The organism is Gordonia sp. VNK1, assembly GCF_040049135.1.
GTDB classification, from domain to species: Bacteria; Actinomycetota; Actinomycetes; order Mycobacteriales; family Mycobacteriaceae; genus Gordonia; species Gordonia oleivorans.
The window spans coordinates 57,672-108,750 of sequence record NZ_JBDZDJ010000019.1 but is presented as its reverse complement, the minus strand read 5'-3'; the positions used below and the strand labels follow the sequence as shown (position 1 = coordinate 108,750).

At 62.8% G+C, this 51,079-nt stretch carries 23 protein-coding genes (1 of these 23 running past the window's edge); 15 read left to right on the top strand and 8 right to left on the bottom strand.

Annotated features, from left to right (window positions below; all coding sequences use genetic code 11):
• From ABLE94_RS20135 to ABLE94_RS20125, 3 genes are all read left to right on the top strand, one after another.
• A partial coding sequence (locus ABLE94_RS20135) for a hypothetical protein (RefSeq protein ID WP_348809657.1) occupies positions 1–235 on the top strand: 235 nt, incomplete at its 5' end.
• Between the two features lie 2 nt (positions 236–237).
• Positions 238–3,075, top strand: coding sequence for a hypothetical protein (locus tag ABLE94_RS20130; RefSeq protein ID WP_348809656.1), 2,838 nt, complete (start codon positions 238–240; stop codon positions 3,073–3,075).
• Between the two features lie 182 nt (positions 3,076–3,257).
• The gene (locus ABLE94_RS20125) at positions 3,258–4,556 is read left to right on the top strand and encodes a restriction endonuclease (protein ID WP_348809655.1); all 1,299 of its coding nucleotides are present in this window, start codon (positions 3,258–3,260) and stop codon (positions 4,554–4,556) included.
• 64 nt (positions 4,557–4,620) lie between these two features.
• Here ABLE94_RS20125 and ABLE94_RS20120 read toward each other — a convergent pair whose 3' ends face one another.
• On the bottom strand, positions 4,621–7,755 hold the full coding sequence (locus tag ABLE94_RS20120; protein ID WP_348809654.1) for a DEAD/DEAH box helicase: 3,135 nt from the start codon (positions 7,753–7,755) through the stop codon (positions 4,621–4,623).
• Positions 7,756–7,849: 94 nt separating this feature from the next.
• Between ABLE94_RS20120 and ABLE94_RS20115 the strand changes: the two genes are divergently transcribed.
• From ABLE94_RS20115 to ABLE94_RS20075, 9 genes are all read left to right on the top strand, one after another.
• Entirely contained in the window at positions 7,850–8,314 is a 465-nt protein-coding gene (locus ABLE94_RS20115; RefSeq protein WP_348809659.1) for a very short patch repair endonuclease, read from the top strand.
• A 197-nt stretch (positions 8,315–8,511) separates the two neighbouring features.
• Positions 8,512–10,326, top strand: a complete 1,815-nt coding sequence (locus tag ABLE94_RS20110; protein WP_348809653.1) for a UvrD-helicase domain-containing protein — start codon at positions 8,512–8,514, stop codon at positions 10,324–10,326.
• Positions 10,323–13,508: a helicase-related protein gene (locus ABLE94_RS20105; protein ID WP_348809652.1), complete on the top strand. Its 3,186-nt coding sequence runs from the start codon at positions 10,323–10,325 to the stop codon at positions 13,506–13,508. The genes ABLE94_RS20110 and ABLE94_RS20105 overlap by 4 nt, the downstream gene beginning before the upstream one ends.
• Positions 13,505–15,241 (top strand): DrmB family protein, encoded by a 1,737-nt coding sequence (gene drmB / locus ABLE94_RS20100; RefSeq protein WP_348809651.1) that lies wholly within the window; start codon positions 13,505–13,507, stop codon positions 15,239–15,241. Before ABLE94_RS20105 ends, drmB begins: the two co-directional genes overlap by 4 nt.
• A gap of 35 nt (positions 15,242–15,276) precedes the next feature.
• The gene (locus tag ABLE94_RS20095) at positions 15,277–18,093 is read left to right on the top strand and encodes a DEAD/DEAH box helicase (RefSeq protein ID WP_348809650.1); all 2,817 of its coding nucleotides are present in this window, start codon (positions 15,277–15,279) and stop codon (positions 18,091–18,093) included.
• Between the two features lie 4 nt (positions 18,094–18,097).
• The gene (locus ABLE94_RS20090; protein ID WP_348809649.1) at positions 18,098–22,819 is read left to right on the top strand and encodes an Eco57I restriction-modification methylase domain-containing protein; all 4,722 of its coding nucleotides are present in this window, start codon (positions 18,098–18,100) and stop codon (positions 22,817–22,819) included.
• Positions 22,816–29,064 (top strand): DEAD/DEAH box helicase, encoded by a 6,249-nt coding sequence (locus ABLE94_RS20085; protein ID WP_348809648.1) that lies wholly within the window; start codon positions 22,816–22,818, stop codon positions 29,062–29,064. Before ABLE94_RS20090 ends, ABLE94_RS20085 begins: the two co-directional genes overlap by 4 nt.
• The gene (locus ABLE94_RS20080; RefSeq protein WP_348809647.1) at positions 29,064–31,211 is read left to right on the top strand and encodes a UvrD-helicase domain-containing protein; all 2,148 of its coding nucleotides are present in this window, start codon (positions 29,064–29,066) and stop codon (positions 31,209–31,211) included. The genes ABLE94_RS20085 and ABLE94_RS20080 overlap by 1 nt, the downstream gene beginning before the upstream one ends.
• Positions 31,208–33,019, top strand: coding sequence for a UvrD-helicase domain-containing protein (locus ABLE94_RS20075; RefSeq protein WP_348809646.1), 1,812 nt, complete (start codon positions 31,208–31,210; stop codon positions 33,017–33,019). Before ABLE94_RS20080 ends, ABLE94_RS20075 begins: the two co-directional genes overlap by 4 nt.
• Before the next feature lie 3 nt (positions 33,020–33,022).
• Here ABLE94_RS20075 and ABLE94_RS20070 read toward each other — a convergent pair whose 3' ends face one another.
• Entirely contained in the window at positions 33,023–35,362 is a 2,340-nt protein-coding gene (locus ABLE94_RS20070; RefSeq protein ID WP_348809645.1) for a GmrSD restriction endonuclease domain-containing protein, read from the bottom strand.
• 83 nt (positions 35,363–35,445) lie between these two features.
• Between ABLE94_RS20070 and ABLE94_RS20065 the strand changes: the two genes are divergently transcribed.
• Positions 35,446–38,328 carry a DEAD/DEAH box helicase gene (locus ABLE94_RS20065; RefSeq protein WP_348809644.1) on the top strand — a complete coding sequence of 961 codons (2,883 nt, stop codon included), beginning with the start codon at positions 35,446–35,448 and terminating at the stop codon, positions 38,326–38,328.
• Between the two features lie 252 nt (positions 38,329–38,580).
• Positions 38,581–39,906, top strand: a complete 1,326-nt coding sequence (locus tag ABLE94_RS20060; protein WP_348809643.1) for a serine/threonine protein kinase — start codon at positions 38,581–38,583, stop codon at positions 39,904–39,906.
• Between the two features lie 160 nt (positions 39,907–40,066).
• Here the strand turns inward: ABLE94_RS20060 and ABLE94_RS20055 are convergent, their stop codons facing one another.
• The 6 genes from ABLE94_RS20055 to ABLE94_RS20030 all read right to left on the bottom strand — a co-directional run bounded on the left by ABLE94_RS20055 (position 40,067) and on the right by ABLE94_RS20030 (position 49,582).
• Positions 40,067–41,764 carry a DEAD/DEAH box helicase gene (locus ABLE94_RS20055; protein ID WP_348809642.1) on the bottom strand — a complete coding sequence of 566 codons (1,698 nt, stop codon included), beginning with the start codon at positions 41,762–41,764 and terminating at the stop codon, positions 40,067–40,069.
• 110 nt (positions 41,765–41,874) lie between these two features.
• Entirely contained in the window at positions 41,875–44,865 is a 2,991-nt protein-coding gene (locus ABLE94_RS20050) for a sacsin N-terminal ATP-binding-like domain-containing protein (protein WP_348809641.1), read from the bottom strand.
• Positions 44,866–44,971: 106 nt separating this feature from the next.
• Positions 44,972–46,072 carry a DNA cytosine methyltransferase gene (locus ABLE94_RS20045; RefSeq protein ID WP_348809640.1) on the bottom strand — a complete coding sequence of 367 codons (1,101 nt, stop codon included), beginning with the start codon at positions 46,070–46,072 and terminating at the stop codon, positions 44,972–44,974.
• A 216-nt stretch (positions 46,073–46,288) separates the two neighbouring features.
• On the bottom strand, positions 46,289–47,683 hold the full coding sequence (locus tag ABLE94_RS20040) for a GTP pyrophosphokinase (protein WP_348809639.1): 1,395 nt from the start codon (positions 47,681–47,683) through the stop codon (positions 46,289–46,291).
• Between the two features lie 218 nt (positions 47,684–47,901).
• The gene (locus tag ABLE94_RS20035) at positions 47,902–48,885 is read right to left on the bottom strand and encodes a hypothetical protein (protein WP_348809638.1); all 984 of its coding nucleotides are present in this window, start codon (positions 48,883–48,885) and stop codon (positions 47,902–47,904) included.
• Between the two features lie 196 nt (positions 48,886–49,081).
• Positions 49,082–49,582 carry a hypothetical protein gene (locus tag ABLE94_RS20030; protein ID WP_348809637.1) on the bottom strand — a complete coding sequence of 167 codons (501 nt, stop codon included), beginning with the start codon at positions 49,580–49,582 and terminating at the stop codon, positions 49,082–49,084.
• Positions 49,583–49,770: 188 nt separating this feature from the next.
• On the opposite strand from ABLE94_RS20030, the gene ggt reads away from it, so the two are divergent.
• Positions 49,771–51,079, top strand: the 5' portion of a protein-coding gene (gene ggt / locus ABLE94_RS20025; RefSeq protein ID WP_348809636.1) for a gamma-glutamyltransferase. 659 nt of this gene lie beyond the right edge of the window; the window shows 1,309 of its 1,968 coding nt (coding positions 1–1,309); it begins with the start codon at positions 49,771–49,773; its stop codon lies beyond the right edge, outside the window.

Here is a 51,079-nt window from a genome sequence, read left to right as displayed (position 1 = left end):
CTGGACATGCGCAACGCCGGAACTCCTCAGGTTTAGTCTTCGCAAACCAAACCTTAAGCAGGACAACGGCGTTGCGCCCTCACGCCACGCCGAACCCACCCACAACTACGTCACAAGAGCCCAGATCTGGCCATACCTGGTCGGTGTGCTGGGACCGAAACGTTGTCGGCCGGACACGTTTGCCGTGTCCATTTTCGAGGCCGCAATTCGCGGGTTGCGCCCGGAGGAGTCCTGATCATGAGTGGGCCTACCGAATTCGTCGGAGAGTTTCACCGGTCCACGGCTCAAGGGCTCGCCGCACGCTGCAGCCAAGTAGATGGCGGGTCGGGCGAGAGCTATGTGTACCTTCTGGAGGGCGCGACGGGCGTGGGCAAGTCGCGGATCATCCGAGAGGTCTACGAGATCCTTCGCGAGTCACTGCATGACGCGTCGGCTCCTGCGTACTGGCCGCCGTTGCCGCCTGAGCAGTCCGGCAGCGAGACCGGACTTGGGTTCCTTGCCATGAACCGGAAGATTCTCGGGCCCGATGTGAGCTCGATGCAATGGCTGCCGAATGTCCTCCCGACCTTTGCCTGGTGGTCGATACGATGCGAGCCCAAAGGTGTTGCCGGATCGGGGTTCCATGCATCGCTCGAGAGTCAACTCAAAGCCCACGGCCGGCCCCTGGAAGCGGCTCGACGGGCCGGACTCGGAACCGGGGCGAAGGTCGTCGAGACGGTCGCCCCGACCGCGAAGGACATCGCGGCCATCGGCGCCGATGAGGCAATGGGCTACGTGTGGGGTTTGATTCCCATTCCCTTCGTCAGCCAGATTGCCGATGCAATGCTCAGCATCGGCAGGACAGCACTGAAACTTCGCCGGGATAGGACTGCACTCAGCAGAATGCAAGACGTCGGGCTCGAAGTGCAGGTTTCTGCGAAGAGCAGGTCAACGCAGCTTGCCGAGGAGATCGGTCGATTGGCCACTCCACGGACACCGGCGGTCGTGGTCGTCGAAGATGCTCATCTTCTGGATGAACCCACTCGCGTGTTTCTCGAAGGTCTCCAGACAGACCCCGCTCATCCTGTCATCGTGCTGGCGACGGCGTGGAAGGTCCAGCACACCCAGGATTTCGATCTCTGGGTAGGAGGAACAGCCAGACTGAAGCGGATCGCTGTCGAATCGCCTCCGCCACGCGACCTCGCCAACCTGATCGGCGCTCGTACGCAGTTCGAGCTTCCGGCGGACGACGCGATCCAGGTGGCCACCACCCTTCGGACGCCGCTTGCGGTCACAACGTTCCTCGGTCTGGGAAGGGTTCGAAGTATTCTCGGACACAGGCCTCTTCTCTCGGCCGCGGGCCAGGAACTGCGGGCCATCGCAGAGAATGACACATCGATCGAACAACTCTTGGATCTTGGCTGGCGCGAGTTGCCACGGCATATGCAGCATGCGCTCGCATTCGGTGCTCTCTCGTCGAGCGGGGGTGACCCGCTGGCCGGATACAGCCCTCCGGTGGTCTTGGACGCCGTCCAAGCAGCATTCCAGCCTGTTCCGAATCAAATGGCGGGCCTGGCAACCGGATTCGACGAGGCGGTTCGCGCGAACTGGACGGTCCACACGGAGGTGACGGACTACTTCCGGGAGCCCAGCGTGGCAGCGCTCGTGCGCAGGCGTGCACAAGAGGCCCTCGCCTTGCCCATCGACGCTGTACAGCACTTCAGAGGTGAAGTGGCCACGGCCGGTGCGGCTCGGATCGACTCGATCGGTGAGGCGACGCCAGAGGCCCAGGTTCACGCGGGTGCGGCCGCGCACTCCCTGATCGGCAGTATCCCGCGCGACGAGTTGTCCAAGACCCGTGCCGGTGCGGCTGCAGTTCTGACAATGGCCATGGAGTCGCTGCAGGCCAACGATTTCGGCGCGGCGTTGAACTGGCTGATCCTGTTGGCCGACGAAGGTGCCGTCGAGTGTCCCGAAGTGCTTGCAGGAAATCTTCAGCTCTGCGAGATCTTGCTGGACCGCCCAACCTTGCACGATGTGGGCAAGCCCTTCATCAACGTCAGCCGCCTCCTTGAGGGTCAGAGCGCGATTGAGCGCGACGTCTTGGAGCGGGCGATCTTCGTGCTCACCTGTTACCAATTGGATCTCGATCTTCACCGCTTCTCGTTGTCTCTCGCGGAGCGCGGAGTGACGACGAATATCACCGAGACGCCCGAGTATCAGGTTGTTGTGAGCGAGTTCGCCGAGCTCCTTTCGCGCGTGCGCAGTCTCGAGGCGAATCAGCTTCAGAGTGAGGTCGATCTGTCGGTGCGGTTCGCCGATGCTCTCGCGGCTCACAACGCACGTCCGGCAGCAGTTGACCTACTGCTGGGAGTGTACGGGCGCGTACAACCCGAGGTTGCACCAACAGACGAGGTCCTGCTGACTCTTACTGCCGACCTGCTGGGCCTGGCCGGAGGATCGGGATCCAGCACTCAGCTCCTTCCGATCGCAGAGCGGTTCGCCGCGGCCATGTCCGAGGTTCACGGCAGATTCAGCTCGCACGGAATCACGGCCTCGACCTTCTATTCGCGGTGGCTGATCCACTCGACCAAGAGCAATCGAGACAAGGGATTTGAACTCGCCAAGGTGAACTCGGAAGTTGCACGATCCGAGTACGGAGTCGGATCGATACAGTCGATCGACGCGCATACGGTCTTGTTCACGTGCTTGCGGCATCGATCGCTGGGCGATAGGGACGAGGAGGCAGCGGTGGCAGTCCGACTGGACGAGTTCTGCGACGCGGCCTCGGCTGCTGTCGGTGGGAACAAGGGTATGCAGCGCTACATCGATTGGATGCGAAAGAACCTCGCATATCGGTCAGTGGCAGAACACTTCGATGAAGTCCTTGATGTCGAGTTGAACATCCTGGACCCGGATCCCTTGCCCACCGTCGAGCGGAAGGTGCGGTCAGAGTCGGCGGTCTCGAACTACTCCGACTTCCTGCGTAGATTGCCGTTGCCGGCATCTCACAATGTCAAACGCCGCGGCACCAAGAACAAGAACGTGTTCGTCCAACACGCTGAGGAATACGGGTTGGACATCGATGAGCTCTGAGCGAGTTTGTGGTGGCAACATGCCGGCCTCGTGCCAGGTGCCGCCGACTGCGAGTGCATTATGATCCCGAGATCGCAGTCCGCGAACGGTGGTGTGAACCGAGAGCTTCGGGAGCGTGCATGGATGAGCAGCGAGGGGACATTACGTGGGCAGGGTCCTCAGACGCACCGCGAAAGATCTCCGTGCATGATGAACTGAGATATGCGCAGGGCGCGAACCAGCACGATCTGGTGATCGATGGGCTCAGGAACTATCACTGGATGATGAGTCCCGCTGCGCTCCAACGCAAAAAGGTGATGCTGGAGGCGGGCATCAATGCTCCTACGAAGGTCGAGGCGCAGGATGGCAGGCGTCGCCCGCTGATCGCCATCCGATCAAGTCCATGGAAGGCCGGTAGTCAGACCACGCCGTGGCACGACGAGTTTGACCTTGATCACGGACACATCCGGTACTTCGGTGACCACAAGCCCACCACCATCGGCTTGCCCGGCACCACTCGGGGCAACAAGCTGCTACTCGAGGCCGCAGCGTTACACGCGGGGACAACCGCGGAGCAGCGGGCGCTCGCGCCGCCACTCATCGTCTTTCGGGCGCTGACGGTGTACCGGGAGGGTCGTGCGATCGTGAAGGGGCATTTGGAGTTTTGCGGTGCCGCCATCATCGAACGTCTTGAGCATGTGGTGCAACGAGATCCCGACACCGGTCGTAGTTACCCGAATCTCGCACTGGACCTTGCTGTCGTCTCCGGCGGTGACGACGACGAGATCGATCTACGGTGGATCGATGATCGCCGAGACACCTCCTTGGACGCGCAAGCGGCGCTTCGGCACGCACCGATGTCATGGAGGCGATGGGTCAAGCATGGGTCAACAGCCATTCCGGGGATTCGGCGTCGCGTGCTCGCGAGCACTGTGCGCTCGCCGTCTGAGCAGCAACCCGATGCGGGGACCGAATTAGAAGCCACCCTGCGTAGGCTGTACGAGTTCTACGACGGGCGAAAGCACGCGTTTGAGCTGCTCGCCGCGCGGGTGGCCGCGCAGGTTCTGAGTGAGTCGGGAGCCCGTTATCGGGAGGGTTGGCTGTCGCGTTCGTCAGGAGATGGTGGGGTCGACTTCATCGGACGGATCGACATGGGTGCGTCTGGTGCAAGTATGCCCATTGTTGTTCTGGGACAGGCAAAATGTATCGTTCCTACTTCAACTGTCTCTGCGGAGCAGGTAGCGAGGCTGGTTGCCAGGCTGCGGCGTGGATGGATCGGTGTCTACGTCATCACCGGATCGTTCTCGCGACAAGCGCAGGTCGAGATCATCGACGATCAGTACCCAGTCGTGATGATCTCCGGTAAGACCTTGGTAGAGGCAGTGGAGAGAATCGTCCAGGCCGACTATGGCGGTGATCTCCATCATCTGCTGCAGAGCACGATTGACGACTATCAGGGCGCGATCACGCATCGACGACCGGAAGAGATCATCGCGAACTGAGATTGTCTTGTGAAACGCCGTGTTTCGGACGCTTCCTTAACATAGATCCCGATGTCACGCAGGATCAGTTGGATCGCAAACCGTCTGCAAGTGTGTTGAAGTACTGAAACTCTTGCCACGAATCGCGGTCGCCGATGACGTACAACCGACGCTTGGCGCGGCTGACTGCGACATTGAGCAGGTTCGGCTTGCTCGACGCCCACGCCTTCGCGCCAGGCTTTGCGGGATCTCCGCCCAGCACAATGATCACGATGTCGGCTTCCTGCCCCTGGGCCGTATGAACGGTTCCGCCTGAGATCCCGCGAGGTTGGCAGATTCGTGAAATAGACTGCGCAACAACGCGGAATGGACTGATTACGAAGATCTGCGTCGGATCGCAACCGCGCTTCTCCACAAGATCGTCGAGGATTCGCGACAGACGCTCCATCTGCTCCGGCACAAGATGCCCGCGCGCCTGCCCGGGCGTATTGAGCCACATACTCGGCGGCAGATCCAGTTCCTCGCGACCAGAGACCGCACTGAGCATCATGTCGTCGTAGGCGATGGCATTGCTGATCTCGAACATGGGACTGTCGCAACGGCGATGGATTCTCAGCGGAGATCCGACCCACAGCGTCGACGCGCCCACGGCGAGCATCGTCCCCCATGGGTTTGCCGAGTCTGCCAGTGATTGGGCCGATGATATTGCGGGCAACCATTTCTCGGATACACCGAACGTGTTGCGAATGGAGCCTTGTAAGTGGAGTGGAATCGTCACGACGGGCTCGAGTTGCTGTGGGTCGCCGACTACAACCGACCGACGGGCGCGCCAGATGGCACCGGCCGCGGCCTGGGGTGCTGCCTGACCGGCCTCGTCGATCAAAAGCCACCCGATGTCCTGGCGGCCAAGGTGAACGAACATCCGATCAAAGGAAGCAAATGTAGTGGAGACGACCGGAACGAACAAGAACAACGTCTGCCAAACCGCCAACGCCTTGTGGCGGGGCACGGTCGCAGGCGCCTTGTTCGACAGAATGTCCGCAGCCGCAAAGAGGCTTGTGCGGAGCTCGGCGGAGGCGAACCTCATGAAGTGATGGTGCAGCCGCAATGCAGCCACGAACAATGCGCTGCGGGCCGCGCAAAATTCTTCATCCAACCACAGTGACGCCGTCTCACGGCGCCGTATGTCGTGCCACCAGGACTCGTCAGCAGTGAAGTGGTTCCACGTGCGACGATACCGCTGGAGCTCCCGCTCGATCTCGTCAACTCGTCCGCGAGAGTTGGTGATTTGCTGCTCCAATGACGACTCGCGCGTCAGTTCGGCCGAGAGTTCCAGTAGGCGGTCGGCGGTGGCGGATATCCGGACCTCGGCCAGGTCTTGCCGAGCCAGAAGTTCACCGAGCTCGGTTTCCCATGCAATGCGCGCCTTTTTCTTGAACGCTCGTACTAGTCTCCCGGGCCGGAGATCTCTGTGCGCCTGTACTTGCCGCCGGCAACCCTCGCAGTAGACATCGAGTGACGTGAGCTCTACTCGCAGCTCCTGGATCTTGGGTCGCATACCTTCGTTGCGAGTGCGAAGCTGCCTCAGCTCCTCCGACATTCGGGCCAACTCAGCCGGTAAGGAGATCAACTCCGCCGCGAGATCTGCGGCGCCTCGACGATCGTCCCGTAGGCGCTCGACCTTTGTGCGTGCTTCTCGGTACTCGGCGACTGCATCGGCCCAAGATCCCGAGGTGCGTTTGGCCATCTGCTTCAAGAGAGTGTTGATTCCCAGACGATCTCTTGCACCGCGCTCGCCGAAATTGTTCGATTTTGAATCGAAGAGGAAGTAAGTGAGAAACTTTGTGCGGTTGTCTTTGTTCCCGAGTCTTGCGGCGATGAGGCCCCACGCGGGTCGCGTGTTCTCATCCACCACGTCGCTGCGATTCAACAGCGACGTGGCGATCTCGCGGAAGTGGTCGAGATCCCCCAACATCGACTGATCGACTGCGTCTACTCCGGGTATTTCCTCGGTGACATTCTGTACCGCAGCATTGTTCGACGACGCGATTACGATCTCGTGGCCGGTGAGCGGCTTGATCAGTGGGCGGACGAACTGGGTGCGCCCGTCAGGGCGCTTCCACTCGAGCGGTGTGCCGAATGCGTCACTTGGCTGAGCGAGCGCGGACAGTGCATCGGCGCGATCGACGACGACGGAGGCGATGACATCGCGCAACAGGGTGGTCTTCCCGGTTCCGGGCGGGCCGTTGACGGAGAAGATGCCGGCTCCATCGGTCAGCCGTAACCGCAGGGTATTGATGGCGAGCTGCTGACTGAGAGCCGCGGGCTGAGTGGGTGGGGAGGGCCAACGGCCGAGGGGAACACGTTCCGGCCGGACAGCGGTGAAGACGTCCCCCAGGTCAGTTCTGACATCGATCCGGGATGCGGGCGGACAAGTGCCTGCGGAAAGATAGTGCTGAAGACCAAGACCGATGTCGCCTCTTGCTGCGGCATCCCGGACCAGTCCGAGATCGCGGACAAAGAAGCTGTTCAACAGCTCGTGACGATCTTGATCCAGCGAAGTGAGCGGAACAGTGAAGCTTTCAATCCTCACCTCCCTATGCGGAAGCGTGTCATTGTGCAGGCCGAGTAGCTCACCGGTGAGTTCGCAGAGTCCATCGATCAGCTCGGGGGTCAGCGGAACGTCACCGGAATCGGAGCCGGCCTCGGACGCCGCACGCGACAACTGGCTGCTGAACAGCTCGGCGAGGTCGGCGACGGCTCTCTCGTACTCGTCGATCCAGGCCAATGCGAGGAGTTCGTCACGTGAGTGACATCGGTCAACTGCGCTGACGGCCCAGGCACACCCGGACACCGCGAGGGTGCCGAGAGAGGCGAAACCGTCATTGTCCACCAGAAGAGCCGCGCACGCGCTGGACCCGGCTGGTCGTGAGTCGAGGCCCTCGGTGTCCGGATCGAAAGCCTGGTCAAGGACCTGGTACGCGGATTGGACAGAGTAGACCCCGAAGTAGACCGCGTGGCGCACCGCGTGCTTCGTGGGTATGCGGATGGACCTCGGGACGGCCTCGGGCCCCCAGGGCAATCCGTCCGACAGCAGATGGGTTTGGCGGATCGGGCTGTGCCTGTCGATGTCGGGCACGGATTGAGGCGTGAAGAGCTCGACTGCGCGCCAATAGCCGAGGATGTCCTGCGGCCTGTCACGCTTCCGCATGTCGGTCATCGAAGGTGTCCCCCTGGCTTCCGTCTTGCCGCATAGAGTACGGCGGCGCCCAGATGATGCATGTAGGTCCGAAGATTCGTCCTACTGTAGATATGTGGATGCCCCGGAACGAGAGGCAAGCGGTCGCTGTTACCGCCCACCCGCCTCCTCCGCCGCCGTCCGCTCCCGCATGAGTCGGCAGCGCTCGAAGGACACCGCCCCCGAGGTCGAGGTCCGCAAGGTGCTTCACGCGAGAGGCCTTCGCTTCCGGACCGATGTGAAGCTCGAGCCGGACATGCGCACCCGCGCTGACATCGCATGGCGAGGGATCAAGCTCGCCGTCTTCGTCGACGGGTGCTTCTGGCACGGGTGTCCCGAGCATGCGACCCGTCCGGCGGCGAATCGGGAGTGGTGGGCGAACAAGCTCGACACGAACGTTGCTCGGGATCGGCGCACCGACGCCGCGCTCCAGGAGCGCGGGTGGACCGTTCGACGCTACTGGGAACACGAGGCACCCTCGGTCATCGCCGACGACATCGTCGCCACGATCGAACTCTTGCGAACAGGGCAAAGGCATTGACGGACGGTTCATCTGATCGACGGACACCGGTGTCCCGCTTTCAGAGGGACACGGGGTCGCATCTGGCCCGTTTTGTCTGTGAGGACGAGTAGAAGTCTTGAAGGAGCCTCCACCGAGACCGGTTCAACCGATAGGGTTCATCCGGTTTCATGAGGACAAGTAACCATCGCGATGAGCGGGCAGGAGTGAGACCAGCGATGACCGAGAACGCTCGCCCCCAGATCGAGCTCGACGAGGCCCAAGACCGCATTGCCGAGGCCGCCGCCGACGAACGACTGATCGTGATCGCCGGCGCCGGCCAGGGCAAGACCGAGGTCGTCACGGCTCGCCTCCAGTCCCTCATCGAGGATGAGGATCTCTCCGCATCCGTAGAACTGTTGGTCCTGAGCTTCTCGCGGGCCGCTGTACACGCGGTCCGTTCCCGGCTGTCCGAGCGCGACATCGCCGAGGTCAACGTCAGAACGTTCGACTCGTTCGCGTCGCAGCTCCTGCTGGAGGCAGATGTCGAGCCTGCGATCGGATTCGAGGCGCGTATCCGGCAGGCAACCGAGTTGCTGGCCGACAATGGCGATGTCGCCGACCTGGTCGAGTCCCTCCGACACGTCATCGTCGACGAGGTGCAGGATCTGGTTGGCGATCGTGCCGACTTCGTGTGGGCGCTGCTGTCGAGCCTCTCTGACGACGCCGGATTCACGGTCCTCGGCGATCCCCTCCAGGGCATCTACGACTTCGTCCTCGACGAGTCCGCCGCACCCACGACATCCCCCGAGCTTCTCGGCCGCATCGCCACCGAGCTCGGTGCCACCGAGGTGAACCTGTCGACCAACTACCGAGCCCGTGGCGGAGACTGCATCAGAGCAGCCGAACTCGGTCCACTGCTGCGGAGCGAGACCAAACCCGCCGAAGCACTGGCTGTTCTCCGCGGATTCCGCGACACCCTTCCGCACGTCGACAGGGTCGAGGACTGGTCGTTCCTCGACCTCTACGCCGGGCGCAGTGCAATCCTGTGCCGCAGCAACCCAGAGGTCCTGCGCGTCTCCCGAGAACTCGTCGACGAAGGCATCGCCCACGCGGTGCGGCGGCCCGCTCAGTCGTTCGGGGCGGCCAAGTGGATCGGATCCGCCCTCGGCTACCTGCAGGGACCAATCGTCGCCCGTTCCGACGTGGAACAGCGGCTCGAGCAGATCCTGGATGAAGCAGACGCCGAGGACGCCTGGTATCTGCTGAAGTCCGCTGAGCAACGTGGCCGGGGCATGGATCAGATCGACCTGGACCGCCTGCGCCGTCGTTTGGGAGCCGGAACCGTGCCGCTGACCCTGACCGAAGGTGACGACGATATGAGGATCATCGTCTCGACGGTCCACCGCGCCAAAGGACTCGAGTTCGACAACGTCTTCATCACCGACTGGTCGGACCGACCGGACGAGGATGACCCGTGGGCGCCGATCCGCCTCGAGTACGTGGCGCTGACCCGCGCCCGGGACACGATCGTCATGGTGACCACACCGCGCCGGCACTCGGCGGTCACCGAGTGCCGCTGGCTTCCGAATCGGCTGCAAGAACGCATGGGCCCCAAAGGCAAATCGAGGGCTCGGGCCCTGGAGATCGGCTACGGCGACAGCTACGCCGCGCGACCGGTCGCTGTCGACAACGCCTCGGTTGCTCAGGTCCAAGCCTCACTCGACGAACTCACACCTGGCGTCGCGGTCGAGGCGGAACTGGACCGCATGCGTTCCGACGTGCAGCGCCCCATCTACGCGTTGACGGTTGACGGCCGACCGGTTGGTCATACCACCGATACGTTCGGGGAGGACTTCGCGGCCGCATTCAAGGTTCGTCGGGGTCAATGGCCGGCCGCGCTGACCGACATGGTCTTGGTCTCGGTCGAGACAGTTGCGGGTGACCCGAATATCGCCGTCGAGGCGGGCGCAGGCCCTGGCGGCTTCTGGCTTGTTCCGAGAGTGGCCGGTCTTGCGAGACCGCTGTGGGATGTGATGGAGAAAGTGGGATGAGCGTGCAAGAAGAGCTGGCCGAAAAGTATCGATTCCGCGAAGAGATGGTCGACGCGCTGGAGGCCGACCTCATCGGACCGGGCGAAGGCGAGCACGAAGTGATCGGCGAGGCACCACTGAGCCGCTACATCGTCGGAGCGCTGTGGCCGCGTCCCGCCGACGAAGAGGACGCCGAAGACGTCGAACAAGAACACGAGACCGAACCCACCGGAGCCGAGGCGGATGGGGAATCAGACGAGGGCAGCCCGGTCGCGCAGGCGCGTATGCGATTCCCCTCGTCGGTGGGTATGACGTTCTCGGTCCGGGCTTCGGCCGGATCCGTCACAATCACGCCGCGCGCTGCTCGGTATCAGCAACTGATCGACGACGACGAAGCAGCCGAAGGCTGGAGGCGAATCCCTCTGAGAGCCGAGGCAGTCGGTCAGCAGCTTCAACGGCCAGGCGTGTACCGCGACGACATCGGTCCGGGCTTGCAGCTCTACCGCTTCGTCCGGCCGGAACGAGATGGCAAGATCACCGTCACAGTCGCGCTCAACAACACCGCGATCTCCGTCAAAGGTGATATGCGAGATGCCATCTCGTGGTTCCAGGTCGGCATCACCGTCCAGACCCAGCACGCAGACATCGTCGATCGTTCGGTCGCCCACAACATCGGCAGCGACCCGGACCTCGACACGGCCGCGCTGATGTACCGCAACGCCCACACCTTCGCGATCGGGCATGGCTGCGCAGCCGACTGGGACCTGGACTCGGTGGACAACGGTGCCGTCGCGAAGGTCGCCACCACTTTCATTCCCACGCACGAGGTTCACCGGGCCAAGCCCGGCAAGGTCGAGAATCTCGACCTTCGGATGGTGTCTTTCGCGGAAGATCCCATCGACACGATCAGCGAGAACCTGCGAGGCCTCATCAGCCAGTACCGCACGTGGATCGGCACAATCGAAGCCGACATCCACGACGGCGATGTGGTGCCCGGCGACGATCTGAAAGGCGTTGCTGCCCGACATATCGCGGATATGCGGAAGGCCGCGGACAGGATCGACGCCGGAATCCGGTTGTTGGAGGACAACCCCGAGGCGCTCCGGGCCTTTCGATTGGCAAATCGCGCAATGCAATTGCAGCGAGCGCGCCAGGACTGGGTGCGTGGTGGCGCCAAGGACACCGTCGGTGACGGCTTGGACGCCACATGGCGCCCATTCCAGATCGCCTATGTCCTGCTGAACCTTCCCGGGATCACCGATCCGACGCACGACGACAGGGAGGTGGCGGATCTTCTCTGGTTCCCGACCGGCGGTGGTAAGACCGAGGCATACCTGGGGTTGGTGGCCTTCGTCATCTTGCTGCGGCGTATCCGGAATTCCTCGGCCATGGGCGTTGCCGTCATCATGCGATACACATTGCGTCTGTTGACCATTCAGCAGTTTGAGCGCGCGTCCATGCTCATGTGCTCACTCGAGACCGTGCGCAAGGACAATCCCGATCTCGGGTCCAGGCCATTCTCCATCGGCCTGTGGGTCGGTGCGGGCGCCACCCCGAACTCGGTCGCCGAGGCACGGACATCCCTCAAGAAGCTCGCCATGCTGCAGGATCTCCAGGAGAAGAATCCTGTCCAGCTCACCCAGTGTCCGTGGTGCGGAACGTTCCTCAACCACGAGAACTACTCGGCAGAGCGCCGGCCTTTTGACCACCTCGTCATCGCGTGCAAGACCCCATCGTGTGACTTCCGAGGAGGGCTCCCGGTCCACCTCGTGGACGAGGATGTGTACCGCGAGCGTCCGGAACTCATCTTGGGCACCGTCGACAAGTTCGCGATGATGGCCTGGAATGAGAACGTGGGCAAGCTCTTTGCGCGCGATGGCAAGGGCACCCCGCCCGAGCTGATCATCCAGGACGAGTTGCACCTGATCTCGGGCCCGCTCGGCTCGATGGTGGGCCTGTACGAGACGGCCGTCGACGCCGCATGTTCGGTCCCGTCGCTCAACGATGAATACAACCGGGCCAAGCCCAAGGTCATTGCATCCACCGCGACCATCCGACGCGCCGACGAACAGATCGAGTCCGTCTTCGCACGTTCTGCAGCGCTGTTTCCGCCTCCGGGTATCGACCCCGATGAATCGTTCTTCGCCGAGCCGTCGAGCAAGGATGAACTCGGGACGCGTCGCTACGTCGGGGTGATGGCGTCCGGAACGAGCCACGCAACACTGATGGTCCGTGTCTATTCGGCGCTCTTGCAGGCCGCGAGCGACGTCAAGGGCGACGACGACACGCGGGACCCCTACTGGACCCTTCTGGGCTACTTCAACAGCTTGCGAGTACTCGGTAGTGCTTACCTGCAGGTCGAGGGAGACGTCCAGGAGCGCCTCGGGGTTGTCGCCAAGCGCAACGAGACCGAGAAACGTGCGAGGGTACTGCTCAGCGAGCTGACCAGCCGGGTTCCATCGTCGGAAATCCCTGGAAGGCTCAAGGCACTCGAACAGCGACTGGGCGGTAAGCACAGACCGAACGACGTGGTTCTGGCCACCAACATGATCTCGGTGGGAGTCGACATCGATCGGCTCGGCCTCATGACAGTGATGGGCCAGCCCCAGGCAAGTGCGGAGTACATTCAGGCAACCAGCCGTGTCGGGCGCCAACATCCCGGCCTCGTGGTCACCATCTTCAACTCGGCCCGCTCGCGTGATCGCTCGCATTACGAGAGTTTCCGGCCATTCCACCAGTCGTTGTATCGCGCGGTCGAGGCCACCAGCGCAACACCTTTCGCAGCGCGGGCCAGAGATCGGGGCTTACACGGCGTGCTCGTCTCGATGGCGCGTCTCCTCATCGGAGGGCTGTCAGGCAACGGTTCCGCACATCTGGCGGCCGACGAATGGGACGCACTGGCCGAGGTTGTACGCCTGATCGTCGAGAGAGTGCAGAGGGTTGCCCCCGATGAGGCCGAAGCAACCGAGGATCAGCTCGCAGCGCTCTTGAAGGTGTGGGCCGACGCCGGTGAGGAGCGCGAGAACATGAAGTACCAGAACAAGAATCTGGAGGCTGCGCTCATGGTGCGGCCAGAGGATGCGCTGACCAACGAGGACATCGAGTACTCCCAACAGAAGGTGCCCTGGCCGACCCTGCAAAGCATGCGAGATGTGGACGCCGAAAGCAGCCTGTACCAGATTCCGCTGAAGAAGGTGAAATGAAAACCAACAACGTCAAGGCCCGTCGTAGTCAGCTTCTCAGCACGTACGGAATCGGTGGTCTCTTCCCTTCGGAGACAACGAGCTTCATGATCTCCGGCTTGCATGAATGGCATGAGGATGCGTGCCCACCCATCAGCGAGCCGCGTCTCGCGCGATCCCTCGGCGTCGCGGAGCTCAAGTCCCCACCGGCCGGTGGGAAACGCGATGTGCCGGTCGTGCGTTTTCCGGAGACGCAGATCTGCCCTGCGTGTCGACGCGTCGGGACGACTGCGCACCTGGGTGGCGATTGGAATGCCTCGCACTGTCGTTGCAAGGAAGGGCGTGTGGGCGCAGCTCTGTCACCGTTCCGTTTGATCACCGCTTGTGTGCGTGGACATATCGACGAGTTCCCCTTTTTCCAATGGCTACATAGGGGTCCCTCGGCGTCAGGGGATCAGAAGCATGAGATGCGCATGCAAACGCTGGGACGCACCTCGTCTCTTGATGACCTCGAGCTCGAGTGCACCTGTGGCGTAGAGCCCCGAAGCCTCGATGGGGCGACCAGCACGACGGCGATGAAAGGTGTCATCCGGTGCAAGGGCCGGCGGCCGTGGTTGGGGGGCGAGTACTCGGAGGACTGTGCTGAGACTCCTCAGGTGCTCCAACGTGGTGCATCCAACGTGTGGTTCCCGGCGGTACGGTCGACGATCTCCATCCCGCCGTACTCGGAGGCCCTCGCGAAGTTCGTCAACAAGCACTGGACTGTCCTCGAGGATCCGAACCTGGCCGGCGAAGCCCTCATCCGCAAGATCGCCGAGGACTCTCGGCGATATTCCTATGAGCAGATCATGGCCGAGATCGAACGGCGTCGCGGTGAAGAACAGGCAGACGACGTCGACGAACAACAACTCCGCCGCCAGGAGTTCGCCAAGCTCATCGAGGGGCGGGAAGAATCCGACGAATCCGACTTCGTCTGCGAGAAGACGGTCACCCGAGGCCAATTCCCCGACGGTGTGCCGGAGATCTTCACCGATCTGCGGAAGGTGACACGTCTCCGCGAGGTCCGCGCCCTGCGTGGATTCTCCCGACTGTCCGGGGAATCCGACCCGGACACACTCTGCAAGCTCGCACCCGAGCCCCTCTACTGGCTCCCGGCCATCGAGGTCATCGGCGAAGGGATCTTCGTCGCTCTCGATCGCAAGGAGCTGACGGCTTGGGCAGCAACGCCTTTCGCCGAGGACCGCCGTCGCAAGCTGCAGGACTCTGCGAACAGGCAGGCCCGACAGTTCAAACGTCCACCCATCACGGTCGACATCTCCAAGGTCGCACTCCACACGCTGGCTCACGTGCTGATCGATCAGCTCTCCCTGGACGCCGGGTATCCGGCATCCTCACTTCGAGAGCGCCTCTTCGTCGACGAGGACATGGCCGGAATCCTCATCTACACCGCGAGCTCCGACTCGGCCGGAAGCCTCGGTGGTGTGGCCTCTCAGGCCGATCCGACCAAGTTCGCCGCCGCCATCGAAGAAGGCCTGACGAGGTTGTCGTGGTGTTCGTCCGATCCCGTGTGCATCGAGTCGCCGGCATCGGGAACCGACGCCCTGAACATGGCCGCGTGTCATGCCTGCGTGTTGGCGCCGGAGACCTCCTGCGAGCTCAACAACACGCTGCTGGATCGCGCGCTGCTGTTCGGTACCCACGAGCCCGGGGAAGAGGACGCAGGCCTCTTCAGCGGGTATCTCGCGCAGGCATAGGCTGCGAACCGGGCTGTATTCGAGGAGGCTGGGTCGTGGCTGATATCGCTGCAGGTGAGCGCGTCATCGTCCGAGATGAGGAGTGGCTCGTCCGTTCGGTGCGCGCCACCGAGCTGGACGGCACCCGCGTCGAGGTCACCGGTGTCAGCGAACTGGTCCGTGACCAGGACGCGGTGTTCTTCGATCACCCGGACCTCGACACCATCGACCGGCTCGACCCGCGCCAGGGCCAACTCGTCGCCGACGTATCGCCCGGATTCCGTCGAACCCGTCTGTGGCTGGAGTCGGTACGACGCAGCAGCCCGGTGCCCGCGGCCGACACGCGGATCGCCGTCGGACATCAGGCGCTACTCGATCGCATGGACTACCAGCTGCGGCCGGCGGCGCAGGCGCTGGAGAACCTGCGCCCACGCATCCTGATCGGTGACGCCGTCGGACTGGGCAAGACACTGGAGATCGGTATCCTGCTCTCCGAGCTGATCCGACGCGGACGAGGCGAGCGCATCCTTGTGGTCACTCCCCGCGCGGTGCTCGAACAATTCCAACAGGAGCTGTGGACGCGTTTCGCCATCCCACTGATCCGACTGGATTCCGCCGGCATCCAGAAGGTCAAGCAAACCCTCCCCAGTTCACGCAACCCGTTCAGCTATTACAAGCGGGTGATCGTGTCCATCGACACCCTCAAGAACCCGGCCCGATACAAGCACCACCTCAAGAGCCAGCACTGGGACGCCGTCGTGATCGATGAGTGCCACAACCTGATCAATCGCGGCACCCAGAACAACGAACTCGCCAGACTGCTTGCGGCGCAATCGGATGCCCTCATCCTGGCCAGCGCCACCCCGCACAACGGCAAACAGGAGTCGTTTGCCGAACTGATCTCGATGCTCGATCCGACGGCCATCGTCGATCCGAACGAGTACGAGGCCAAGGACATCAAGCACCTCTACGTGCGACGGCACCGCAACTCGGCAGACGTCAAGCTCGACGTCGCCCACAAGTGGAAGGCCCGCCGCAAACCCGATGTCCTCGGCGTCGAACCGAATCCCGCAGAGTTGCAGGTTCTTCGCGAACTGGAGGATGTCTGGTTGCACCCGACCGGGCGTCCCGTCATCGAAGGCAAAGGGCGACAACTCTTTCCGTGGACCCTGTACAAGGCGTTCCTCTCGTCGCCGCGCGCCCTGCGGGCCAGCATCGGACGGCGCCTGAAGACCATCGACAACGACCACGACCGGGAAGCGGTGGCACTGCTTCGACTCGACGATCTCGCAGCGAAGGCCGAGAAGACCTCCCCGGCCAAGCTCGATGCCCTCGTCGCCTACCTCGACTCGATCGGTGTGGGCAAGGATTCAGACACCAGGGCGGTCATCTTCTCCGAGCGTATCGACACGCAGGATTGGCTCCAAACCCATCTGCAGAAGAAGCTGAAGTTCTCCGTCAAGGCCGTCAATGGGCTCCTTCCCGTGGAGGTTCTGCATGCCGGCCTCTCGGACGAGAAGATCCAATCGGTGGTGGAGGGCTTCGGGCAGAAGGCCTCCTCGATCCGTATTCTCGTGGCCTCCGACATGGCTTCGGAAGGCCTCAACCTCCACAAGGAGTGCCACCACCTGGTGCACTACGACCTACCCTGGTCGTTCATCCGCATCCAGCAACGCAACGGCCGGATCGACCGCTACGGTCAAGTGCATGCGCCCCAGATCACGGCGTTGGCTCTGACCACCGACGACGATGTCACCGACGACCTCAACGTCGTCACCAAACTGCTCCTGAAAGAAGACGAGGCCAACCGTGCCCTCGGCGACGCCGAAGTACTCCTCGACCTTCATGACGCCAAGATCGAAGAAGAGACCGTCATGGAGGCCATCCGCACCCAGCAAGATCTCGACACCGTCATCCCCGAACCCACTCCGGAGAAGCTCAATCCCTTTGCCCGACTGATGATCAAGGGCGGCGAGCACGAGAATGAGCCAGCCCCCGACACCTCCGTCAGGTTGTCGTTCTTCGACGATGACGACAACTACCTCACCGAAGAACTGGCCGATATCGCCACCGATAAGGGGGCGACGAAGCTCGACGTGTACCGCGAGGCCGACAAAGACCTCATCGCGTTCACCCCACCCGACGACCTGATCACCCGATTCCGTGACCTCCCACCGGACTACCGGGCCGAGCAGGGAATCGAAGAGCGCCTCCGCCTGACCGGCAGCCCCGACGTCGCCAAGGAGCGTCTCGCCCGAGCACAGAAGGCGCAGGACACCTCCTGGCCCGACGTGCACTTCCTCACCCCGATCCATCCCGTTCTCGACTGGGCGGGTGACCGTGCCGTGGGACGATTCGGCCGCAACGAGATCCCCGTCGTCACCGGCTCCGTCGATCGCGTCTACTTCCTCACCCAAGCCGTGTGGTCCAACGACGACGGACGACCGGCCATCGCCCACTGGGGTGCGGTCACCGGGCTGCCGCGGTCACCCGAGGTCGACGACTTCGAGACCATCGTCGAGATCTCGGGACTGAGTGAAGACGCCACCAACCCCGGCATCGACGACGACCGGCTCGCGGAATTGCAGGATCTCGTGCCCGCCGCTGTCGATGCCGCCCTCGCCCACATCCGCGACCGGCGCGAGGACTTCGAACAAGACCTCCTCGAACGCGTCGACCGATACCGCGCCGGCCTGACCCAGTGGGAACAGTCGGCACTGAAGATCGCCACCGAACCAGGCAAACGCAAGGACAGCAGACTCGAGATCGAGCACACCGCGGGCAGCTGGTCCACCATCATCGACTCCCTCGCCGCATCCGGGGACCCGTTTGTGCGCGTGATCGGTGTCATCATTCCCAAGCCCAAGGGGTGACACGATGTTCGATTCCATCCACAACGTCAACGACTTTCTCTCCGAGCACTGGCTCGCCGAGGTCTTTCCGTCATCCCTGAAAACGCTGACGCGGCAATGGAAGGAATGGTCCGAGCAGGGTAAGTCCACACCGGTCAAAGGACTCACGGCGATCGCGGCCCGCTACATCAAAGACCTCGGCGACCTCCCGGAGGGAGGCGAGACGCTCACCGGAAGGGTCTCGGAGTTGCACGCGGTGCTGCTCGATGCCGTTGGCCTCAAAGCAGATCCGGTCATCCTCGAAACCAGACAAGCCGAAACGCCCATGGACGTGCCGCTGCTCGCGCGATATCCGAGTGCCACCACCACCGACTCTCTCCACATCCTGCAGGCATACCCCGTCGACAACGCCGATGCGCTGTTCGGTGGCGAAGCCGAACTTGTGGAACCGCTGACCATCCACCACAGCAGCGAGAAACTCCAACCCCTTTGTGGTGTCAGCGAAGCGATCACCCAGGTCTTTGTCAGCGACGACGCGCCCCGATACCTGATGGTCGTCGCCGGGAGCGTGGTGCTCCTCACCGATGTCGCCCGATGGTCGGAGGGCCGCTACCTCGCCTTTGACGTCGCCACTGCCCTGGACCGACGTGACGACAAGGCCAACGGCGAACTGTCCTGGCATGCCGGCCTGTGGTCGGCCAATGCTCTCCTACCCGACGAGGACGACGGCAAGGCCGAACTCGACCGGTACACCGAGAGCTCTGAAAAACACGCCGTCGGCGTGAGCGAGGACCTCCGCGAAGGTCTCCGGATCTCCATCGAGAAGATCGCCAACGAAGTGCTCACGCGGCGACGCGAAAAGGGCCTCGCTGTCGACGGCATCCCGGAACTGCCGCGAGATCTCACCACTCAGTCGCTACGGTTCCTCTACCGAATCCTGTTCCTGCTCTTCGCCGAGGCACGACCCGAACTCGGAGTGCTCCCGGTCGGAACGCCCGAGTACGAATCCGGCTACGGACTGGATCGGCTACGTGAACTCGTCCAGGTACCGCTCACCGGACGCTCCGCCGACGGGCACCATCTCCACGACTCCCTCGACCTGCTCTTCACGCTCGTCAATACGGGCCACAACCGTGGTGGCCGCGACACGGACGGTCTCGTGTTCGAGCCCCTACGCTCCGACCTGTTCGACCCCGCGAAGACACCGCTCGTCGACGGCGAGGGCATGCGGATCAGCAACCGCGTACTCCAGGAGGTCCTGAACCTTCTCCTGCTCTCGAAACCGTCAAAGCGCAAGGGTTCTCAGCGCGGCTACATCTCCTACGCGCAGCTGGGTATCAACCAGCTCGGTGCTGTGTATGAGGGCCTGATGTCCTACAGCGGACTCATCGCCACCGACGACATGGTGGAGGTGGCCAAAGACGGCAACGCCGACAAGGGATCGTGGCTGGTTCCGTCCAGCAAGTCAGGCGACTACGACGAGAAGGACATCGTCTGGCGCGAGGACCGGCTCACTGGCCGCAAGGACATCGTCCGACACCCCAAAGGCAGCTTCGTTTTTCGTCTCTCGGGGCGAGACCGCCAGCGAAGTGCCTCGTACTACACCCCCGAGGTGTTGACGAAGTGTGTCGTCAACCATGCTCTGGCCGAACTGATCACTGACGACACGCGGGCGCAGGACATCCTCGAGTACCGTATCTGTGAGCCGGCGCTGGGCAGTGGTGCGTTCCTCAACGAGGCCATCAACCAGTTGGCCGCCGAGTACCTTAAGCGCCGGCAGGACGAACTCGAAGAGCCGATCAAGCCGGAGAAGTACACCGAAGAACTGCAGAAGGTCAAGGCGTACCTGGCCCTGCACCGTGCCTACGGTGTCGACCTCAACTCCACCGCCGTCGAGCTCGCCGAGGTCTCGTTGTGGCTCAACGTGATGCACAGCGGACTGCAGGCACCGTGGTTCGGTCTGCACCTCCGACGCGGCAATTCTCTGATCGGCGCTCGCCGCGCAACGTACGATCTCACCGCCCTCGGTAGGGCAAAGAAGAGTTGGCTCAAAACACCGCCCGTCGACCGGCCGCTGTCGGAAGGCGCGATAGGCGACGGCGAGATCCACCACTTTCTGCTTCCCGCCGACGGTTGGGCCGCAGTCGCAGATGCCAAGCAGGCCAAGGAGCTGGCGCCGGAAGCCGCAGCGGCGCTTCGTGAATGGCGCAAGGGCGTCATGAAGAAGCCGAGTCAGAAGCAAGTCGAGCGGCTCAAGGCGCTGGCGACGCGCGTGGAGCGCCTTTGGGCGTTGGTTTTGCGTCGCATGGAGATCAGTGAGGAGCAGATCTCTAGGCACATCGATGTCTGGGGAGCCGAGATCCCGACGACCGAGGACGCGATCCCTCGCGAGAAGGTAGAGGAGGATCTACACAACCCAGACGGTCCGTACGAACGGCTGCGCCTGGCCATGGATGCGTGGTGTGCATTGTGGTTCTGGCCGCTCACTGGATCAGGGGTCGGCGACGAACAAGGTCATCCTGGACCGCCGGATCTCGATGAGTGGATCGTGACTCTCGAAGAGCTGTTGGGCGCTGCCGGAATCAAGAAGGTCGACAAGGACCAGGGTTCATTCCAAGATCTTGCCGAGGGTTACGAGCAACTGGCGGAGATCGACCAGCGGGATCGAGAGTTTTCCGGCATGCGATCCATCCTCGATTTGGTGGTCCGTCATCAGTGGCTGGGCACGGCGCGTGGGATCGCGCAAGATCAGGGATTCTTTTACTGGGAGTTGGACTTTGCGCAAGTCTTCCAGAGGGGAGGTTTTGATCTGCAGGTGGGTAATCCGCCGTGGGTGCGGCCGAAATGGCTCGATGACGTAACACTGGCGGAAATAGACCCTTACTTTCTCCTGCAAGAAAAGATCTCAGCGAGGTCTTTTAGCGAGCGACGTGCACGAGTACTGGCTGAGCCGAACGCGGCTAGCAGCTATATTGCGGACCTAGCTGCCTGGGCTGGAATGGCAGAATCGCTTGGGTCCACAGTTGAACACCCTGTTCTCGCGGGCGTTCAGACCAATCTGTACACCAATTTCATGGAACGTGTATGGAGGAACTCCGGTGGGCGTAGCGTGGCCGGACTCATTCACCCCGAGACGCATTTCACTGATCCAAAGGCTGCTCCTCTTCGGCGGTCGACCTACCATCGGTTGCGGCGCCACTGGCAGTTTGGGAATAACCTGCTTCTTTTTGAAGACGTCGACAATAACATATCCTTCGGTATTTCAATATACGGCGCAGATGGGCCCGTTCGATTCTTAAACATGTGTACTATTCAGGATCCATCGACGGTTAACGCATCGCTTGCCGCGCAGGATGGAGTAGGCGAGATTCCTGGAACTCAGTTCCCTTGGGGAGGATGGGATTTGCGGCCCCACCCATCACGTGTGAGCATCGTGGATGAGCGTGTTCTACGTGAGTGGGCCAATCTCTTCGATCCTCCCGGGACCACGGCGGTGGAGGCTCGGCTATTACGGCCGCTGACCCGGCACCATATCGACGTGTTGAGAACGTTGGCGCTGCAGGACCGCAGAATGGCTGACCTTGGATATAGGTGGACGCGGTGTTTCGACGAAGACAAAGGCAAGCGTGATGGGTATATCGAATGGAGAACTTCCACTCCGGCGTCCTGGCCGGAGGTCGTTTACCAAGGACCCAATTTCACCGCTGCGACGCCGCTGGTTCGCCAACCTAATGTCCCATGCAAGTCCAACAAAGACTGGACACTCTTCGACCTCGAATCCCTCCCAGAATCGGTGATCCCACGAACCAACTACCAGCGCGCCTGCGACCGCGACACCTACGACGCCGGTATTCCGAAGTGGGGAGATCGGCCCGCGACGGACTTCTGGCGGGTGGCGTGGAGGCGGATGACCCAACCGGGGTTGGAAAGGTCACTGCACGCAGCCCTTGTCAGACCGGGGGTAGCACATGTACACACAGTCAACTCGTTGACTGTGTTTACATGTGCTACCACCTGTAAACAGTTGTCGAGCCCTGACGGGCTTTCCGATGTACGCAAGACGGCGCTTGTCGCGGGATTGTGGGCGTCGCTTCCCTTCGATTACTTGGTCAAGGTCAGTGGCAAGTCCGACGTTCAGGCAGAACTCGTCGACCGGTTCCCGGCCCCCGTCGATCACCCAGCAGCCCAACAACTCCTCCTTCGCACGCTGCGCCTGAATTGCCTGACTCGCGACTACGCAGAACTCTGGGATGTCCTGTACGAGAAAGAGTTCACCAACGATTCGTGGACCGCACCATTTGGCTCGTTGTTGGACCCACTCGGAATAAGCACGCGTAAGTGGACGATGAAGACCCCACTCCGCACCGACTTCGAGCGCCGTGCAGCGCTCGTCGAGATCGACGCACTGTCGGCGCTCATGCTCGGTCTGACCGCTGAACACCTCGCCCTGATGTTCCGCGCGCAATTCCCGGTGCTGCGCAAGTACGAGTATGAAATGTACTTCGATCGGAACGGGCACAAGATTGCGAAAGACCATCACGCACAGGGGGTTCACCAGCAGAAGGACGACTACAAACTGCTCCAGGCATGGATGAATGGCGAGGACTCCGGCGACCTGCTCGACCGCTACACGCCGTTCGCTCCCGACGAGGCCCACGAAGAACCCTGGTTCTACAAGCCGGACCGTGAAGCCGAGATGCGCGCAGCGTATGCCGACTTCGAACAGCGATTGGCCATCGGCGAATGACCGCACCGAATCCGAGCCTCCCCTCGCTGCTTGCGCTGGAGACCCAGGACTCGATCGTCGAGTATCTCTCGACGACGTTCGCGCTCTCGGATCCCGAAGCGCAACAGGCACTTCGTACCTTCCTTGCCGATCCGCAGACCGGGATCTTCCGCGGCCCTTACCTCAAGATCCGCACGCCTTACCAGCCCGTCGGAACCGGGTGGGTGTCACCGCTGGAGTGGATGCCACGAGGCTTCCGTCCCTTCCAACATCAGGCGGAGGCCTTTCGGCGGCTGTCGACGAACGGCACTGCGGCGCAACCGACCATCGTCACCACCGGCACCGGCTCGGGAAAGACCGAGTCCTTCCTCGTACCACTCCTGGACCATTGCCGCCGCGCCGTCGCACGCGGCGACAAGGGCATCAAGGCCATCATCCTGTACCCGATGAACGCCCTTGTCACCGACCAAGCCCGCCGTCTGGCGCAGTACATCCATGATGATGACCGCCTGGCGAGCGTAACGGCGGGTGTCTACATCGGCGGCAGCGGCAAACGCAAACAGCCGAGCGGCCACGCCCTCGTCGACCACCGCGAGACCTTGCGTGAGAACCCACCGGACATCCTGCTCACCAACTACCGCATGCTGGATCTACTCCTGTTGCGCCGCGCAGATTCGAGTCTGTGGGCCAATGCGGCTCTCAGCCTGCAGTACCTCGTCCTCGACGAATTCCACACCTACGACGGCGCCCAGGGCACCGACGTCGCCATGCTCATCCGCCGCGTCGGCGCCAAGGTGGGCGTGGCCGGCGCAGGTGGCCCACTCGGCCGGATCACACCCGTCGCGACCTCCGCGACCCTGGGAGGCGGACCCCAGAGTGTCGCCCTTCGAACCTTCGCCGAAACCGTCTTCGGAACCACCTTCGGTCCTGACTCCCTCGTCGGCGAGACATCCCTCGCCGCGACCGACGTGGTCAAAGAGGTCGACTTCACCCTCGACATCCCGTCCGTCGACGACATCCTCGCGGTCCCGGCACCGGTCAGCGACGACCCGACCACCTGGGTGCCGCTCGCAGAGGCGGTCCTCGGCTCTGCCGCAGCACAATCCACCGATCTGAGCGATCCGGTCGCGATCGGTGATGCCCTCCGCAGACACTTCCTCACCCGCGTCGTCATCGACGTCCTCGGTGACGCCCCCATGACCGTTGCCGACGCGGTGAACGGCGTCGCACAGGCCGGCATCCTCCCATGGGGTGTCCACAACTCCACCAACCCCGGAGAAGCCCAGACCGCACTCCTCCGGTTCCTCGCCCTCATCTCCATCGCACGCACCTCCGACAACACCGGAGCGCTACGACCACTCGTCAACGTCCAGGTGCAGACATGGGTGCGTGAACTCAGCCGAATGATGCGCACAGTCGGCCCAACGCCCGAGTTCCGCTGGTGGCACGACGGGCCCATCGAAGGACAGCGTCTCCTGCCCGCCACATACTGCCGCGTGTGCGGGCGAGCCGGCTGGATGGCCGCCACCACCGAACTCGGCGACAACCTCGCGGGCGAGGCCTCCGCCATCTGGCGCAACAGCGCCCGCCCCGGCAGCCGCGCCAAGACACGCACACTGCTCGCCGCCACTGCCGACGAAGAAGGCGTGCGTTACCTCGACCCCGAAACCCTCGAACTCCACGCCGCATCCGGAACTGACACCATCGCGGTCCACGTCACTCCGACCGATGAGGACGCCGCCAACGAGGTCTGCCCATCCTGCGGCGCCCGAAACGCCGTCCGCTACATGGGGTCGAGTGTCGCCACGCTCCTCAGCGTCGGTCTCACCACCGAATTCGGCTCGCAAGTCCTCCCGGACGACGAGAAGAAGACCCTCGTCTTCACCGACTCCGTACAGGACGCCGCCCACCGCGCCGCATTCATCGAGGGGCGCGCCTTCGCCTTCAACTTCCGCTCGGCATTGTTCCGTGCCGCCAGCGCCGACCGGCTGTCCCTGGCCGACGCCGGAGCAGCGCTGGGCGCCACCACGGCCATCGATGAACTGTATGCCCTCACCCCACCCGACTTCAGTCGGCGACTCACCAACGACGCCGACTGGCTCGACCATGACAACGGGCCGCTCCGATCGTTGCTGGCAACCCGCCTCGCATTCCAGGCACACCTCGAATCCGGCCTCGGCTCCCGAACCGGCCGCACCCTCGAACTGACCTCATCGCTCGCCGTCGACATCGACGTCGACCTCGATACCTACGCACGCCTCAGCCACGACATCCATGAAAACCTGCCACAACTGAGCCTCGGCGGCGCGCTCGTCGAGAGCATCTATCGCCCTTGGCTGTTCGGAGTACTCGAGCACCTGCGCATCGGCGGCGGGATCATCCACCCCTGGCTCGCGACCTACCTCAAGGACGAAGGAAAACGGTGGTCCATCTGGGGTGGAAGCACCGACGGCATGCCCAAATTCCCGCGCGGACGACCGGCCCCGTCCTTCTACACCACCGGGCCCGCCGGAGACACCGACTTCCAATCGCTGAGCCCGCGTGGCGAATCGTGGCTCTCCGACTGGACCAAACGCTGCCTCGGCGTCACCAGCGGAGAGGCGAGAGCACTCCTGCTCGGGGTCGTCGACCAGATGGCAAGCGATACCGGGCCCCTGGCCCGCAGATCCGGTGAGAAAGGATCACAGCTCTACGGCCTCACACCGCAAGCGGTGATCCTCGACCCATCCGACATCGTCTGCCTGGAATGCCCGACGTGTCATCACGTCCAGCCCGCGGCAGGGAACCGACTCGCCCTCTGGCACGGAGCGCCCTGCCCCCGGATGCGATGCACCGGACGACTCGAACCCCGTGCGGTGGAGGAGTCGAACTTCTACCGGAGCATGTACCGCAGTGGTCGCATTCGCCGCATCGTCAGCGCCGAACACACCGGCCTCCTCGAGCGCACGGAACGCGAAGAGGTCGAAACCCGGTTCAAGGTCGGCGGTTCCGCATCTGATCCCAACATCCTGGCCTGCACCCCCACGCTGGAACTCGGCATCGACATCGGTGACCTCAGCACCGTCGCGCTGGCCTCCCTGCCCCGGTCGACGGCCAACTACCTTCAGCGTGTCGGGCGAGCCGGACGATCCACCGGCAATGCCTTCGTCCTCGCCGCGGTACCCACCTCGCCGCGCGACCTCTACTACTTCGCACAACCCGAGAACCTCATCGCCGGAGAGGTCATGCCGCCAGGGGCGTACCTCGAGGCCACCGAACTCCTGCAACGCCAGTACCTCGCCTTCTGCTTGGACAAGATTGCCGGAGAACGCCTTCCGATCACAACGCCCATGCCGACCAAGCTCACCGAATGCCTCGACCACGGCATGGACGACGGGCACTGGCTGCGTTCGGTGGTCGACACATGCGTCAACCACGCCGACACCCTGACCGCCGAATTCTCCGCACTCTTCGGCGACAACATCTCCGACGATGCCCGCCTACATCTGCGGGACTTCGCCGCAGGAGGAATGCGCAACCTCGCCGCCGAGACCGCCGCCCGCTGGGTCTCCGACACCGACGAAATCCGCACCCGCATGAGCGGACTATCGGAAACCATTGCGGCACTGGACAAACACGGTCATCTCGACGACGCCCAGAAGGAGGACCGCAAGCGCTGTGCCGGCGAATTCCGCGCTCTCAGTGAACAACTCTACGAACGTGGCAGTATCGAGACCCTCACCGGACTGTCCGGTGTCGGACTCCTCCCGAACTACAACCTCCTCGACGACGCGACCACTCTCGACATCCACCTGTGGTGGACCACCGGTACTCCCGGCGGACAGCCCCAAACCGAGGCGCTTGATCTCACCTACGAGCGGGGCAGTGCCACCGCCCTCACCGAACTTGCACCCGGCGCATACTTCTACGCGGGTGGTAAGCGCGTCGAGATCGACGCCATGGACATCGGACCGTCGACCAAACCCCACTGGCGCCGAACCCGTCTGTGCCCCGACTGCGGTTGGGGTACAACCGCACCCGACGTCGTGCAGATGTGTCCACGGTGTCATTCCGGGGCGGTCGCCGACTCCGGCTCCGTGCACAACGTCCTTGAGCTGCGCAAGGTGTCGGCGGTCCACCGCCTCGACGATGTCCTCATCGACGACGAAACCGAGGACCGCACCCGAACATTTTTCGGAACCGTCACCGGCGTCGACATCGAACCCCACGACATCGCGCATGCCTGGCGACTCACCGACGCCATCTTCGGTGCCGAATACGCACGAACGGCCACCATCCGAACGATCAACACCGGATACGGCGACGCGCCCGGTGAGACCATCACCATCGCCGGCGACGAACGCAACGCACCCGGTTTCACCACCTGCCAACACTGTGGCGTCGTCGCATCACGCTCTACCCGAACCGAGGACGTCCGCCACCGCGGCTACTGCATCACCCGGCGCGGCGGCACCGAGACATGGACGCGGCTCCTGCTCTCCCACGAACTGCGCACCCAAGCGGTTCGACTCCTACTCCCCGTGTCGTTGCTGAACTTCGAAACCACCCTGGCCTCCTTCAAGGGCGCGCTGCTCCTCGGACTGCGCAAGGACTTCGGCGGCGATCCCCAGCACCTGTCGGTGGTGGCGTCCAGCATGACCGACAACGAAGGAGCCACCCGCCGCTTCCTGGTTCTGCATGACACCGTGCCCGGCGGCACCGGATACCTCGATCGATTCGGCGAGCCCGACCGGATGCGCCACATCCTCACCCTGGCCCGGGATGCGCTCGCCGAATGCCCTTGTCGTACCGAAGAACTCCGTGCCTGCCACCGATGCCTGTACGGAGTACTGCCGGCACGAGACATGACCCACGCCTCGCGTGAATCCGCCCTCCGGCTCCTCGAGGACTTCCTCGGCGGATGGCAGGTCGAGCAGATCGGGACCGTTACCGGCATCGACATCGGCACCGTTCAACTCAGCGAGTTGGAGATCCGGTTCCGGGAACTGCTGAAGACGCTACTCGAGAGCCGTCCAGGCGCGTCGTATGAGATCTCGGTGGGCACCAACGGCGAAGAACTCGACATCCGCATCCCCGGTCCCGACCAGCAACCCCGACGGTGGCGTATGCGGCCACTCGTCCAGGTGGTTGCGTCGGGTGTCGCCACCGAACCGGATTTCCTGCTCACGAGGGTCGACGCCCAGACTGCCGACGTCGCGATCTATCTCGACGGCAAGCAGTTTCACGCGAGCGTCGAGCACAATCGCACTGCGGATGATGCCCGTAAACGCGACGCGCTGCGACGAGACGACACTCGTGTCTGGTCGATTGCGTGGGACGACGTCACCGCCCTCGAATCCGGCAACGCCAAGAACCGGTCGCAGGATATCGTCCACCAGCACGTCAAGAACGCTGCCGCCGAGCAGGTTTCCGACCCGCGGATCAAGTACCTGTGGGACAACCCGATCGAGTTGCTCGTCGAGTACCTCGCCGATCCCGACGCCGACGTCTGGGGTGATGGCGCCGCGGCGACCGCGTTGGCACTGGTGAACCCGTCGGATAAACACGGGTCCGGTGAGCCGACTTTCACGGGGCCGGGGCAACTCGCGAAGATGCTCGTCGATGTCGCAGCCGGTACATCCACGCATCCCGACGCATCCGGGACCATCATGGTGGTCCCGCGACACGGCCTGAGCGGTCTGCCCATCCTGATCTGTGCCGATCCCGAGAACTTCGAACCGACGCTCGGGGTCTTCACACTCCTCGACGACTCCGACGAGGCCGTCGGCGGGAAGATGCACGACAACCAATGGCGAGCGTGGCTCCGATGGGCGAATCTGCTTCAGTTCGTATCACTTCCACACTTCGGTGACCTCCTGCCCCAGCGGATGGCGGCGATCTGGACGACGAAGTCCCTCGCCGACTTCCTCGCTGTGCCCGTCCCCTTGGCAACCACCGCGGCGAGTCGCGGCGACATCATCACACCGCTGTCCGGAGAATGGAAGATCGTCCACGAATACGCCGACCCTGCCGTGGCCGGCCTCGTCGAGAGCCTCGCTGACTCCGGGGCAGCGATCCCCGAAGTCGGACTGGAGCTCGGCCCCGACCAATCCATCTGGCAGGTGGAACTCGGCTGGGAAGAACCACGGATCGCCGTCGTGACCGATATCGTCGACGACCGGGATGGATGGCTCGAGGACAACGGCTGGCGTGTATATCGCGTAACAGACGAGCCCGATATCGGTGTGGTGGACGATGTCGTCGGCGCAGTGACAGGAGGACAGTGATGACGCGATACGTGCAAATGCACGAGATGTTCCAGGAGTCCTACGACAAACTCGACGGAAGCATCAAGGGCAAAGTCCTCAACTTCATGGTGAAGCTCCAACAAGACCCGGACGCCACCGGACTGGACTTCAAGAAGCCCAAAGGGGCCGCCAACAAGTACATCCGAACCGCGCGTGTCAACGACAACTACCGGGCCGTCCTCGTGGACCCGGGCGGCGATTCGTCGCTGTACCTCATCTCGGTGCTGACCCACGACGACGCTTACGACTTCGCCGGCAAGGTCACCCTGCAGGTCAACAAGAAGACCGGAGCTGCGGAGCTGTTCGACCATGTGGCACTTGAGGAGGCGATCGGTAAGGCGACGACTCCCACATCGGGATCCGACGCTTCCTTCATGCCCTCAACGGTGAAGCCGATCGACCTCGAACGTTTCGGCGTCGAGGCGGAACTTGCCGAGAAGTTGACCAAGGTGGTTGGTGAGAAGGCGTTTCTCGCCATCGCCGAAGCATTGCCCAATACCCAGGCCAACGCGGTGCTCGATCTCGCGTTCGGGAAGAGTCCCGATGAGGTGTGGAGTTCCTACGCCATCGACGAGCCCGGCCCCGTCGACCCCGACGACATCCAGAAGGCACTCAAGCGCCCTATCTCGCAGCTCAACTTCACCGCCGCGGCCGGTGACAACGAGGCCGAACTCCGGGCGGTACTCGAAGGCGACTTCGCCAAATGGCGCGTGTGGCTGCATCCGCTGCAACGCAAGCTTGCAACTCACGATGGGTGGAATGGTCCCTTCCGGGTCACCGGCGGCGCCGGCACCGGGAAGACTGTCACTGCGCTGCATCGCGCCCGTCACCTTGCCCATCGGCTGGACGAGGAGAACAGCGCCGCCAAGGTGTTGTTGACAACCTATACGCGAAACCTGGTGCGCGCCATCGAGGCACAGCTCATCGAACTCGCCGGCAAGGAGATCACCCAGCGGGTGGAGGTCCTCAACGTCGACGCACTGGCACGCAAGGTGGTCGCATCCACCGACAATGGTCGCGCTCTGGTCACCTCCTCGACGCTGGTCCACGACGGCGATCCACGGGTCACCCAGCTGTGGTCGGTCGCCGCGCAGCAGTCCACCGAGGGCTGGGAGCCGGCCTTCCTTTCCGATGAGTGGTCCCTGGTGGTGTTGGGGAACTCGATCGAGACCGAGACCGCATATCTGCGGGTGGCCCGGAGTGGCCGCTCCCAACGACTCTCACGCCCTCAGCGCGCCGACGTGTGGAAGGTGATCGAGCATTTCCAACGCCTGATGAGGGCCGATGGACTGATCACCTTCACCGAACTCGCCGCACGCGCGGCGTCGGCACTCACCGCCGACCCCAAGCTGCGGGAGAAGTTCGGGTACCGATTCGCCATCGTCGACGAGGCCCAGGACCTCCATCCCGCTCACTGGAAGATGGTGCGTGCTCTGGTCCCGCCCGACACCGACGATCTCTTCATTGTCGGTGACGCGCACCAACGGATCTACGGTCGGCCGACACCTTTGTCGCGCTACGGAATCGAGACGCGTGGACGCTCACGTCGGCTGACCATCAACTACCGCACCAGCCGCGAGATCCTGCGGTGGACCCTGCAGGTGGCCGATCCCGATGTCGACGACCTCGATATCGACTCCGAGGACCTCCAGGGCTCCCGATCGGTCTTCGGCGGCCCTGCACCCGAGATGGCGGGTTTCGATAGTGTCGCGTCCGAGAACGCTGGTATCGCGGCGTTCATCCGGAGGTGGGAAGCGGAGGGCTTGGGAGCCTCCGGTATCGCTGTCTTCACCTACGAGAAGCGCCATGTCGACGACATCGTGCACGCGCTGGCCGCCGAGGGGATCAAAGCCGCGGCCGTCGGTTCGAACACGGCCGAGGAGAAGCTGGGAGATACCGTCCGGGTGATGACGATGCACCGGGCCAAGGGCCTGGAGTATCGCGGGGTGGTCTTGGCGAGGTTGGGGGAGAAGGAGTTTCCGCCTGCACCAATTGCACGCAAGAAGGGTGACGACCTCGAGCGTGAACTGAAAAAGCTTCGCAGCGTGCTCTATGTCGCGGGTTCCCGGGCGCGCGAGCGGATGGCTGTGACATACGTGGGTGAGCCCGCGAGACTTCTGACATGACCGAGTCCATCGACGTGGACGAGCAGACGGTCTTCGAACTCGACGATTCGCAACGAGCCGTGGCCGAGGCGCCCGCTGATGCGCGATTGTTGGTGATCGCCGGTGCAGGCCAGGGCAAGACCGAGGTCGTGGCGTCACGCATCCAATACCTGGTGGAGGAAGAAGACCTGTCGGCATCCACCGAGATCATGGTGCTGAGCTTCTCCCGAGCTGCGGTGCAGGCTGTTCGCACGAGGCTCGAAGGACACGACATCGCGCGTACCGACGTCCGCACCTTCGATTCGCTGGCGTCATACCTGTTGTCGCAGAACGGACGAGAACCCGTCGGCGGGTTCGACAATCGAGTTCGACAGGCGACCCAGCTGCTGGATGACGACTCCGACGAGATCGAGGGGATCGAGGATCTCCAACACCTCGTACTCGATGAGGTCCAAGATCTCGTGGGTGATCGGGCGGAGATGATTCTGGCGCTACTCCGTCGGATCCCGGAGTCGGCCGGCTTCACCGCCCTCGGTGATCCGTTGCAGGGCATCTACGACTTCACTCTCAAGGCGTCGCGGAGCAAGACCACGTCGGACGAATTCGCCGCTCAGCTCACGGATGTCTTTGGCGCCGAGAAGATGACGTTGGCGCGGAATTACCGGGCGCAGGGGCCGTTCCCCATCGGGGTGGTGGACTTGGGCAATCAGCTGCGAGGCCAGCGAGAAGCCGACGCGGCGGCGGAGACGGTCGCACGGTTCGAGAAAACCTTGCCCCACTCAGGTGTGATAAAGAACTGGAAGTTCCTCGCCGAAGCGGAATCCGGGCGGACTGCAGTCCTGTGCGCGACCAACGGTGAGGTTCTGCGTGTTTCGCGGTTTCTCACCGAGCAGGGAGTGGATCACGTCGTTCGTCGACAGGCCAGGGATTTCGGCGCAGCTCGGTGGATCGCGGGCGTCTTCGAAGACTTTGCCGGGCCGGAGGTCGACCGGGACAGTGTCCAATCGGTGATCGAGAAGAAGCTGGCACAGCGGCTACGTGAGGAGGCGTGGTATCTGCTGAAGGGAGCCGAGGGGCGTTCCCGCACGATGTACCAGCTGAACCTGCCGCGTGTGCGCAGTCTGATTGCCACGGGCTCAATTCCCTTGACACTGACCGAGCCCGATGAATCCCGGGTGATCGTGTCGACGATTCACCGTGCCAAAGGGCTTGAGTTCGAACGTGCCTTCTTCGTGCACCCGAACAGTCCGATGGGTGATGAGAACGAATGGCCGGCATTGCGTCAGAAGTACGTGGCACTGAGCCGGGCTCGCGACGAGGTGGCTGTCCTCGATATCCCGACCGGTTGGATGTGGTTCGACAAGCGCAACGGACGGCAACGAGAGCGGCGAAAGAGTAAGCAGGGCAAGAAGTACAGCGTAGCAATCGAGTTCGGGTCCGGGGATGTGCTCGCCGGCCGGCCACTGTCCGGAGACGCCGCCCGTGTGCGTTACATGCAGCTGTCCCTGACGGAGGCGTCGCCGGGTGAACCGGTTACCGGCGTTGTCGATCCCGGCTACTCGACAGACGATGTGCCGGTCTTCGTTTTGCGCACCGATGCCGGAGACGAACTGGGGATCACGAACGAGTGGTTCGGACGCGCTGTCGCCGACGAGTTCGGCTACCGCTTCCGCGACGGATGGGACGGCGCCGCAATCGAAGGACTTCGCCTGGTTGCGGTGGAAACAGTCGCCGGGGACCCCCGATTGACCGAAGACGCGGGGCTGGGCTCGTCGGGATTGTGGTTGGTGCCCAGGGTTTTCGGGTTGGTGACGCCGCGCGCGCCGTGAGGATCAGCCGGCGGACTTCCGCCGCCGAAACCGTTCCCGAACCTGCTCGAGCGTTTCACCGGTTCTCTCGAGTCGCCAATCACGCCAACCGTTTCGGCTGGATCCCACCGCATCGGACAGCGCTCCTGAAGGGCTGTCATATTCGCGGTTTCCGACGAGGATCCGGCCTGCTCGGCCGATCCTGGCCGCGAAGGAGCGGCCTTTGCGAGGCTGCTCGTGATACACGGTGTCGCCCTCTTCGATGAAGCCGGCGAGCATCAGATCATTGATGGTCTCCTCGTATACCGCCCTGGGACCTGTCCCGTTGCTGGTCTCAGGCGCTGCGTTCGAGAAGTCGGGTTCGACGTTCAGCTGACTTGTGGCCGGGGCGTCGATGTCCGGCGCCGGTGTCGGCACCTCGCCGGGTACCTTCTCGATGTACAAGGTTCCGGCGATCTCGCGAAAGGCGTAGCCGACCAGGGGGTCTTGCGTCAAGACCTCGAGAGATCCGCCCTCAATGGGCGCTATCCGTGACATGCGGTCCTCGACCCGCGACACCGATCCGACAGGTAGATCTTCGAAGAACTCCTGGATCTCCGTCCACGCCTCGTCGACCCAGGTGGGCGCGTCCGATGGGGCCTCCTCCTCGACGTCGTCGTCCGGCGCGGCGGTTGTCGGTGTATCGGGATGTGGCCATGTCCGGCAGAAACCGTCTGCGAGACGAGAGCCGCGAACGGTGATCTGAACCCCCGAAAGTGATTCGGGGAGTTGCTGGTTCAGCTCGAGATCCGAGCCCGACAGGATCGCGCGGCGAGCGGGCCAGTCGGTTGCCCTCGACAGGTCGCGCGACCGCGGAAACAGCGTCAAGTTCCCCAGGGCACCGCGGAGTGTGTCGTCGATGTCGTCGCTCGCAGTCGCGAGTAATACATGCTCCAGAGAATCGAGATCGGGAATCTGGTGTGTGTCCGAGCGGAGGCCGCGCTCACAGCCGCGCAGCACCATACGCATTCGGGCGCGTGTGAGGTTCTTGAAGATCGGCGCGGATATCAGCGCGTCACGAATCTCGGCGTCGGTCGGCCATCGTCCGGATTCCGACGTGTTCTCAAGGAAGAACGTCCGTACGGTCGGTGCGAAAGGCGTGGCGCTGCGCTGCAGGATCTTCAGGAGATCGAGCAGCATTCGGTTGTAGTTCTTGCTGGTCGACCGCAGCACGGCACGTCGCACCAGCCACGACTCGATGTATCCGTAGGCCTCGGCGCGATCGGCCTCATCTGTCCGACGATCCAGATAGAGAACCACCGGCGACAGGACCGTGGTGTCCAGCGTCTCGGCTGTCTCGAGGAGTCGGTCGTGGGCGTCGTCGCCGGAGCGATCCACGATGCCTCGGTAGAGGTCGCTGCACTCGGCGATTTCCTGTGTGAGCGCGACGAGATCGTCGCGCGACATGCCCACGGACACATCCTTGAACCGGTTGAAGAGGCCGGTGGCCGACACCTCGTCGCCGGTGCGCATGGTGAGGTAGTGGGCGAAGAACGCGTCGACGCGCGTCCTGATCAAGCGGCCCTGTCTGACCTCTTCCTGCCAGAACGGGGTCTCTAGGCGACGCCAGTGATCGTCGAAGATCTGCTCGACGTCCGCACCTGCGCGTTCCAACTGTTGGAACAGTGAGTTCTTGACGAGGTCGCTGGGCAGCAGCGGCGTGCCGCGGTCGTTGAGGCTTTCGAAGATCACCTGCGCGTTGTCGTTGGCGGTGAGTTCGATGACGACCAGTTGTAGACCGATCCGCAGTGCGTCGACGAGCGACTTGATTGCCGCGCGGTCCGACTCGTTCTCGGTGAGCCAGGTCAGTGTCTCCTCGTAGAAGAACTGGTATGCGTCGGCGAGACGTGAATCGGGCTCATCGTCCGGCTGGGTGTGGTCGACGATCGAAGCGAAGACCTCGCGGTCGCGGAGGGTGGGCCACACCTTGTACGGGGCGAAGGCCTCCGTCGAGAGCTGATCTTCATTGGTGACCAGTTTGTTCAGGGCTTTGATGAAGACGCGTTCGACCTGGGCGGTGGTGAAAGCGTCACGGATGGCACAGAGCGCGATTTGGAGGGTCGTGATGCGCTGTTGCCCATCGATGACCTGCAGCACGCTGATATCGGCGGAGTCCTTGTCCGTGGAATCGAGGACCACCGCGCCGAGGAAGTGTGGTTCTGATGAGGTGTCGGTCGACATGGACTCGGCCATGGCGACGATGTCGGCCCACAGCGGTTCCCAGTTGCGAACCCGGTTCCACACGTAGGGTCGTTGGAAGACGGGTACGACCAGGCATTGCTCGCCCTCGAACAGTTCGCGGACAAGCTTCCCCTCGGCCTTCATGGTGGTGAACCTCGTCAGTGTCAGTTGATCTAATACTTTGAAGTTCAAACCTAGCGGACGGCGACGACAGGGGACACGGGACAATGCAGACACTCGGTGATTCGGTTCTGGGCGAGATCACTCGAGTCGGTCCGCTGACATCCGTTGAACTGGCCGAACGCCTTTCGCAGACTGTGACCGCGGTGCAGAAGGTTCTCCTCGACAACGACCAGGTATTCGTTCAACCGCCGGAAGGTGCCGACGAATGGCGTGTCGTCTCATCGGATGATCTTGCCTCGCGGTTGGGTATGAATCGACCGTTGCGGCCCTGGCAGGTGGAGGCCTTTCAGAAGTGGCTCGCTGCCGGCCGGTCCGGCGTCATCGAGGCGGTCACCGGCGCGGGAAAGACAGACGTCGGCATCGCGGCCATTGCCGAGGCGCGGCGTCGGGGAGTGCCCGCGTTGGTCCTGGCCCCGGACCACGACCTCGTCGACCATTGGCGCAGCACTCTCGAGGGGGCGTTTCCCGGTGTGGAGATCGGTGCACCCGATGGCTCGAAAGCGCTCGCGATTCGCGAGCAGATCGTCGTCACCACAGTTGCAGGACTGGGCAAGCGGCACCTGACGGCCTTCCGAGACACTGGGTTGCTGGTCGTCGACGAGATCCAACGCCTCGGCGTCGCCGACTACACCGACGTCGTCTTCCCGCGTCAGGAGATAACCGAAAAACTAGGCCTGACTGCGTCCTACGAATGGTCGAATCCGCAGGCCGAACGGATTCTGCGACCGTACTTCGGCGTGCTGATCGAAGGCTGCGACTATCGCCGTGCGATGGACGAGGGGATCCTCGGCGAGCCGTTGGTGCTGACGGTCGGCGTTCGATTCTCAGTTCCTGAGCGGGAGGAGTACGACGGGCTCACCGCGCGCATCGACCGTGCCGAACGCAAACTCCGCGACACCGGCGTCGATCTCAGCGGTGGCGTGTACGAGACCGCGCGTGAAATCGACTCCGGTTCGCTCGTCGGTGAGATCAGTTTCCTGGCGCGTGAGTACCTGGAGGCTGTGGACGCCCGCAGGTGGGTTCTATCGGAATGCAAGTCGAAGGTGGCGGCTGTCGAAGTGATCGCCCGCGGCGTTGTGGACGCACGCCGAACCACCGTCTTCACTGCGTCGCACGAGATGTCGGCGGCAATTGCCAAGGCCGCCCGTAACTCTGGCGTTGTCACCGACGCCGTCCCGGAGAACGGCGACATCGCATTCACGCTCGGTCGTTACGCGAGTGGCTCGGTTGATGTGTTGGCCACTTCTCGGTTGCTCGATGAGGGTGTTGCCGTGCCGATATCGCAGGTGGGCGTCGTGACGGCCTCTGCCCGCAGTCGTGCACAGATGCTGCAGCGGATGGGTCGCGTGATTCATCCCGCGGAGTGGGCCGGGCGGACCGCGATGGTCGTCGTGTACGTGAACGCGACGATCGAGGACCCCGATGTGGGTTCGACCGCGGACACGTATCTCGACGAGCTGTTCACGGTGGCAGCCGAGCGCGATGACCTCGATCCGCGTGACGCTGCTTGGCGGCTGACTGAGTGGCTCACGCCGACCGCGGCGCCCAGCGATGCCGCTGAGGCGGATGAGCCGACCACTGTGGTCGCGCCCCCCGCGTGGAATCCACGAGACGCAATCCTCGATATCTTCGCCGAGCATGAAGGGATCGTGACATGGCGTGAGCTGCGCGAGCTCTTGCCGGATCTCGAAGTCGAACAGGCTCTTATGCAGGGCTTCGACGACATCACCTGGATGCGGATCGGTGACGAGACGGTCGGCGTCGTTGGTGGCCAAACCGGCACTGTGGACGATCGCGTCGTCGCACTCGACACATTGGCGCAGACCTTCAACGCCAATAGAGAGGAGTCGTTGCAGCAAGCGGGGATTCAGGCTCGGCTGGGTGATCGCTCTCTGGTACTCGGTTCGATTTCTGGTGCGCGTCTATCCGAGCTGTGGGTGGCGCTCGGCGGTCGAGTTGCAGAGTTCGAAGAGGTAGAGCAAGCCGAGGATTCGGGATCGGACGACGCGGTCCAAGTGCCCGACGACGCGTCTGATTCGGATAGTTTGGAGGCGCAGGCTCCCATCGGGCCGGCGCTCCGTGCCGTGATCGAACAGATGGAAGCCCAGGGCTGGACGGCGCGGACATCCGGCGAGCATTCGCGTGGAACACTCCTCGTCAGCAATACGCAGGGGCAGAGCAGGGTGGTCCGCGTACACAGCGGAGCCGGAGGAAGCTGGCGGATCAGCACTCAGGACCAGCACTTGTGGCAGGGGAGTGGGGAACACGACGCAGTGGTCTTCCTCGATCAGAGCGAAATGCCCCCCGCTTTCTACATTGCGCCTGTGGGGCCGTACTCGAAGCGAGTGAAGCATGTCATCGATGCGCGGGCAAAGAGCAATCCCCGGGAACGTCACGACGCCCATATCAACATCGAGGCATGGGTCGTCAAGGATGGACTCGGGCGCTGGGATCTGCTGCGGCTGTCGGAACCCGAAAACACCTCGACCGTTTCGGCGACACCGATCGGTGTGCCGACACCCGCAGAGGTGGCTGCCCGCACCGCAGGGGCGCGGACGGTCTCGACCACGACGATTCCCCTTGAGTCGGAAGCACAATCGGATGCCGAGTCTGAGCAAGAACAGGTGCCGGTATCAACGACACCTGGCTTGGTGTGGGAGGAAGGCCGATTGCGCGTGGTCCTCGACTACGAGGGATGTCGGGTGGTCGGTTTCTTCGACCCCGAGTCAGCGGAGTTGCAGATCGTTCTGGCGCAGGGCGCGGCATCGTTGTCCGGCAGAAGATTCCGCAATCCGGCGGTTGCTGCAGGCACTGTCAAGTCAACGATCTCCAACAAGACGGTGTTCGGTGTCGGCTTCAATGATTGGGTGGTTGATGAGAACACGCGAGAGACGTTGGCGGGGTATCTGACCGAGGCGGGCGGGTGACGGATCTCAGCGGTGCGCGACGGTGTCTCTCCTGGGGGCGCCGCCGCTGTGTTGGCATGCGGCAGAGTTCCCCGTGCACAGTCTCTGGCTGGAGCTGACGGGCCGGACCACCGAAAGCCTCCACACCGGATGGCTGCACGCGAAGTGGTGGCGTTTGCTACGCGGGACGTAGGCAGTCGTGAACTGGACTGTACGGAATTCGAAGGTCGACTACGGTGGATCTGGCATTGGCGGGAGAAGATTAGAGGACGAATGGCGCTGACTGATTACCAACTCGGCGGACTGCTGGGCAACGGAGGCCAAGGGCAAGCGTGGGAGGCTGAGGCGCCAGACGGCGCTTCCGTCGCGATCAAACGATTCTTCCCCAAAGTGGGCCCGGAATCGTACGAGGAAGCTTTGGATAGGTTTCGACGCGAGTATGAGATAACAGCGAATCTCTCGCACCCAAACATTGTGCCGATACTGGAGGCCGAGATTGACGGTGATGCGCCCTATTACGTAATGCCGAAAGCGGACGGTTCACTACGCGACATGATCGATTCGAACCAGGGCGGGTTGGAACTAGATCATGCACTGAGTTTGTTCAGAAGTATCTGTGAAGGTATGGCATATGCGCACCGCCAGGAGAGGTTACACCGCGATCTAAAGCCAGAGAACATCCTAATTTTCAGCGGCATTCCCGTAATCTCTGATTTCGGATTGGGTCGACGCATCGATTCTGCGTCTTCCACATTAGCAAAAAGCGTAGCAGGTGCGGGTACTGATTACTACGTGGCGCCAGAACAAGTCCGGTCGCTCCACGATGCCGTGAAGCAGTCAGATGTGTATTCGCTGGGAGTGATTCTCTTTGAAATCGCCACACCATACTCATTTCGGGATGCTCACGCCATGTCCGACGAGTGCCCCGCCCCGGTCCGAGCAATAGTGTATAGGTGCTTGGAACACGCGCCTCAAGATCGTTACGCGGATGCAACAGCGTTGCTAGACGCAGTCACGAGAGCAGTTTCGCGGCTGCAGCAGCCGATGCCTGCTGGGTCGCCGAAAGCGCGGGCTGAAGGTTTAATAGCTCGAATTAAATCCGAGGGCACGGCGTCCGCGGGTGATTTATCCGAAAGTTTGCTCGAGATATTTGAGCATAACTCATCGGATCTCGAACTTCATCGATCGACGTTTCCGGAATTTCCCATTGTGGCGATAAGGGAGCTGAAACAGACGGGCTTGGAGAGGCGCTTCTTTGCAGTATTGAGGCACTACGATGAGGAGCTCGCTTCGCGCAACAGTTCATTTGAGTACGCGGATTCGATTGCTCTCCTTTATAGTAATTGTGCCTCCATCTTTGACTCCTTTGGGATACGCAGGCTAATGTTGAAGCGGACGCTCGCCCAGGCAGTTGACTGCCATCGATTCTACGCTCGTAAGATATTTTTCGAGATGGTATCTCAGAGCTGGATCGATGCGAGTTATGAAGAGTACTTGCTTGAAGCCGTCCAGGATCTAACGGAGGACGGTCTAGCCTTCTTGAAGGAAACCGCTTCGCGATTCTCGCTACCGCAGGGCCTGGCGGATGAACTCATCTGATCTGATCTGAACGATTCGGTAGTTGGTTGGCGGTGTCCAGTGGGGAGGCTGGCCATTTACTTAATGAATCGGCAAATGGTATCCGCTGGCAGCTCGATCTTGCGCGATAGCATCTTGCTAGCCGAAGCAGGGTCGCGATAGTTCACTCTGTGAGTGCCTCCTAAGTCTTCCCGTTCCAGAGATACTCGAACTCGTTGAACGCCAACTGATTATCGAAGTTGGTGATGTTGTCCTTGACGTCGAGAATGAGGCATGCGTCCTTGCCGCCGTTGCGGGTTCCGCGGAGGCCGCGTCCGACCATCTGCTGATACATGTTGGCGCTGTACACGGGGCGGGCGATGATCACCGCACGAGTTGCCGGCGCGTCGAATCCTTGCGACAACACACCGTAGTTGGTGATGACGCGGATGTTCTGCTTGCGGAACTCCTCGATGCTGCGTCTGCGATCGGCAACCGGGGTACCGGAATCGATTGCCACCGAGCGAATCCCACGGTCGTTGAGTTTCGCGGCGAGAACCTTGGCATGGTCGACCGATGTGGCGAACACCAGCACAGGCCAGTGGTCCGGCAGCGCGGTGATCCGCTTGATCAGTTCGGAATTGCGCGCCTCGTCGGCGGCGAGGCGGCGTTCTGCACTCTTGGGGAGCACGCCATTCATCTTTGCGGCCTCGGCGAGTTCGAACTCGGAAAGCCGCAGTAGCGCGCCCTCCAGCTCCGTATGCTCAACGCGCGAAAGGATGTTCAGTTCCTGCAGTCGTGCGATCGGATTGTCGCCGAGTACACCGTCGTCGAGACGATGATTGCCGAACCGGCCCGCGAGTCGGCGGGTGAGTTCGGCATCATTTCGGAATGGAGTGGCGGTCAGGCCCACGAGGTTGCGATGCGTCTTGCTTCTGGTGAGACCCAACAACTCGAGGATACGTGTGTATCGGGGAGATGTGGCGCCGTGCGCCTCGTCGACGATCACCAGTGAGGCGCTGCGAAGCCATTCGCAGTCGTCGGTGTCGAGTCGCTCATCGAGTTTGGCGTCGGTGGCGACGACCAGATGTGGGCGGCCTGTGACGGGTGTGGCCGAGTTGCCTCCCCAGAATCGGTCGAGCACCAGGTTGGTGACCGGTCCGACATGTTCCCACACGAACTTCCACGACTGAATGGCCTGCTCGCAGAGCTCGGCTGTCGGGGCAATCCACAGGATGGGCCCATCCGGCACCCCGGCCTGTCCGATCCAGCGGATCACCGCCTCAGCGGCGACACGGGTCTTACCCGCTCCGGTGGGGAGGCTGAGCATCGCGCGACTCGGTGTGGGTTCTGTGAGGAAGTCGACGAAGCGGCGTGCGATCTCGTCCTGGTAGGCGTGAAGTGCCGGAAAGTCCACCGGCCCATGGGCATCCTCACGCTGCGGCGGTGCTGGGATGCGCGCTCCCGCGAACGAGTCGGGAAAGCCCAGGTCAGAGACAAACTTTCGGGCGGAAGGGCCGCCGTCAAAGTGCGCCGGAGCCGTTTCGAAGGCGGCGCGAATATCGGCCGAGTACGCGCGAAGTACGGCATCATCGAAGGCGTTGTAGGCGAGTTCGGCGATGCGTTCGGGCCCGGGTTCGCGGCCTGATTCGTGCTTCTCGCTGGCGATCAGGCCGTCGGGGAGTCCCGCCCGCAGCTGGTCGCTCTCGACGAGAAGTGACAGCTTCCCGGAAATGGTTGACGCATTTCTGACACGGGCAAGCTGCTCTCGGAACTTCTGGGACTCAACCAGTTTCGCGTAGTGCTCGAGGAGCCGTTCACAGGTGCTCCGTCCGAGCCCGAACCCGAGGGTGCGGTCCACCGCCGCCATCTGGTCGAGCAGAGATAGATCGGCGCGCACCCAAACGGTATCGCCGTCACGGGCGCTCTCGAGCGCCTTCGGTGTTGCCCCGGACGGGGTTCGCGTGATCTCGTCGAGTTCCGAGCACACTTGTAGCGAGATGCCCCGAATTACGCGCTCACCCGGGTTGGTCTTGAACGCAGGTATGCGTCGGCGAGGGGAGACGCAGGTCCGACCAGAACCGGGCGGATCTCCTTCGCGATTACGTCGCCGTACCGGTGCATTCCCCATTCGGAGATCATGAACTCGGCTTGCTCGGCATCCTCGGGGTCTGCGACGAGGAGTGCGGGTTGCTGTTGGCGGACAAGCTCGTCGAACTCTGCGCGTTTCGTGGCGACGGCGACTTCGTGATCGGGTCGAAAATCCCAGTGCGACCCGATGCGACAGCGGACGCCGGGCTCCTCGTTGAGAAGATCGAGCGCAACCCGAATCAGGAGCGCATAGGACTTTCCGATGGCAGCGTCGTCGGTGCTTTGTTTGACCCGATCCAGCAATGCCTGCCACTCAGTGGGGCGAAGGTCGTTCACCGTCGAACGGAGTCGTAGTCGTTGGGCGAGGGCCGGTGACAATCGCGATACAGGAATGTAGTCCTTGAACTCGGCGAGTTCAGGCCCGACTGCGTCGCTCACGAGTTGCAGCCCGAGGCTGGTCTCGGTGTATCCGTACTTGCTGTAGAGCCACCGGATGGGTGAGGGAATCTCGGCACGCGTATTCGACTGTCGTCCAACCTGTCTCGTCCAGTTGATGACGAGACCCTCGGGCGGGGTGGACGCGATGAACTTGGCGCGCCCCTCGTCGGACAGTCGGCGGAAGACGCGAAGCGGTCCGGCGATGGCGCCGCCCTCGATCCGAAGCGTATCCGGCATGACACGTCTGCTGGTCCCGGGAAGTGCCGCGCAGTAGTCTTCGTACATCGTTTGCCGATAGTCGGCGAACCACTGCTCCGATTCACATTCGTGCCCGGCCATTTCGGGTCGATCCTTCATCCCGAGAGCGCGAAGCGTGGAGCGGTCGTCGGCGTGGAACGTCATGTCGACCGCGACGTCTCGGTCTCTCGATCCGTCGGCGGGAACGACGGGGCCGGGGATCAGGCAACTACTGGCGGCGACGAAGTCACCGGCGATGTTGCGTACTCGCAAAATGGTTGAGGCGTCGGGGTACTTGTCGAGGATGGCGCGGGTCTGACTGGCGCCGCCTGCGGTGCGCAGCAGCTGCCAGAACCGAGTCCAGTGATCGTCTGTGTATCCGCCGAAGCCCTGGTCGAGGATACTGCGGAAGCGTCCGTCCGGGTCGGCCTCGCGGATGCCCAGCTGATCGAGAATCCAACCCATGTCGGGGTCGTCGGCGATGGAATCGGCGACGTAGACGAGGTCGTCGCGCAGGACGTCGTCGGATGTTCGGCGAAACACGCTGCCGGGCAACGGGGCCACAAGGTTTTTGGATGACGTCAGCACGACCTTCGCCGATTTCGCTGCTGCCAGAAGCGTTCCGTTCCCGGCGATATCGTGGGAGAGGAGTCGACTGAGCACGCGCAGAGCGGCCTTCGAGCCTTTCTCCGACCCGTCGGAGACCAGTGCCTCAAGCCATTCGGTGATGGATGCGGGCTCCAGACCAGAAGACGCCTCGAGGACGTGCTTCATTTTGCCGCGCCGCAATCCGACGGCGTCAACCGAGTGGTGCACCCAGTTCTTGGGACGGCCGGGGTACTCGGACCACAGCTTCAACGTCACGTGTCCGATGTCATCGGGTCTGAATCTCAGAGCACCGGGTTCGCGGAGGCACCCATCCTGGTCGGGCAGCGAGGGATGTGCGGATGCAAGCTCCCACACCTTGCCGGTGAGGTACTTGCACGCCCAGTTCGGTGACTCCCGCGTCCGTCCGGGTAACAGCGCGAGATAGGCAGCCGGGTCCTGATCAATGACGAGTTCCGGGAGCGAGTCGATGACCAACTGTGCTGCGACATCCAACAACTCGCGGTTGAGATCTGCGCTGTCGAGGAGGTTCTGGCGATCCTCGTTGGTCTTCCACGCCGCATTCAGCGCCCCGCTGAGGGTCATCGAGTACTTCGTGGGGAAGTACGACCAGAAGGTGCCTCGTTCGCCCGGCACGGTCCACAGCGGCTCTTCACCGGAGCTGTCGGTCCGATAGTCGGGAACAGCCCAAGCGATGTCGAGCGTCGCACGATCGTGCAGCTCACCTGACGTGGCGCGCACGTCGTCGGTGACGACATGCTCGACAGCGAAGACGCGGTAGCGTTCGTCCACCGAGTGGAATCCGGTCCGGGACTGGTGAATGACCGAGACGTCACCGTCGTGGCCGATGGTCAACTCGCGGCGTACGACGGGAAGAACACTGCGGTCGTCGAGGACGACCGTCCCGACATGGGGCGAGAAGAGCTGGAACAGTGTGGGAAACTCCTGGGGCGTTGTTCCCAACTCAGCAGGAGCATGCATGCTCCGGTTCAACTGAGCGGCAGTACCCGGCACCAGTGGCAGGCGGACGACAGTCGTCGCCCACGCGAGGAGTGCGTCGAGAATGGGGTCTGCTGCCCGTTCTGAGGCAGGATCGAGTTGGCGCGCGAGTCGCAGCACCGGGGTGTCGGTGAGGTCGAGCCCGGGGAGCCCCTGCTTGGACCGGTCCTCGTTGACCGCGGTTCTGATCTCGTGGGCCGACCAGTCGGCGTCGAATCCGAAGGCTCCCGAGGTACTGAAGAACTGCGGAGACTTTGTCACGGACAGCACCGATTTCACACCGACACCGAAGCGTCCGATCTGTCCGCCGCGTTTGCGTGAGACGCCCATGCGGAGGATGGTGTCGGCGCCGGCGGGCGTGATCGGTGAGCCCTCGTTGGCGCAGTAGAGGTAGGTGTCAGTGAGAACAGCCTCGATGCGTCCGCCGTAGAACGCTGGTTGTCGCAGCTCATCGGCCGCGTTCTGGATCAGCTCGAAAAGCTGGCGATCACCGTATCCGCCTTGATGGATGCGCCGCTCACCATTGGCGTGCTCCTCAACCAATCCGGGATTGATCTCGTAGGTTCTCAGGGCCAGCGCCGTGAGCTGCCGCACGGTCTCGATGACATCCGCTGTGGTGTTCGTGCTCATTGCTACTACTCGCTTCTCGCTCGTAACCTCCACATCCCCGTGATGTGGGCCCCAGGTGAGATCCTATTGAGCCCTCAATCACTACAGGAGGGTTCCGACAGAACGCTCAGCGAACGGTCGGCCGGAGGGAGTTGTGCGACCTTGCCCACGGCAGCGCGACCACCTGGTCGAGGTCGTGAGCCGTGACCTCCAGGCCCAATGCAGCGCAGAGAACGTGCGCACCGAGACGCGGAGGGATTGCGTTGCCGATCTGCTGGCCGATGCCCACACCCGACCACGGATAGTCGTGAGGGAATGTCTGGAGTAGGCCGGCTTCGGCGTGGCTGAAGCGATTGCGCCATTTGCCGTCGGAGTCGAGGATGCGATTGCGCGTGACCTTTCCGGTCACGGTGAACGAGGGCTCGGAGGAATGCCGCCGGCCGCGAGCCTTCGGGTCCCCTCCGGAGCCGTAGTTGGAGACGACTTCGAAGGGGTAGTTCCTTGTCGATCCGGGGAGGAGTGAAAGCGCCCCGGACATGGGCTTCCACGAGGGGGGTGAGCCGGGGATCGGCGCTTGGTCGCGGACGAAGCGCTGGTGGGTGCGGCGGGGGAGTTGGGGCTTGAAGTTCAGATTCGCCAGGAGGACCGCGCGTCGTCGGGTCTGTGGTACCCCGTACTGCTCGGTCCGAAGCACGCCAGAAACGGTCTGATATCCGATTCCTTGGAGGACTTCCTCCATGGCCTCCCATACTGGTAGCACTGCAGGCACCTGCTCCAGAACGATGGCCTCGTAAGGATGCTCTTGGGTCTTGGCGTCCAGTGCCCATCGCAGTGGCTCCAGGACGAGGCCGGTCCGCTCGTCGGACAGGCCCTTCAGATCTTCGGCGATGTCGTCGCCGACCGACATCCGCTTGATGAACGCGAGGACGGTGTCGAGTGCGAGGCGGCCCGCGCCCTTGCCCGCCACGGTGAACGTCTGGCAGGGCGGGCCGGCGGCCAGAATGCTCGCGTTGGCGAACTCTGCGGCGTTGAACTTCCGGACATCGCCCTTGTGCGAGTGGATCTCCGCCTTCTCCCGTGTCGCGGAGGCGCCTTCATCCCACTCGATGCCGGTTGTGCCGATTCCCAGCCAGGTGGCTGCTACGTCCAGACCTCCGGGGCCGGCGAAAAGATCGATGATGTTGTGGCCGGCGGCACCGCTGGGTGGGCCGAAACTAGCGGGCGGCATGACCGGATTGTAGCTCTAGACCAAACCCTACGGCCGCGCCGCAACAAGGATGTTGGTTGGCTGGCAACGCGTACCCAACCGAGCATCTGCCGAAGTTGTGGTCGACGGGCATACGCTGAATATGCATAGGTACGGTGATCGTCAATGAGCTGAACCCGCCGACGGTCAGGGTCGATCCCGCAGGTATCGGCGGATCTGTTCAGGGTTCGATAATCGTCAATCGCACCTTGAGCGACTGGCGACCAGGTTCCCGTCCTTCCTGACTGCAAGATCAAGGCCGTTTGATCTCATCAGTATTTCGTCAATCAGGTACTCCGCATACTCTCGATTCAAATTTGTCGCGATCCACAGTGAATCTCCGTTGTCGAGATCCACCCTCTTCGGACGGGTGTTGCGGGGGAGGTCGTCCTCGTAACTGAGCGCCTCAGGAATCTGAAGATCTCGATTGCTCCCATTAGTCGCGACGATTCGCGCTACCTCTCGCACGGCTCGTGCTGCGGGAAGTAATACGGACTGCAAGTCAGCCGGGCATGCGTCGCCTTCGAGTGAATATATGCTGTAACCGGTCTTGCCGCGGAGCCTGTCGAATCGCCATGCAAGTTGCTTCGCACGCGTGCTGACCACTCCGATGTCGCCAGTCATGTCAATGTAGTTTTCGCCGAATCGCGCCAGCAGTTCATCGTCAAGGCGTCTCACCCGTGTGACTTTCGTGTCCGCGTCCATAAGTGAGCGGATCTCTGTGCTGTCCTGGTCCTCGAGCGCGACCTCGAGAGATTCGATTGTGTGCAAGCCGCACGCTCGTACCAGTTCGCATGCGAATGCAACCCCGGCTGTGGACCCTTCTTCGTCGTCAGGGAACCGATTTCCGAGAAAATCTGCGAGGTTGGTCTCGACGACAGCGGCGCCAGCTGTACCAGGACCGACGCTTTCGTCGTCTTCTGCGCTTGGCTCCGGCAACTGGGTGGGCACCTGTGCTGTCGCAGGGTTGGCCAGAATCCTGTCGATTGCAACGAATGTCTCGTCGAGTGCGCGTCTGCAGTCTGAAGCTGCGCCGAAGAGCTGATCGATCGTCTCTTTGTCGTTCTCGCCGATGTTTGCGTACTGCGCTCCCTTGTATCTCCGAGAGTGCTCGAACTCTGCCCACGCATGCCCTGCGACAGTGCGGATCTGTATCTCAAGTCCGCCAAACCGACTAAAGTACTGGGAGAGCTTCCCGCCCGCAATAAGCCATCCCGGTTCGGCATCCTCGCGCTGACCCGTGACCACCATATGGTGGCAATCGTATCCCCGAAGACGTGGAGGATACGTTTCGCCTGGATTTCGATCCTCTCCGTCCTTGATGGCCAAGCGGTCGCGGATTAGTTCGACCGACCGATCCAAGTCGGTTCTTGAGTAGGTAATTACTCTCACCGCGACAGAGTCGGTAACCTCTTGAATGGGATTCGCGTAGTTTTTCGCTTCGCACTTATTAATGAATGATTGAATCGACTTGGACCTTGCCGTTACATCGTGGGGAACGACACCCGCCTCTGCCAGCAGTCGACTCAAGTAGGTTTGCATCTCGTCGGCTGCTTTGGGTAGCCAGTCCCAGTTCGTGTAGTCGACGCTCACTTCTTGGTTTCCCATCATCGTCCCCGCGTGCGATTTGGTGTTGCCGCTCGTGGACAACACATACATATTTATCAGATAGAGCCGACACGGTCAGTGATGGTGGTTCTCCGAGCTGTGATGGTCCATGGTCCCGAGTACGCACAGAGCAACCCGACCTGGATGTGCTCGCACGAGCTACCCCTTGTTGAGGACCGCCCGATGTGATTGGAACGCTCCAATCACCCTCGATCGGTCATCGCCAGCGAAACAGTCAGCGGAGCCAACGTTTCGAGGTAGACGGACGCGAGGAAGTCAGACTCGCTGGCGGCCCGTCGAATTCGTTCGCCCTGACGTCGGTCGACATCTGAGTCCACTGCCAGCGCAAAGTCGTCTATCTCGCCGACTTTCCGCATCCACGCAGCCTTGTCGTGACGGTCCTGAGTATGACCGACCACGATGCGATAGTTGTTCAGGGACTGCAGACGATCCAGCAGGCTGTCGATTCTGGCGTCGAGGACATGCGCTTTGTCGATGTACAGGTTCACGACCTGCTGGTCGTCGCACAGTGCGCCGGCAGGCGGTGGGCCGAGGACGTTGCGTTGCGCCCGAAGCCGTTGAGCAGTCTTCGTGACTTCGGTGACCTCGGCTTCGAGGTCGACCCGAACTGTGTGCTTGTCGAAGAAGGGTAGGCGCCACGCCGGGTACTGGTGGATGCGGGCGGCAACAGTGCCGGCGGCAATCGCGATCCGACCCGCTGGGTCGCTCTTGATTTCGTCGAGGAGTACCTTCTCCTCACCGTTGAGCTTGTACACACGGGCGAGGCGCGCGGTGGTGGTCTCAGCCGTCTCCTCATGCTCGGGAGCGTCGACAAACGGGAGCCAGCTCAGTCCGACCGCGCGGTTGCGCAGCGTGAAGTCCTTGCCTCGCCATACGTCGAGGGCCAGGACGACATGACCAGTGAACTCGCCTTCATCGAGTCGTTCTTTCGGGGCAATGCTCGCCCGGGTCGACACCATGATGCTGTCGCACGCCACGCGCCGACGATCGTTCGCTGAGCGCCGGTCTGCTTTCAGGATCTCAAGTGGGCTCCTCCGTCGAACGATGCGCCGCTTGGGCTTTCGCGTTGACGGCGCGGCGTTCGTATTCGATTGGCGGTCGGCGATCATGATGCCGAGGATCGCAATCACGATCACCGACACGACGCAGATCGTGGGGAGCAGCATGCGGAGATTAGATCACGGGTGTCGGACAAATCGGCCGGGTGTCGGACACTGGCCCTCGAGGCTGCGGGTGAACCAAGTGGCCCGGTCGGCGGGCAGAGCGGAACCCTTGTTGCATGACCGACGGTCGGCCCCGCCGCTCTTGAACAAGTGACGGGACCGATAGTCGAGCGGCGATGTACCCCGCCGCCACTCCGCGTCAGGCGCCGCACTCAGGTGCGTAGTCGTTGGGTCGGCAGAAGGCGATCGAATCCTGGCCTGGATGCAGACTGACCAACAGAACGGTGTGGCCGCCACGTTGCCCGAGTGCACCCTGGAAGGTCTTGCCGGCGGCCAGAACTCCGTAGCTGCCATTGCCGAGCTTCTGTGTCTGACGGTCCGTCTGGATCGCCACGCCGCACTTCGCAAACAACGGTGTCTGCTGAGCACTCCAGGTCTGCGTCCAGGTTTCGCTGTTCGCGGCGCCGCTCCTCACAGTGATAGTGCCGGTCCCGTCGGCATTGAGGAGAACTCCTCGTCCGTGTCCGGACCACTGGCCGACGAACGGCGCGCGATCCGAGCAGTCACCGGCCGACGAAGCCGCCGGCGGTTGACTGTAGGCGGGATCGTGGGTTCCGCCGGCATGTGCGATTGCCGGGGCGGCAAGGGAGAACGCGGCTGCGCAGAACGCGACAGCTCCTGCGGTCCTCAGACGACTCACGGGGATACCTCCTGGGATGTCACTCAATGTGATTGCATCGCAACTGTAGTGGCTCGAGGTCAGCAGAGTTGTCACCCAAACGAGGGGATGAGTGTCGGCCGAACGGGTGAATTGTCGGATCTGACGAATCTACGTGGATCGACTCAGACCCACCCCGGCCGCAACGCCTCCGGCCTACCCTGAACCCAATGTCCCGTCCACGCAGAGTCCACCTCCTGCGGGCAGCAGTCGCCGTCGTTGCTCCCGCAGTGGTCCTCGCTGCCTGCACCGCGTCGGACTCCGACACGACGACGGCAACCCCGGTGACCTGCAGCGAGATCGCCACGGGCACTCAACTCGACGCCGGTGGATCGCCACAGGCCTCGGCCGACATCTCCACCCGACCGGAGGCGTCCACCGGGTACCGCACCGGCATGCAGCCGGTCCACACGAACTCGTATGCCGCGGCCACGGCGAATCCCCTCGCGACCAAAGCCGCATGTGAGGTGCTGCGTGACGGCGGGACCGCGGCTGACGCGCTCGTCGCCGCGCAAACCGTGCTCGGTCTCGTCGAACCGCAATCGTCGGGCATCGGTGGCGGCGCGTTTGCGCTCTACTACGACGCCACCACCCACACGGCCAGCGCCTTCGACGGCCGCGATACCGCGCCCGCCGCGGCCACCGAGGACTACCTCCGCTACATCAGCCCCACCGATCAACGTGCGCCCATCCCCAGTGCGCGTGCATCGGGCCGGTCCATCGGCGTCCCGGGCGCTGTCCGCATGCTCGAAGAGATCCACAACCAGCACGGCCGCACATCCTGGCGAGATCTGTTCGACCCGGCAATCCAACTGTCAGACAACGGCTTCGACATCTCGCCGCGCCTCGCCGCCGCAATCGCCGACTCCGCCGACGACCTCACGGCCGACGATGAGGCCCGCAGCTACTTCCTCAATCCGGATGGCACGCCTAAGGCCGCCGGCACCCGACTGACCAATCCGGCCTACGCCAAGACACTCGGAGCCCTGGCCACCGATGGCGCGCAAGCCCTTTACACCGGCGCGATCGCCGAGGCCATCGTCGCGAAGGCCGGCTCGACGGCGAACGGGATGACACCGAGCCTGCTGACCACCGAGGACCTGGCCACCTACCAGGCCAAGCGACGCGACCCGGTCTCCACCGACTACCGCGGGTACCGCATCGTGGCCATGCCCAGACCGTCGTCGGGCGGCATCACCGTCGCCTCGACGATGGGCATCCTGTCCAACTTCGACCTGCCGTCGATGGCACCCGACGCTGCCGACCGCGACGGTGGACACCCCAACCCGGCGGCCGTACACCTGGTCAACGAGGCCGAACGCCTCGCCTACGCCGACCGCGACAAGTACATCGCCGACCCCGACTTCATCCCACTCCCCGGCCAAGGCGTCACCACCCTCCTCGACCCGGCTTACCTGAGACAACGGGCGTCACTGATCCAACCGAACACCTCGCTCGGCGAGGCTCAACCGGGCGACC

Excerpts from the sequence above, each read along its gene's own strand:
- ABLE94_RS20060 (WP_348809643.1), top strand. The coding sequence starts at position 38,581 with ATGGCGCTGACTGATTACCAACTCGGCGGACTGCTGGGCAACGGAGGC.
- ABLE94_RS20090 (WP_348809649.1), top strand. The coding sequence starts at position 18,098 with ATGTTCGATTCCATCCACAACGTCAACGACTTTCTCTCCGAGCACTGG.
- ABLE94_RS20130 (WP_348809656.1), top strand. The coding sequence starts at position 238 with ATGAGTGGGCCTACCGAATTCGTCGGAGAGTTTCACCGGTCCACGGCT.
- ABLE94_RS20080 (WP_348809647.1), top strand. The coding sequence starts at position 29,064 with ATGACGCGATACGTGCAAATGCACGAGATGTTCCAGGAGTCCTACGAC.
- ABLE94_RS20070 (WP_348809645.1), bottom strand. The coding sequence starts at position 35,362 with ATGAAGGCCGAGGGGAAGCTTGTCCGCGAACTGTTCGAGGGCGAGCAA.
- ABLE94_RS20085 (WP_348809648.1), top strand. The coding sequence starts at position 22,816 with ATGACCGCACCGAATCCGAGCCTCCCCTCGCTGCTTGCGCTGGAGACC.
- drmB (WP_348809651.1), top strand. The coding sequence starts at position 13,505 with ATGAAAACCAACAACGTCAAGGCCCGTCGTAGTCAGCTTCTCAGCACG.
- ABLE94_RS20075 (WP_348809646.1), top strand. The coding sequence starts at position 31,208 with ATGACCGAGTCCATCGACGTGGACGAGCAGACGGTCTTCGAACTCGAC.
- ABLE94_RS20120 (WP_348809654.1), bottom strand. The coding sequence starts at position 7,755 with ATGACCGACATGCGGAAGCGTGACAGGCCGCAGGACATCCTCGGCTAT.
- ABLE94_RS20105 (WP_348809652.1), top strand. The coding sequence starts at position 10,323 with ATGAGCGTGCAAGAAGAGCTGGCCGAAAAGTATCGATTCCGCGAAGAG.
- ABLE94_RS20065 (WP_348809644.1), top strand. The coding sequence starts at position 35,446 with ATGCAGACACTCGGTGATTCGGTTCTGGGCGAGATCACTCGAGTCGGT.
- ABLE94_RS20035 (WP_348809638.1), bottom strand. The coding sequence starts at position 48,885 with ATGCTGCTCCCCACGATCTGCGTCGTGTCGGTGATCGTGATTGCGATC.
- ABLE94_RS20110 (WP_348809653.1), top strand. The coding sequence starts at position 8,512 with ATGACCGAGAACGCTCGCCCCCAGATCGAGCTCGACGAGGCCCAAGAC.
- ABLE94_RS20045 (WP_348809640.1), bottom strand. The coding sequence starts at position 46,072 with ATGCCGCCCGCTAGTTTCGGCCCACCCAGCGGTGCCGCCGGCCACAAC.
- ABLE94_RS20050 (WP_348809641.1), bottom strand. The coding sequence starts at position 44,865 with ATGAGCACGAACACCACAGCGGATGTCATCGAGACCGTGCGGCAGCTC.